51 protein-coding genes and 1 riboswitch (1 of these 52 cut by a window edge) are annotated in these 57,071 nt (G+C 67.4%); of the genes, 24 read left to right on the top strand and 27 right to left on the bottom strand.

The annotated features are described in order from the left end of the window. Both ACFOPO_RS06690 and bioD read right to left on the bottom strand, forming a co-directional pair. On the bottom strand, nucleotides 1-1,079 hold the 5' portion of the coding sequence (locus tag ACFOPO_RS06690) for an efflux RND transporter periplasmic adaptor subunit (protein WP_386702177.1). 118 nt of this gene lie to the left of the window's left edge; only the first 1,079 of its 1,197 coding nucleotides appear in the window; it begins with the start codon at nucleotides 1,077-1,079; its stop codon lies beyond the left edge, outside the window. 161 nt (nucleotides 1,080-1,240) lie between these two features. Further along, nucleotides 1,241-1,930, bottom strand: a complete 690-nt coding sequence (bioD, locus tag ACFOPO_RS06685; protein WP_386702175.1) for a dethiobiotin synthase — start codon at nucleotides 1,928-1,930, stop codon at nucleotides 1,241-1,243. Between the two features lie 48 nt (nucleotides 1,931-1,978). On the opposite strand from bioD, the gene ACFOPO_RS06680 reads away from it, so the two are divergent. The 3 genes from ACFOPO_RS06680 (at nucleotide 1,979) to btuB (ending at nucleotide 5,298) form a co-directional block, all read left to right on the top strand. Further along, on the top strand, nucleotides 1,979-2,464 hold the full coding sequence (locus ACFOPO_RS06680) for a GAF domain-containing protein (RefSeq protein WP_386702173.1): 486 nt from the start codon (nucleotides 1,979-1,981) through the stop codon (nucleotides 2,462-2,464). Next, on the top strand, nucleotides 2,461-2,850 hold the full coding sequence (locus ACFOPO_RS06675) for a TfoX/Sxy family protein (RefSeq protein ID WP_386702171.1): 390 nt from the start codon (nucleotides 2,461-2,463) through the stop codon (nucleotides 2,848-2,850). The genes ACFOPO_RS06680 and ACFOPO_RS06675 overlap by 4 nt, the downstream gene beginning before the upstream one ends. Nucleotides 2,851-3,050: 200 nt before the next feature. Next, nucleotides 3,051-3,286, top strand: a riboswitch (cobalamin riboswitch). 152 nt (nucleotides 3,287-3,438) lie between these two features. Further along, a complete protein-coding gene (btuB, locus tag ACFOPO_RS06670) occupies nucleotides 3,439-5,298 on the top strand; it encodes a TonB-dependent vitamin B12 receptor (protein WP_386702169.1) in 1,860 nt (619 codons plus the stop codon). A gap of 59 nt (nucleotides 5,299-5,357) precedes the next feature. Here the strand turns inward: btuB and ACFOPO_RS06665 are convergent, their stop codons facing one another. Further along, nucleotides 5,358-6,572, bottom strand: coding sequence for an NAD(P)/FAD-dependent oxidoreductase (locus ACFOPO_RS06665; RefSeq protein ID WP_386702167.1), 1,215 nt, complete (start codon nucleotides 6,570-6,572; stop codon nucleotides 5,358-5,360). After that, complete coding sequence (locus ACFOPO_RS06660; RefSeq protein WP_386702165.1) at nucleotides 6,573-7,193, bottom strand: ferritin-like domain-containing protein; 621 nt, start codon at nucleotides 7,191-7,193, stop codon at nucleotides 6,573-6,575. Nucleotides 7,194-7,363: 170 nt separating this feature from the next. Here ACFOPO_RS06660 and ACFOPO_RS06655 point away from each other — a divergent pair, with 170 nt between their 5' ends. Continuing rightward, entirely contained in the window at nucleotides 7,364-8,476 is a 1,113-nt protein-coding gene (locus ACFOPO_RS06655; protein ID WP_386702163.1) for an aromatic ring-hydroxylating dioxygenase subunit alpha, read from the top strand. Nucleotides 8,477-8,535: 59 nt separating this feature from the next. Here ACFOPO_RS06655 and ACFOPO_RS06650 read toward each other — a convergent pair whose 3' ends face one another. The 14 genes from ACFOPO_RS06650 to ACFOPO_RS06585 form a co-directional block, all read right to left on the bottom strand. Beyond that, nucleotides 8,536-9,222, bottom strand: a complete 687-nt coding sequence (locus ACFOPO_RS06650) for a DUF998 domain-containing protein (RefSeq protein WP_386702161.1) — start codon at nucleotides 9,220-9,222, stop codon at nucleotides 8,536-8,538. 45 nt (nucleotides 9,223-9,267) lie between these two features. Then, entirely contained in the window at nucleotides 9,268-10,788 is a 1,521-nt protein-coding gene (locus ACFOPO_RS06645; RefSeq protein ID WP_386702159.1) for a phytoene desaturase family protein, read from the bottom strand. A gap of 8 nt (nucleotides 10,789-10,796) precedes the next feature. After that, nucleotides 10,797-12,380 (bottom strand): phytoene desaturase family protein, encoded by a 1,584-nt coding sequence (locus ACFOPO_RS06640; protein WP_386702157.1) that lies wholly within the window; start codon nucleotides 12,378-12,380, stop codon nucleotides 10,797-10,799. Nucleotides 12,381-12,557: 177 nt separating this feature from the next. Further along, nucleotides 12,558-13,754 (bottom strand): aminomethyltransferase family protein, encoded by a 1,197-nt coding sequence (locus ACFOPO_RS06635; RefSeq protein WP_386702155.1) that lies wholly within the window; start codon nucleotides 13,752-13,754, stop codon nucleotides 12,558-12,560. A 32-nt stretch (nucleotides 13,755-13,786) separates the two neighbouring features. Further along, nucleotides 13,787-15,160 carry an APC family permease gene (locus ACFOPO_RS06630; protein ID WP_386702153.1) on the bottom strand — a complete coding sequence of 458 codons (1,374 nt, stop codon included), beginning with the start codon at nucleotides 15,158-15,160 and terminating at the stop codon, nucleotides 13,787-13,789. 95 nt (nucleotides 15,161-15,255) lie between these two features. Beyond that, a complete protein-coding gene (locus ACFOPO_RS06625; protein ID WP_386702151.1) occupies nucleotides 15,256-16,587 on the bottom strand; it encodes an amidohydrolase family protein in 1,332 nt (443 codons plus the stop codon). Nucleotides 16,588-16,614: 27 nt separating this feature from the next. Next, a complete protein-coding gene (locus ACFOPO_RS06620) occupies nucleotides 16,615-17,778 on the bottom strand; it encodes a P1 family peptidase (RefSeq protein WP_386702149.1) in 1,164 nt (387 codons plus the stop codon). Continuing rightward, nucleotides 17,775-19,832 carry a S9 family peptidase gene (locus ACFOPO_RS06615; protein ID WP_386702147.1) on the bottom strand — a complete coding sequence of 686 codons (2,058 nt, stop codon included), beginning with the start codon at nucleotides 19,830-19,832 and terminating at the stop codon, nucleotides 17,775-17,777. Before ACFOPO_RS06615 ends, ACFOPO_RS06620 begins: the two co-directional genes overlap by 4 nt. A 9-nt stretch (nucleotides 19,833-19,841) precedes the next feature. Further along, nucleotides 19,842-22,355 (bottom strand): CehA/McbA family metallohydrolase, encoded by a 2,514-nt coding sequence (locus tag ACFOPO_RS06610; RefSeq protein WP_386702145.1) that lies wholly within the window; start codon nucleotides 22,353-22,355, stop codon nucleotides 19,842-19,844. Nucleotides 22,356-22,360: 5 nt separating this feature from the next. After that, nucleotides 22,361-23,692 (bottom strand): acetyl ornithine aminotransferase family protein, encoded by a 1,332-nt coding sequence (locus ACFOPO_RS06605; protein WP_386702143.1) that lies wholly within the window; start codon nucleotides 23,690-23,692, stop codon nucleotides 22,361-22,363. 7 nt (nucleotides 23,693-23,699) lie between these two features. Beyond that, the gene (locus tag ACFOPO_RS06600) at nucleotides 23,700-24,497 is read right to left on the bottom strand and encodes a CoA-transferase subunit beta (protein ID WP_386702141.1); all 798 of its coding nucleotides are present in this window, start codon (nucleotides 24,495-24,497) and stop codon (nucleotides 23,700-23,702) included. Next, nucleotides 24,494-25,342 carry a CoA transferase subunit A gene (locus ACFOPO_RS06595; RefSeq protein ID WP_386702139.1) on the bottom strand — a complete coding sequence of 283 codons (849 nt, stop codon included), beginning with the start codon at nucleotides 25,340-25,342 and terminating at the stop codon, nucleotides 24,494-24,496. The genes ACFOPO_RS06600 and ACFOPO_RS06595 overlap by 4 nt, the downstream gene beginning before the upstream one ends. Before the next feature lie 7 nt (nucleotides 25,343-25,349). Continuing rightward, nucleotides 25,350-26,918 carry an aldehyde dehydrogenase family protein gene (locus ACFOPO_RS06590; protein ID WP_386702137.1) on the bottom strand — a complete coding sequence of 523 codons (1,569 nt, stop codon included), beginning with the start codon at nucleotides 26,916-26,918 and terminating at the stop codon, nucleotides 25,350-25,352. A 57-nt stretch (nucleotides 26,919-26,975) separates the two neighbouring features. Beyond that, a complete protein-coding gene (locus ACFOPO_RS06585) occupies nucleotides 26,976-28,295 on the bottom strand; it encodes an aspartate aminotransferase family protein (protein WP_386702135.1) in 1,320 nt (439 codons plus the stop codon). A gap of 120 nt (nucleotides 28,296-28,415) precedes the next feature. Here ACFOPO_RS06585 and ACFOPO_RS06580 point away from each other — a divergent pair, with 120 nt between their 5' ends. The 20 genes from ACFOPO_RS06580 (at nucleotide 28,416) to ACFOPO_RS06485 (ending at nucleotide 44,192) form a co-directional block, all read left to right on the top strand. Next, nucleotides 28,416-29,231, top strand: a complete 816-nt coding sequence (locus tag ACFOPO_RS06580; RefSeq protein ID WP_386702133.1) for an IclR family transcriptional regulator C-terminal domain-containing protein — start codon at nucleotides 28,416-28,418, stop codon at nucleotides 29,229-29,231. Between the two features lie 36 nt (nucleotides 29,232-29,267). Then, entirely contained in the window at nucleotides 29,268-30,449 is a 1,182-nt protein-coding gene (pcaF, locus tag ACFOPO_RS06575; protein ID WP_386702131.1) for a 3-oxoadipyl-CoA thiolase, read from the top strand. 127 nt (nucleotides 30,450-30,576) lie between these two features. Beyond that, a complete protein-coding gene (locus ACFOPO_RS06570) occupies nucleotides 30,577-32,604 on the top strand; it encodes a tetratricopeptide repeat-containing sulfotransferase family protein (RefSeq protein WP_386702129.1) in 2,028 nt (675 codons plus the stop codon). Nucleotides 32,605-32,669: 65 nt separating this feature from the next. Continuing rightward, nucleotides 32,670-35,240 carry a TonB-dependent receptor gene (locus tag ACFOPO_RS06565; RefSeq protein WP_386702127.1) on the top strand — a complete coding sequence of 857 codons (2,571 nt, stop codon included), beginning with the start codon at nucleotides 32,670-32,672 and terminating at the stop codon, nucleotides 35,238-35,240. Nucleotides 35,241-35,789: 549 nt separating this feature from the next. Beyond that, the gene (locus ACFOPO_RS06560; protein WP_386702125.1) at nucleotides 35,790-36,296 is read left to right on the top strand and encodes a YcxB family protein; all 507 of its coding nucleotides are present in this window, start codon (nucleotides 35,790-35,792) and stop codon (nucleotides 36,294-36,296) included. Between the two features lie 172 nt (nucleotides 36,297-36,468). Beyond that, nucleotides 36,469-36,768 carry a hypothetical protein gene (locus tag ACFOPO_RS06555; protein WP_386702123.1) on the top strand — a complete coding sequence of 100 codons (300 nt, stop codon included), beginning with the start codon at nucleotides 36,469-36,471 and terminating at the stop codon, nucleotides 36,766-36,768. Nucleotides 36,769-36,802: 34 nt separating this feature from the next. Beyond that, nucleotides 36,803-37,108, top strand: coding sequence for a hypothetical protein (locus ACFOPO_RS06550; protein ID WP_386702121.1), 306 nt, complete (start codon nucleotides 36,803-36,805; stop codon nucleotides 37,106-37,108). Nucleotides 37,109-37,257: 149 nt separating this feature from the next. Continuing rightward, nucleotides 37,258-37,878, top strand: a complete 621-nt coding sequence (locus ACFOPO_RS06545) for a hypothetical protein (RefSeq protein ID WP_386702119.1) — start codon at nucleotides 37,258-37,260, stop codon at nucleotides 37,876-37,878. A gap of 31 nt (nucleotides 37,879-37,909) precedes the next feature. After that, a complete protein-coding gene (locus ACFOPO_RS06540) occupies nucleotides 37,910-38,707 on the top strand; it encodes a DNA polymerase beta superfamily protein (protein WP_386702117.1) in 798 nt (265 codons plus the stop codon). An 11-nt stretch (nucleotides 38,708-38,718) separates the two neighbouring features. Continuing rightward, entirely contained in the window at nucleotides 38,719-39,144 is a 426-nt protein-coding gene (locus ACFOPO_RS06535) for a pentapeptide repeat-containing protein (protein WP_386702115.1), read from the top strand. Further along, a complete protein-coding gene (locus tag ACFOPO_RS06530; RefSeq protein WP_386702113.1) occupies nucleotides 39,134-39,448 on the top strand; it encodes a hypothetical protein in 315 nt (104 codons plus the stop codon). Before ACFOPO_RS06535 ends, ACFOPO_RS06530 begins: the two co-directional genes overlap by 11 nt. A 30-nt stretch (nucleotides 39,449-39,478) precedes the next feature. Beyond that, a complete protein-coding gene (locus ACFOPO_RS06525; protein ID WP_386702111.1) occupies nucleotides 39,479-39,892 on the top strand; it encodes a hypothetical protein in 414 nt (137 codons plus the stop codon). Between the two features lie 9 nt (nucleotides 39,893-39,901). Further along, complete coding sequence (locus tag ACFOPO_RS06520) at nucleotides 39,902-40,387, top strand: DUF6174 domain-containing protein (protein WP_386702109.1); 486 nt, start codon at nucleotides 39,902-39,904, stop codon at nucleotides 40,385-40,387. 114 nt (nucleotides 40,388-40,501) lie between these two features. Next, complete coding sequence (locus tag ACFOPO_RS06515; RefSeq protein WP_386702107.1) at nucleotides 40,502-40,876, top strand: hypothetical protein; 375 nt, start codon at nucleotides 40,502-40,504, stop codon at nucleotides 40,874-40,876. 9 nt (nucleotides 40,877-40,885) lie between these two features. Continuing rightward, on the top strand, nucleotides 40,886-41,251 hold the full coding sequence (locus ACFOPO_RS06510; RefSeq protein ID WP_386702105.1) for a hypothetical protein: 366 nt from the start codon (nucleotides 40,886-40,888) through the stop codon (nucleotides 41,249-41,251). Continuing rightward, nucleotides 41,248-42,396 (top strand): saccharopine dehydrogenase family protein, encoded by a 1,149-nt coding sequence (locus ACFOPO_RS06505; protein WP_386702103.1) that lies wholly within the window; start codon nucleotides 41,248-41,250, stop codon nucleotides 42,394-42,396. The genes ACFOPO_RS06510 and ACFOPO_RS06505 overlap by 4 nt, the downstream gene beginning before the upstream one ends. Further along, nucleotides 42,393-42,881 carry a DUF2269 family protein gene (locus tag ACFOPO_RS06500; RefSeq protein ID WP_386702101.1) on the top strand — a complete coding sequence of 163 codons (489 nt, stop codon included), beginning with the start codon at nucleotides 42,393-42,395 and terminating at the stop codon, nucleotides 42,879-42,881. Before ACFOPO_RS06505 ends, ACFOPO_RS06500 begins: the two co-directional genes overlap by 4 nt. Nucleotides 42,882-43,022: 141 nt before the next feature. Then, entirely contained in the window at nucleotides 43,023-43,259 is a 237-nt protein-coding gene (locus ACFOPO_RS06495) for a hypothetical protein (RefSeq protein ID WP_386702099.1), read from the top strand. 16 nt (nucleotides 43,260-43,275) lie between these two features. After that, the gene (locus ACFOPO_RS06490) at nucleotides 43,276-43,779 is read left to right on the top strand and encodes a nuclear transport factor 2 family protein (RefSeq protein ID WP_386702097.1); all 504 of its coding nucleotides are present in this window, start codon (nucleotides 43,276-43,278) and stop codon (nucleotides 43,777-43,779) included. 65 nt (nucleotides 43,780-43,844) lie between these two features. Then, nucleotides 43,845-44,192: a GFA family protein gene (locus tag ACFOPO_RS06485; protein ID WP_386702095.1), complete on the top strand. Its 348-nt coding sequence runs from the start codon at nucleotides 43,845-43,847 to the stop codon at nucleotides 44,190-44,192. A 103-nt stretch (nucleotides 44,193-44,295) separates the two neighbouring features. Here the strand turns inward: ACFOPO_RS06485 and ACFOPO_RS06480 are convergent, their stop codons facing one another. From ACFOPO_RS06480 to ACFOPO_RS06440, 9 genes are all read right to left on the bottom strand, one after another. Continuing rightward, on the bottom strand, nucleotides 44,296-46,140 hold the full coding sequence (locus ACFOPO_RS06480) for a carboxypeptidase regulatory-like domain-containing protein (protein ID WP_386702093.1): 1,845 nt from the start codon (nucleotides 46,138-46,140) through the stop codon (nucleotides 44,296-44,298). After that, nucleotides 46,137-48,281, bottom strand: a complete 2,145-nt coding sequence (locus ACFOPO_RS06475; protein WP_386702676.1) for a hypothetical protein — start codon at nucleotides 48,279-48,281, stop codon at nucleotides 46,137-46,139. The genes ACFOPO_RS06480 and ACFOPO_RS06475 overlap by 4 nt, the downstream gene beginning before the upstream one ends. 5 nt (nucleotides 48,282-48,286) lie before the next feature. Further along, nucleotides 48,287-49,450, bottom strand: coding sequence for a BatA domain-containing protein (locus ACFOPO_RS06470; protein ID WP_386702091.1), 1,164 nt, complete (start codon nucleotides 49,448-49,450; stop codon nucleotides 48,287-48,289). Continuing rightward, nucleotides 49,447-50,361, bottom strand: coding sequence for a DUF58 domain-containing protein (locus ACFOPO_RS06465; RefSeq protein ID WP_386702089.1), 915 nt, complete (start codon nucleotides 50,359-50,361; stop codon nucleotides 49,447-49,449). The genes ACFOPO_RS06470 and ACFOPO_RS06465 overlap by 4 nt, the downstream gene beginning before the upstream one ends. Before the next feature lie 13 nt (nucleotides 50,362-50,374). Next, complete coding sequence (locus ACFOPO_RS06460) at nucleotides 50,375-51,370, bottom strand: AAA family ATPase (protein WP_386702087.1); 996 nt, start codon at nucleotides 51,368-51,370, stop codon at nucleotides 50,375-50,377. Between the two features lie 160 nt (nucleotides 51,371-51,530). Then, the gene (locus tag ACFOPO_RS06455; RefSeq protein ID WP_386702085.1) at nucleotides 51,531-52,232 is read right to left on the bottom strand and encodes a DUF4159 domain-containing protein; all 702 of its coding nucleotides are present in this window, start codon (nucleotides 52,230-52,232) and stop codon (nucleotides 51,531-51,533) included. Then, nucleotides 52,229-53,854: a TldD/PmbA family protein gene (locus tag ACFOPO_RS06450; RefSeq protein ID WP_386702083.1), complete on the bottom strand. Its 1,626-nt coding sequence runs from the start codon at nucleotides 53,852-53,854 to the stop codon at nucleotides 52,229-52,231. Before ACFOPO_RS06450 ends, ACFOPO_RS06455 begins: the two co-directional genes overlap by 4 nt. Nucleotides 53,855-53,988: 134 nt before the next feature. Further along, nucleotides 53,989-55,323, bottom strand: a complete 1,335-nt coding sequence (locus tag ACFOPO_RS06445) for a TldD/PmbA family protein (protein ID WP_386702081.1) — start codon at nucleotides 55,321-55,323, stop codon at nucleotides 53,989-53,991. A 17-nt stretch (nucleotides 55,324-55,340) separates the two neighbouring features. Beyond that, a complete protein-coding gene (locus ACFOPO_RS06440) occupies nucleotides 55,341-56,969 on the bottom strand; it encodes a TldD/PmbA family protein (protein ID WP_386702079.1) in 1,629 nt (542 codons plus the stop codon). Nucleotides 56,970-57,071: the final 102 nt, after the last annotated feature.

The following is a 57,071-nucleotide window of genomic DNA, read 5'->3' as shown; positions in this document are numbered from 1 at the left end:
ACGGCCCGCTGGATGCCCGAGACGACGACCTGGTCGCCGGCGGCCAGGCCGCTGCTCACGACCCAGCTGTCGCCCTGCAGGCGATCGGTGACGACGTCCTTGCGCACGACCTTGCCGTCGCCGCCCACCACCAGCACGTACGGGCTCTTGGCATCGCGCAGCAGGCCGACCTGCGGCACGAGGTAGGCGTTGGCCTGTTCGCCGAGCGTCGCCTTCAGCGTCACGTAGGTGCCGGGCAGCAGGTTCTTGTCCGGGTTGGGGATGCGTGCGCGCATCGCGATCGCACCGGTGGCCGGATCGACCACGTCGCCGGAGAAGTCCATCGTGCCGGTGCGCTGGTAGACGCTGCCGTCGGGCAGCACCACCTGCACTTCGCCCTCGCCGGTGCCGGCGCCGGTGCGGGCGCGACGGATCTGCTCGAGCTCGGTGACGCTGACCGAGAAGTTCACGTACAGCGGATCGATCTGGTCGACGGTGGTCAGCAGCGTCGCCGTGTCCTGGCCGACCAGTGCGCCCTCGGTGACCTGCTGCTTGCCCGCGCGGCCGCTGATCGGCGCACGCACGGTGGCGTAGCCGAGGTTGATGCGGGCATCGGCCAGTGCGGCCTGTGCCTGCTTCACCGCGGCGCCGGCGCTGCGTTCGGCAGCGAGCGCGTTGTCGAGGTCGGACTGCGAGACGAACTTCTGCGGGGCCAGGCGACGGGCGCGGTCAGCGGCCGACTTGGCATTGGCATAGGTGGCTTCCGCCGACGCGAGCGCGGCTTGGGCCTGGCCGGTGGAGGCCTGCAGCTGGTCGGGATCGATCTGGAACAGCACCTGCCCGGCCTTCACGTCGGTGCCTTCGGCATACAGGCGCTGCTTGAGCACGCCCGGCACGCGGGCACGCACGTCGGCGCTGCGGAACGCGGCCAGGCGACCGACCAGATCCTTCTGCAGCGGCACGTTGCCCGGCTGCAACTTGACGACGCCGACTTCCGGAGGAGGCATGCCGCCCCCCTGTGCCTGATCCTTGCCGCCGCAGGCGGAGAGTGCGAGGGCCAACGCGGCGACCATTGCCACCGAGCGCGGGTTCTTGACCATGGGGGAGGACTCCGATTCCGTCATATGCGAGCGATGATGCTCAGATTGGTTTAATTCCTATACCGCCCAGTCTAGCATTCTGAGTTTTCCGCCCACCTCCCAGAAGTCACGCGGGGGCGATCACGCCGGATCAGGCACAAGAAAGCCCGATGCAGGGCGCTTCAGTCGCTGGCAGGTGCAAGCAGGTGCGCCAGTGCCGCAGGATCGGGCCGATCGCGGAACGGCAGGCGTCCCCAGCAAGGTATCGGCAAGCGGTGACGAAGCAGTGTGAAGTTGTCGTCGGCGCGCGCCATCATCGGATCGATGTCGTTGGCGATCCAGCCAGCCAGTCGCAATCCATCCGCGGCGATCGCGCGCGCAGTCAGGCGCGCGTGGTTGATGCAGCCCAGGCGCAGGCCGACGACCATCACCACCGGCAGATCGAGCGCGCGCACGAGGTCGGCCTGGTCGAGTTCGGCAGACAGCGGTGCCGCCCAGCCACCCACGCCTTCCACCACCACGGCATCGGCCATCGCCGACAGGCGTGCGTGCGCATCCAGGATCGGCTGCAGTTGCACGGTCACGCCGGCATCGGCGGCGGCAAGTTCCGGCGCCAGCGGCTGCAGCAGTGCGTACGGATTGACGTCGTCATAAGCCGGGCGCGGCTCGCTGGCGCCCTGCAGCAGCAGCGCGTCTTCGTTGCGCAGGCCGTCCGCGGTGACCTCGCAACCGCTGGCGAGCGGCTTCATGCCGACCGCACGCAGGCCGCGTGCGCGCAACGCGTGCAGCAGCGTCGCACTGGCCAGTGATTTGCCGATGCCGGTGTCGGTGCCGGTGACGAACCAGCCGGTACGAGTCTGGGGCCTGTTCATGACCGGCTCCCCGGTCGCTCGCTGGTAGACTGCGGGAAAGAGGCGGATATGTTCACCAGCGAAAGTCTAAGCGGCACCAAGCCCGAACAGTACGCACAGTTGCTCGAGCAGGCGCGGGCGCTGGTGCACGGCGAACGCGACCGTGTGGCCAACGCAGCCAACCTGTCGGCGCTGGTGTACCACTCCCTGCCCGGCCTGAACTGGGTCGGCTTCTACCTGTTCGATGGCACCGAACTGGTGGTCGGCCCGTTCCAGGGGCTGCCGGCCTGCATCCGCATTCCGCTCGACAAGGGGGTCTGCGGGGCTGCCGCGACCACCCGCCAGACCCAGCGGATCGCCGATGTCCACGCCTTCCCTGGCCACATTGCCTGCGATTCTGCGTCTAACTCTGAACTGGTCGTGCCACTTGTGGGGGGGGATGGCCAGCTGATCGGCGTGTTCGATCTGGACAGCCCGCACTTCGACCGCTTCGATGCCGACGACCAGCGCGGCCTGGAAGCGATTGCCCAGGCCTTCGTGGAGTCGCTGGCATGAGTATCGGCAAGAGCGGGGAAAAAGGCGGCGACAAGCTGCGCAACATCGGTCCCAAGTCGGCGGCATGGTTGCGCCAGGTGGGGCTGCGCTCGCGCGAGGACCTGGCCGCGGTCGGCACGGTCGAGGCGTTCATGCGGGTCAAGCGCGCCGGCTTCAAGCCGACGCTCAACCTGCTGTACGCCATCGAAGGCGCGCTGCAGGACTGCCATTGGCAGGAGATTCCCGACGAACGCCGCGGCGAACTGGTTGCCGCGACCGAAGCGGCCATCGCCCTGCTGCCGCCACCGCGCTACCGCCCGCCGGCCGGCCCGGTGACGACGACCCAGGTCGCCGAGGAAACGATGGCGATGCCGTCGCTGCTGGACGAGCCGGCAGACAGGGACTAATCGCGTCGTCCCGGCGAACGCCGGGACCCAGGCCCTCATGTTTTCCGTCGTCCCGGCGAAAGCCGGGACCCATCTGGCTCTGCGGACGCGGAAGCTACGTCCATGGATCCCCGCCTTCGCGGGGATGACGGTGAGGCAGGGATGACCGTGGGACGGGGATGAAGGGACAAGGGTTGAGCACCGCCCCAGCAGATCGCGTAGACTGCGCCCCGCTTCGAGGTGACCCGGCGGCGTCCTGCCGGCGGGTTGAAACGGGAAGCCGGTGACGTCCCAGCAGGGACCATTCCGGCACTGCCCCCGCAACGGTAAGCGAGTACAAGCGCTGCATCCGCCACTGTGCATGTCACGGGAAGGCGCGGCGCCGGAGAGAGCACGGCTTGCAAAGCCGGTCCTCCACTCGCGAGTCCGGAGACCGGCCTGGAAGCAGGGTCACGCGCCTTCATTGGCGGTGCCCACCCCTGGTTGCGATGCGGAGGGCATCGCGGCGGCGACGTTGGCGCCGTGCGCCCACACCGCAGCCTCGTTCTCTCTCCTCGCGACTGTCCCAGTTGCCCGTCACGGCCCGAGCCGTGCGTTGGAGATTCCTCGATGCAATTGCGTAATCTGTCCCTTGCCGGCGCGTGCCTGCTGGCCGCACCCGCGCTTGCCCATGCGCAGGACGCGACCAACCTCGACCAGGTCATCGTCACCGCCAACCGCACCGCCATCAGCGTCAACGACGCGCTGGCACCGGTCGAAGTCATCGACGCCGAACAGATCCGCCACAGCCAGGCGCGCTCGCTGCCGGACCTGCTGCGCGGCCGCGCCGGCATCTCGATGTCCAACCAGGGCGGCAGCGGCAAGCTGACCACGCTGTTCCTGCGCGGTGCCGAATCCGACCACGTGCTGGTGCTGGTCGACGGCATCCGCGTCGGCTCGGCAACCTCGGGCCTGACCGCGTTCCAGGACCTGCCGATCGAAATGATCGACCGCGTCGAGATCGTCCGCGGCCCGCGTTCGAGCCTGTACGGCGCCGACGCCATCGGCGGCGTGATCCAGGTGTTCACCCGTCGCGACAAGCAGGCCTTCGCCCCGCGCGTGCGCTTCGACGGCGGCAGCAACGACACGCTGGGTTACGGCGTCGGCTTCGGCGGCAGCAACGACCGCGGCTGGTTCGGTGCCGACTACCAGCACACGCGCACCAGCGGCATCAACGCCTGCAACGGCTTCTTCGACCCGGCCACGTTCGACGGCGCCGGCTGCTTCATCGCCATGGACTCGCAGCCCGACCGCGACGGCTACGAGAAGGATGCATTGTCGCTGCGCGGTGGCATCAACCTGACCGAGCAGTGGAGCATCGAGGGTCACGCCCTGCGCAACGAAGGCGACAACGAGTTCGACGGCGACTTCACCGACGGCTCCAGGACGGTCCAGCAGGTCATCGGCGGCAAGCTGCGCTGGCACCCGTCCGACCGCGTCGACGTGCACCTGACCGCGGGCCGCAACGTCGACTCGTCCGACAGCTACCTCGGCGGCGTCAAACTCCCCGACTTCTTCAGCACCGACCGCGACAGCGCGACGCTGCAGGGCGACTTCGGTGTTGCCGCCAACCAGCTGGTCAGCGTCGGCCTGGACTGGCTCAACGACAGCGTCGAGAGCAGCACGCAGTACGATCAGGACGAGCGCGACAACAAGGCCGCGTTCGTGCAGTACCAGGGCAAGTTCGGCGCGCAGTCGCTCGAGGCCAGCGTGCGCCGCGACGACAACGAGCAGTTCGGTGGCCACACCACCGGCGGTGCCGCGTGGGGCCTGGTGTTCGCCGACAACTGGCGCGTCACCGCCGGCTACGGCAGCGCGTTCAAGGCGCCGACCTTCAACGAGCTGTACTACCCGTTCTTCGGCAACCCGAACCTGCGTCCGGAAGACTCCGAGACCTGGGAGCTGGGCCTGGCCTTCCTGGGTGACGGCTTCAACGTCCACCTCGACACCTTCAGCACCGACGTCGACAACCTGATCGCGTTCGACGCCGCGATCAACCTGCCCAACAACGTCGAAAAGGCGCGCATGCAGGGTGCCGAACTGTCGGCCGACACCACGATCGCCGACTGGACCATCAACGGCGCGATCAGCTACCTCGACACCGAGAACCGCCGTGGTTTCTACGAGGGCAACGATCTGGCCCGTCGTGCGAAGAACAGTGCGCGCCTCGACGTCGACCGCGCCTTCGGTGCGTTCCGCGTCGGCCTGACTGCGGTCGGCGAAGGTTCGCGCTATGACGACGTCGCCAACACGCGCCGCCTCGGTGGCTACGGCACGCTCGACCTGCGCGCCGAATACGCCATCACCCAGGACCTGACGCTGCAGGCGCGTGTGGCGAACGTGTTCGACCGTGATTACGAGACGGTGGCGTTCTACAACCAGCCGGGCCGCGAGTGGTTCCTGACGCTGCGCTATGCGCCGGTGAACTGAGGTATCGGTTCTGTTCCAAAAAAAGGCCCGGCAATGCCGGGCCTTTTTTTTGCGCGTCGTCAGCCCAACCGATCGAACGAATACAGCTGCGCCAACGGGTGACGCCGCCGCTTGATGGCCGCGCAGATCAGGTCTCGCCCGACCATCGAATAGGTAATGCCGTTGCCGCCATACGCCATGGCGAACAGCACGCGCGGGCCCCATTGCGCGCTCGGGCCCATGAACGGCAGACCGTCCTTCGTCTCGGCGAAGGTGCCCGCCCAGGAGAATGCAGGGATCAGCGGTTGCAGGTGCGGGAACAGACCCGACAGCTTCTCCATCAGCTTGCGCGTTTTCTTGCCGACGCGACCATCGCGTCGCGCGGGGATGTCCACCGCATCATCCTCCCCGCCCACGATCACGCGGCAATCGGGCGTCGTGCGCAGGTAGAGATAGGGCCTGGCGGTTTCCCACATGACCGTGCGCCGCAACGGCGCCACCAGATCCGGATCGATGGGATCGGTGATGAACGCATAGCTGCTGCGGTTGCTCGCATGGCGCTTGGCGAGCCACTGCTGCGACGCGTAGCCCGCAGCGACGACCACGTGCGATGCGCGAACGCGAAGACCATCGCTCGTGACCAGCTCCACCTTGCGCGCGGACGGCTCGATGCGCTCGACACAGGTGCGGTCGAACACCTTCGCGCCCTGCCCCTGCAGCGCCCGGAACAGCCGGTAGGTCAACCGGTACGGGTCGATGCTGGCCGCCGGCGTACTCACGATCGCCGCCGGCGCGCGGAACCCGAAGCGCTCCAGGAGTTCATCCGGCTCCAGCCATTCGACATCGAACCCATGCTCGGCGCGCAGGGCGAACTCGCCGCGGAGCTTGCGGCGATGCCAGGGGCGGCTGGCGTAGTACACGCTTTGCACGCGCTCGAAGCCGACATCGCGCAGGCGCCGCGCCAGCATCTCGAGCTGCCCGATCGTTTCGGCGCTGGCGCGGTAGGACTTCAGTGCTTCCGCCATTCCGTACTGCCTGACCAGGTCGCCCAGCGTCACGTCGCTTTCGTACTGCAGCAGCGCCGTGCTGGCCGCGGTGCTGCCCCAGCCGATGTCGCGCTGCTCGAGCACGACGACCTCATGACCGTCCTCGACCAGCGCATCGGCGATCAGGGCGGCGGTCACGCCGCCGCCGATGATCGCCACGTCACAGGTGGTGTCCGCCTCCAGCCGCGGAAAGGCATGCATCAGGCCGTTGCTGACGGCCCAATACGGATACCCACTCTTGAGGTCCAATCAGTGCTTCTTCGGCATCGATTCGCGCGCCTTCTCGGCCCGCGCCGCGCCGATCGCGGTCTCGACCTGCTTGACCTCTTCTGGCGGCGGCAGCACCGCGGGGACGCCCAGCGACTGCAGCCACAGCTCACGGCTCCAACCCCGCGTGTGGTAGAGGTGGTGGTCCTCGTCGTTCTCCACCGCCTCGTGCGCCTGCTTGAGCACCTTGGCGAGGTCGCCGGTGGTGTGTTTGGCAACCTGGCCGATCAGCTCCCAGTTGTGGTGGTCCTTGGTTTCCGCCAGCACCACGCATTCGGTGGCCACCAGTTCGGCCGCGATGGCGTCGCCGCTCTTGCGCGCCATGTTCATCGCCTCGACCAGCGAGGCGCCGATGTGGCCAACGACCTGGCGCCCAGGCGTCTTCGTTTCCGGATCCAGCCCCAACTGCTCGAAGACATTGAGCAGGACCTTGCGATGCGTTTTCGTCTCGTCCAGGTATTCCTGCCATTCCTCGCGCAGGTCTTCGTTGACGGCGCAGGCGATGGCGGTCTCGTAGATCTTGATACCGCCCATCTCGGTTTCCAGCGCCTGATACAGCAGTTCGTTGACCTGGTCCTGTTCGATCGTTGCTTTCCTGGCCATTGCCGGGGACTCCAATTGCTTGATTTCAAGAGACCCACGTGTAGCCAGCACGGCGTTAACCGGGCGTGGAAAATTCGCTGCGCGCAATTGACACCGTCGCCGCGCGCAGGAAAGTATGTGGCGGGGAAGCAGTCCGGGGCCGGATCGGCCCGCGCAACAGGGCGAGGCGAATGAGTTCTTCATCTGTAACTGATCTTCTGGGCCAGTACGACCCGACGTTGCCGCTGGACGAGGCCTCGACCATTCCGGCGTCGTGGTACATCGACGAGCGCATCGCCGAGCGCGAGAAGCGCACGACGTTCTCCCGTTCATGGCAGATGGCCGGGCGCCTGGACCAGCTGCGCGAGCCCGGGCAGTACGTCACCTGCGAGATCGCAGGGGAGCCCATTCTGGTCGTGCGCGGCAGCGACGGCGAGCTGCGTGGCTTCTTCAACGTCTGCCGCCACCACGCCGCGGCGGTGATGACCGAGCCATCGGGCTGCGCGCAGAACCTGCGCTGCCCGTACCACGGCTGGACCTACACGCTGGAGGGCGCGCTCAAGGGCACGCCGAGCTTCAACAGCGAATGCCATTTCGACCGCTCGCAGCACGGGCTGGCGCCGGTGGCGACGGCGGTCTGGGAGAACTGGGTGTTCGTGCGCCTGGATGCGCAGGGGCCGAGCCTGGAGGAGTTCCTCGGCGCCGACCTGATCGAGCAGGTCCGCCCGCTGCAACTGTCGAAGCTGCACTTCTTCGAGCGCCGCCACTACTTGTTCGACTGCAACTGGAAGGTGTTCGTCGACAACTACCTCGACGGCGGCTACCACGTCCCGCACCTGCACAAGGGCCTGGACAGCGTCCTGGACTACAAGAACTACACCATCGAGAACGGCGGCCGCTTCTGCCTGCAGTCGAGCCCGCTGACCACGGCCAAGGCGCAGGAGGATTACGCCGCGGTGCGCAAGGGCGATCGGGCGCTGTACTACTGGATGCACCCGAACCTGATGATCAACTGGTACGAGGGCGTGATGGACACCAACCTCGTGTTGCCGCTGGGCGTGAACCAGACCGAGGTGATCTTCGATTTCTGGTTCGCGGATGTGTCGGAGGCGGCGTATGCGCGCAACCGTGCCAGCGTCGATGTCGGCCAGCAGATCCAGGACGAGGACATGGCGATCTGCAAGTCGGTGCAGCGCGGGTTGCATTCACGCGCGTATTCGACGGGGAGGTTGTCGGTGCGTCGCGAGGCGGGGGAGCATCTTTTCCACCGGTTGTTGCATGAGGATCTGACCGCGGGGACGTAACAACCCGACGGCAACGTAGCCCGGGTAAGCGAAGCGCACCCGGGACGTGCGCCCGCCCGTTACCCCGGGTGCGCTTCGCTTACCCGGGCTACTTGTTCTCCGCGCAGCCACCAGGCGGCGATGCCCAGCCACAGCAGGATCATCGTGATCACCGTCTTCTGCCGCAGGCCTTCCGGGAGGCCGTGCCAGTACGCGTAGATCCACAGCGCGATGAAGCTGGCCACGGCCAGTGGCAAGGCCAGCGCCACGTGCGCACGCCATATGTCGTCGTAATGGAAACGCCAGGACTGCACCATCATCGCCAGCGTCACGCTCAGGAACGTGGTCAGCGCGGCGATCCGGTGCAGCAGGTTTTCCTGGCCGTGGTCCAGCAGCGGTAGATCGGTCTCGGACATGGCGGTGAACGTCAGCGCGATCCCGGCCAGGGCCAGCAGGAAGGCCGGCACGGCGCTGCGCGCCCGCGGCTGCAACACGCGGTACAACCCGGCACCGAGCAGCATCAAGGCCATGCTGAGCGCGTAATAGGCCATCCGCAGCCAACCGCCGTAGGGACCCTTGAGGTAGGCGCTCAGCGGATCCTGGCGCCAGTCCAGGTCGGTGCGCAGCCACTGCAGCACGATGCAGGTCGACAGGAACACGAGCACGGCCACCAGGCAGATCAGCCCTGACTTCTGCCGCACCACCCCGTCGAGGAAGCCGCCCTGCTTCCTCCGGACTGCCGCATCGACGGGAACCGTCGCCTTCATGACTGTGCCAACGAGGCGGCCGCGCATTCGCGGCCACCTCCGACTTTACGCGCGTGTGCCTGCTTTCAACACTGCCTGCGCGGCATTGCGACCGGGCGCGCCGCTGATGCCGCCGCCACCGTGGCAACCACTGCCGCACAGGTAGAGGCCGTCGACCGGCGTGGCATGGTTCGACCAGCCCGGCAGCGGACGCATGAAGAACATCTGGTCGAGGATCAGCTGGCCGTGGTTGATGTCGCCCTCGGTCAGGCCGTACTCGCGCTCCAGGTCGATCGGCGTCAGCGTGCGCACTTCATGCACGGATGCTTCGAGCGCGGGGAACTGCTCGGCCAGGCTGGCGATCACGGTGCGTTCGATCGTCGCCCTCGCCTCGTCCCAGTCGATGCCACGCAGCTTGTAGGGCGCGGACTGCATGTGCACCGACACGACGTTGCCGGCGGTGGTGATCTCCAGATAGGGCCTGGCTGCCAGCTCGCCGTACTTGGCCGCGTCATAGGCGCGTTCGAGGTACTTCAGCGTCGGTGCGATCGCCAGCGTTCCCGCCGGCAGGCCGTGGTTGCCGTTGGTCAGCAGGTGCACCTTGGCGACCGCGCCGCGCATCTTGATCGACTGCACCTGCCAGACCAGGTCCGGCGGCAGCTCGGGCGCGCCGACCAGGCCCAGCAGGGTGCGGCGTGGATCGGCGCCGGACAGTACCGTCGTGGCGGCGATCTCCTCGCCGCTTTGCAGGCGCACGCCCGACACGCGCAGCGAGTCGACCAGGATGCGTTCGACGCCGGCGCCGGTGCGCAGTTCGCCACCGGCGGCCTTGAACGCGGCCACCAGTGCCTCTGCGATCTTGCCGTTGCCGCCCGCGACCGGACGCTGGGCGAGGCCGCCGCGGTTGAGCCAGTTGTGCATCAGCGTGTAGCCGGTGCCGGCCGACATCGAGCCGAGTGTGTGGCCGTGGATGCCGACGGCCGCGACCGCGGCCTTCACCTGCTCCGACTCGAACCACTCCTCGGTGAATTCCACCGTCGACATCGACATCGCCCGGATCACCCGGAACATGTCGCGGCCGCCGAGGCGGCGCAGCGTCCAGGCCAGCTTCGCCAGCGGCCAGCCCTCGGCCAGACCGACATGCGGGAGGCGCGGCATCGGCGTGCGGTAGGCCGCATCGAGGAACGCGGCGGCGCGATCCATGAACGCGACGAACTCCGGCCAGCGCGCGGCGTCTGCCGCGGAGAACTGGCGGATCGATTCGAGCGTGGCGGCATCGCCCGGCGTGGTCGACAGGTGCAGGCGCTTGCCGTCGGGCTGCAGCGACACGTACGGCGTCGCGGCTTCGAAGGCGAGGCCGTGCCGGGTCAACCCGAGGTCGCTGACGATGTCGGGGCGCAACTGCGCGCCGGCATGCAGCGGGTCGAAGGCGCTGCCGTTGAGCGTGTCGGCGGCAAGCTGCCCGCCAGCGCGATCGCGCTGCTCGAGCACCAGCACTTTCTTGCCGGCCTTGGCGAGATAAGTCGCCGCGACCAGGCCGTTGTGGCCGGCGCCGACGATGAGGATGTCGTATCGCGTGTTCGTCATGGCGGCCATCACTTCCAGTCCTTCAGTACTTCCTGTGCCGCCATCTTGCCGGCCGCGCCCATCACGCCACCACCGGGGTGTGCGCCGGAGGCGCCGAAGTAGTAGCCCGGCAACGGCGTGCGGAAGTCCGCCCACTGCGGCGCAGGCCGCAGGAAGAACAGTTGATGCAACAACAGTTCGCCATGGAAGATGTTGCCGCCGGTGATGCCGGCGATCTGCTCGATGTCCTTGGGCGTGATGACCTGCTTGCCGACGATCTTGCTGCGGATGTCGGGTGCGTAGCGCTCGAGCGTGGAGATCACCGTCTCGCCGAACGCGTCGCGCTTGGCATCGTCCCAGCCGCCCTCGATGTCGTACGGCGCGTACTGCACGAAGCACGACGCCACGTGATGGCCCGGCGGGGCCATGTCGCGGTCGATCATCGACGGGAAGATCATGTCGATGTACGGCTGCTTGGCGAACTGGCCGTACTTGGCCTCGTCGTAGGCGCGCTCGATGTACTCCATGCTCGGGCTGATCGAGACCGCGCCGCGGTGCAGCGGGCCTTCGCCGGGCAGGCAGGTGAAATCGGGCAGACCACTGAAGGCGATGTTGACCTTGCCGGAGGAACCGCGGATGCGGAAATTCTTGATCTGCTGCACGAACTCGTCGGGCAGGTGCTTGCCTTCGACGAACTGCAGGAAGCTGCGCTTGGGATCGGCCGCCGAGATGACGACCTTGGCGCGCAGCTCGTCGCCGTTGGCCAGCGCCACGCCCGAGGCGCGGCCACCGCGCACGACCACCTGCTCGACCGCGGCATTGGTGCGGATCTCCACGCCGAGTGCGCGCGCCGAACTGGCGATCGCCTGGGTGACGCCGCCGTTGCCGTTCTTGCAGAAGCCCCAGGCGCGGAAGGCGCCGTCGATCTCGCCCATGTAATGGTGTAGCAGCACGTACGCGGTGCCCGGCGAATGCGGGCCGAGGAAGGTGCCGATGATGCCGCTGGCCGACTTGGTGCCCTTGAGCGGATCGAACTCGAACCAGTCGTTGAGCAGGTCGGCGGCCGATTGCGTGAGCAGCTTGGCGATCTGGTAGAGCTCTTTCTCCGACAGGCTCTTGCCGTACTGGCCGAGCTTGAGCAGGCCCTTGAGGTCGCGCAGGCTCAGCGACGACGGGTCCGGCGGCACCAGGCCGATGATCGGCTTGATCGCCTTGGCGGCGCGCGCCATCACCCGGCCGTATTCGTCGGACGCTTCGGCGTCGCGCGGCGAATGGCGGTAGAGCTCCTGGCGGGTGAGGTCGTGGTCGTCCCACGCGGCGAGGTAGTCGCCGTTGTCCATCGGCGTGACGGTGCTCGGCAGCGGCAGGATCTTCAGGCCGTGCTTGGGAAGCTCCAGGTCGCGGATGATCTCCGGCCGCAGCAGGCTGACGACGTAGGAGAACTGGCTGAAGCGATAGCCGGGGAACGGTTCTGCGGTCACCGCGGCGCCGCCGACGACTTCGCGGCGTTCGAGAACGGCCACCTTCTTGCCCGCGCGCGCCAGGTAGGCGGCGGCGATCAGGCCGTTGTGGCCGGCGCCGATGACGATGGCGTCGTACTGGTTATGGGTCATGTGTGCTTCTTGGTTCGTTGATTTTCGTCATCCCGGCGAAAGCCGGGATCCAACTTGATCTCGTCGTCCCGGCGGAAGCCGGGATCCAACTTGATCTGGCAGTTGCCTTCAGAGCTTGGAGCAACGTCAAAATGGGTCCCGGCTTTCGCCGGGATGACGGGGGTTCGGGATGACGGGTTATTTCTTCTTCCACTCCGGCTCGTAGAACGGCAGCTTCACCACCTTGCCCGGCGCCTGCAGGCGCTTGTGCTCGACGGTGACTTCCATGGTCAGTGCCGTTCCCGGCTCGTAGTACGGGCGCTGCAGGTGCACCAGTGCGATGTACTTCTTCAGCACCGGCGACCAGGTGCTGGTGGACGCGTAACCGACCTGCCTGTCGCCCTGCATCATCGGCAGGCTCTCGCGCACCGCCATGCCGGGGATCTGCGGCGGCAGGCCGACGCGGGCGAACAGCGGCTCCATCTTTTCCCAGTCGACCTCGAAACCGACCAGCTTCCACGCCGAGCCTTCGCGCTTTTCCTTCTCCAGCGCGCGGCGGCCGACGAAGTAACCGGGCTTGTCGAGCTGCACCGCCCAGTCCAGGCCCATCTCCAGCGGCGTCGACTTCTGCCCTTCGATCCAGGCGTGGTTGGCGGCGGTGTAATCGACATCGATCATGAACAAGCCCGCTTCCACGCGTGCCATGTCCATCGCCAGGATGCCGCACGGGACGATGCCGTAATCGGCGCCGGCTTCCATCAGTGCATCCCAGACGTGCAGCGCGTCGGCCTTGTCGATCCAGATCTCGTAACCGAGATCGCCGGTGTAGCCGGTGCGCGAAATCGTGACCGGCTTGCCGGCCAGCGTGTTGGCCATCACCTTGAAGTACTTGAGCTTGTCGAGCGTCTTGGCGCAGCAGCGGTTGAGCACGGCGCGCGACTTCGGGCCCTGCAGGCTCAGTGCGGCGACATCTTCGGTGACCTCGGTGATCGTGACGTCCATGCCGACGGCGTTCATCGACAACCAGCGCAGCGACGGTTCGGCCGAGGTCAGACGGAAGGTGCCTTCGGCCAGGCGCGAGATCGTGCCGTCGTCGAGCAGCTTGCCTTCCTCGTCGCACCAGCCGGTGTAGCCGACCTGCCCGACCGCCATCTTCTGCACGTCGCGCGGAGTGAGCTTGTGCAGCAGGCGCGCGGCGTCGGGGCCGGTGATGATGTACTTCATCAGCGGCGAGACATCGATCGCGGCGACGCCATCACGGATCGCCCAGTACTCGCGGTCCAGGTGCAGGTCGTAGGAGCCGGCCACGATGTGCCCGGCCCAGCGCCGCCAGTTCTGCGGCAGGCACAGGCGCGAGGTGCGCTCGTGGAAAGGCGTGCGTTTGAGTTCCAGCATGGGATTCCTGCGTGCTGCGGTTTGTCTTTGGATCAGGGTTTCGCCGCCGGCGGCAGCAGCGTGCCGGCGCGACCGTTGCGCAGGCGCAGCAGCGCATACACGGGCAGTCCGGCGGCGGCCAGTACGATAGCCCAGCCGAACGGCTCGCCGCCAAGGCCGATGAAGGCGAAGGTCACGTACACCAGGCCCGGCACCGCCAGCACCAGCATGTCGCTGTTGGCCGGCTTCTGGCCGCGGCGCCACAGCACCAGCAGCGCCAGTGCGCAGCACAGGTACAGCGGCAGGTTGGCGGCGGTCACGACCGTGGTGATGAAGGTGAAGCCCTGCACCAGCGACTTGCTGTAGTTCATCAGGATCATCGCGCTGGCGAGGGCGCCGGTCGCGACCAGTGCCAGCGCCGGCGCACCGAAGCGGTTGCTGCGCGAGAACGAGGCCGGCAGGCCGCCGTTGCAGGCGATGGTGCGGGTCAGCTCGCCGACCAGCAGCACCCAGCCGTTCAATGCGCCCAGGCCGCTGATGACGACGAACAGCGACAGCACGCGGCCGTAACCGCCACCGACGAGGCGGTCGATCAGGTCCGAGAACGGTGCCTTCGACTGCGCCAGCTCGGCCGCCGGGATCAGCAGCAGCGGCACCGAGGAAACCACCAGGTAGATGACGGCGGTGATCATCGTGCCGACCATGGTCGCGCGCGGGATGGTCCAGCCCGGGTTCTGCACGCGGTCGGCCGGCACCGCCGCCGATTCGAAGCCGAGCATCGCGAACAGGGCAATGGTCGAGGCTGCCATCAGCGGCGCCAGGCTCACCGGCTCGGTCGGCAGGTGCTCGGTGTAGCTCGAAGGGTGGGTGATCAGCAGCCACACGCCGAGCCCGGCGACCGCCAGCATCGGCAGCAGCTTCAACACCGTGGTCACGATCTGCACGCGACCGCCGGCGCGCACGCCCAGCAGGTTCACCAGCACGAAGAACCACAACAGCGTCACCGCCTGCAATGCGGCAGGCACCTCGCGCAGGACCGGGAATAGCGTGTCGAGGTAACCGACCACGCCAATGGCGATGGCCGCATTGGTGATCCACGTCGCGATCCAGTACGACCACATCGCCATGAAGGCGGGGATCTCGCCGAGCGTGCCGCGGATGTAACCGTAGGGGCCGTCGGCCGAGGGCATGTCGCGCGCGAGGCGGGCGAACACCCGCGCCATCGCCAGGCAACCGAACACGGTGATGACCCAGCCCAACATCGCGCTGTAGCCGTACGGCGCCAGCGACGCCGGCAGCAGGAAGATGCCGATGCCGATGGTGTTGCCCACCACCAGCGCGGTGCACATCCAGAAGCCGAGCTTGCGCTCCGGCCGGGTGTCGCAGTGTGGTGCCGTGCCAGCTTCGTTGACGCGCGGGTCCTGCATGCCTTGCCACCCCTGTTCAGTCGGTACAGCTATTGCGCGTCCTGCGGATGGTGTTGCCAGTGATCCCTCTATTTAGACGATCCGCACCACCGACTTCAATGAGAATCGGTGCAGCGGTTGTCCGGCGCTGCGCAGACCAGCTTGCCCTGGGCGATCACCGCCTCGACCCGGCGCAACACCTCGACGTCCGCCAGCGGGTCGCCAGGGACGGCGATCAGGTCGGCCGACTTGCCGACGGCGATGGATCCGAACTGCGCATCGCGGCCCAGTGACTTGGCCGCGCTGATCGTCGCCGAGCTGATCGCCTGCATCGGTGTCTGCCCGTTGCGCACCATGTAGGCGAACTGTCGCGCGTTCTGGCCGTGCGGGTAGACGCCGCTGTCGGTGCCGAAACCGATGCGCACGCCCGCCTTGACCGCCTTGGCGAAGCCGTCGCGCTGGGTCTGCGTGGTCTCTTTGTTCTTGCGCAGGATTTCCTCTGGCCAGCCGTCGCGGCGACCGATCTCCTCGATGTAGTCGCCGTTGTAGACGTCGGCGACGAGCCAGGTGCCGTGCTTCTTCATCAGCGCGATGCCTTCGTCGTCGAGGTAGGAGCCGTGCTCGATCGAGCGCACGCCGGCGCGGACCGCGCGCTTGATGCCCTCGGCGCCGTGGGCATGGGCGACGACGAACGTGCCGTGCAACGCGGCCTCTTCCACGGCGGCGCGGATCTCCGCCTCGCTGTACTCCGGTGCGCCCGGTTCGGTGCCGCTGGCGAGCACGGCGCCGGTGGCGATCAGCTTGATGAAGTCGGCGCCGCCGGCGATCAGCTCGCGCACGCGCTGGCGGATCTCGGCCTCGGAGTTGGCGACGCCGCGGCGCATGTCGGCGGGAACCTGCACGTCCGGCGCCAGCCCGGTGACTTCGCCGCCGCCGCCGCTGACGGTGACGTAGGTGCCGGCGACGAACATCCGCGGCCCCTCGACGATGCCATCGTTGATGGCATTGCGCAGGGCGACATCGGTGAAGGCGCGGTAGGTGCCGACATCGCGCACGGTGGTGAATCCGGCCCGCAGGGTATCGCGGGCATTGCGCACGCCAATCAGGGCATCGCGCGCGGAGGTGCTCATCAGCGGCGCAGCGACGTTGTCGGACTGGATGTCGCCGACCAGGTGCGTGTGCAGGTCGATCAGGCCCGGCAGCACCGTGTACGCCGACCAGTCCAGCACGCGGGCGCCGCCGGTGCTCGTGGCCGAGTACGGCTCGACACGGGTGATGCGATCGCCTTCGATGCGGATGGCCTGGTCGTTGAGGACGCGGCCGTTGTCGACGTCGACCAGGTGGCCGGCGCGCACCACGACTACATCGGCAGGCGCTGCCGCGGCGCTTGCGCCGGCCAGGGTGAGGGCGAGGGCGGCGGCCAGCGCCTTGATCGTGAGATGGGTCATCGGGTCAGCCAAAAAGGTTTGAGGGATTCACTTCGGCGCCTGGTAGCGGCCGTAGCGCTTGAGCAGTTTCACCAGCGGTGCATGCGGAATGGCGTTGGCGTAGCGGCCGCCTTCGCCGCGCATGTCGCGCGCGGCGACCATGGCATTCACGATGGCCTCCTCGGTCGCCTGCACCGTCGCCTCGAACAGGCCGTCGACGTTGTCGTTGCCGAGGAATTCCGCCTGGTGCAGTGCCCCGGTGCCCTGGGCCGGCGCATTCGCCGTGGAGAAGGCGAGGAACAGGTCGCCCGAGCCGTTGCCGGCGTAGCTGCCCATGCGCGCCAGGCCCATGCCGGCGCGCTTGGCGACGCGCTTGAGCTGGTGCGGCAGCAGTGGTGCGTCGGTGGCGACCACTATCACGATCGATCCGGTGTCGCCGGTGATCGCGGCATCGGTATAGACGCGGTCGTCGCGCAAGAACTGCCCGACCGGCACGCCCGCAATGCGCAGCGGGTCGCGCACGCCGTAGTTGGCCTGCACCAGCACACCGACGGTGTAGTCGTGGCCGTCGCTGTTGATGCGTCGCGACGCGGTGCCGATGCCGCACTTGAACTCGTGGCAGATCATGCCGGTGCCGCCGCCGACGTTGCCTTCGGCAACCGGGCCGTCACGCGCATCGCGCAAGGCCTGCGCGACGTGCTCGGGCTTCACGTGGAAGCCGTTGATGTCGTTGAGGTGGCCGTCCCAGGTCTCGGCGACGATCGGCAGCGACCACCAGTAACCGCTGGCGTCGGCGCCGCCGGCCTTCACCCGCTCGGCGATCACGGCATCGCGCACGACGCCGACGCTATGGGTGTTGGTCAGCATCACCGGGCCTTCGACCTGGCCGGACTCGTCGATCCAGGCGGTGCCGGTCATCTCGCCGTTGCCGTTGAGCGCGAACCAGCCGCCGAAGACTGGCGTGTCGAGGCTGGCCTTGCCGCGCGGCAGGATCGCGGTGACGCCGGTACGCACCTTGTGGCCGTCGGCGAGGTCCTCGATCAGGGTGACCTGGCCGACGGTGACGCCGGCGACGTCGGTGATCGCATTGAGCGTGCCGGGCGTGCCTTCGAACGGGATGCCGAGGTCGCGGGCGCGCGGTTCGGCGGCGTGCGCATTCGTGGCGGCGAACGCCAGCAATGCAGTCAGCGCGGCAACACGGCATCGGCTCATGGGGTGTCCTTCAGGTAGCGGTCGTACCACGCCAGGTTTCGCGCCAGGCGATCGGTCAGGTAGCTCGGCACGGTCAGCTGGTGGTTCTGTCCCGGGTAGACGACCAGCTGCGTCGGCACGTTGCGCGCGCGCAAGGCCTGGTACATCTGCTCGGCACCCAGGCACGGCACGTTGAAGTCAGCCTCGCCGCACTGGAACATCGTCGGCGTCGTGATCCGGTCGGCGTGCAGGAACGGGTAGCTGGCGCGGTCGTACTGCTCGCGGTCCTTCCAGGGCGTGCCCAGTTCGAGCGTGTACTCGCGCACGTACTGGTCGTGGCCGTACATCGCGTACATGTTGGAGGCGCCGGCACCGCTGATGGCGGCCTTGAAGCGCGTGTCGCGGGCGATCACGGCGTTGGTGAGGATGCCGCCGTAACTCCAGCCGCCCACGCCGAGGCGCTGCGGATCGGCGATGCCCATGTCGACCACGTGCTCGACGCCGGCGACCACGTCCTTGACGTCGACATTGCCCCAGTCGGCATAGATCGCACGGGCGAAGTCGAAGCCGCGGCCGGAACTGCCGCGCGGATTGATCGCAACCACCGCATAGCCCTGTGCGGCATAGACCTGCCAGTCGGCCATGAACTCATGGCTGAACTGATAGACCGGACCACCGTGGATGCGCAGGATCGTCGGGTAGCGCTGTCCGGGCTGGTAGCCCACCGGCTTGACCAGCAATCCTTCGATCTCGTTGCCGTCGACCTTGAAGGCGATCGGCTCGACCGCGGCCAGGGTGCGCTGGCGCAGGAACGCGTTGTGGTCGGTGAGTGCACGCAGCCCCTGCGGTTCGACGGCGGAGATTTCGTACGGATGCGTGTCGTCGCCGCCGAGCACGGCAATACGATCGTTCGACACGGCGAGGTCGTAATCGAAGCGGTCGCCGTGGGTCAGTTCAGTCATCTCGCCGCTGTCGGCGTCGATCTTCTCCACGCGGGTCACGCGGCTGCGCTCGACCAGCGCATAGATGTGCCGGCCATCGGCCGACCAGCGCGGCTTGGTGACGCAACGGTCGATCGGCGCGGCGATGCGCGCGTTGCCGCTGGCGACGTCCACCACCGCCAACTGCCACGGCGCGTAGTAGATCCACTTGTCCTCGCCGCTCTGCAGATAGGCGATGCGGCGGCTGTCCGGGCTCCACGACGGGCGCGTTTCCCAGTACGGGTCGAGATCGGAGCCGGTGAACGTGGTGAGCTGGCGCTCCTTCGCGCCGGCGTGCGGCTCGACCACGTAGATGTCGTAGTTGAGATGACGATCCGGGTCGACGCCGCGCTTGGTCACGTAGGCGACCAGCTTGCCGTCGGGCGACCAGGACGGCAGCAGCTCGTCGTGGTCGCCAGAGGTGATCTGCTCTGCGCGTCCGCTCGCGATGTCGACGACGTACAGATGCGTGCGGTGCCCGTCGAGGTAGCCGGTGCCGTCTTCCTTGAACTGGTAGCGCGTGGTGACGATCGGCGGCGGGTTCTTCGGCTCCGGCGCGCCGGCCGGACGCTCGGGGTCGCGCACGATCACCGCAAGGCGTTTGCCGTCGGGCGACCAGACGTAATCATCGACACCGCTCGGGAACGAGGTCACCCGCCGCGCCGCGCCGCCGGACGCGGGCATCAGCCAGACCTGGCTGATTTCTTCCTCTTCCTCTTCATCGTCGCCGCCCTCGCCTTCCTTGCCCGCCTCGGGTTTGCGCGGCGCCGGCGCGTCCGACAGGTAGGCGATGGACTTGCCGTCGGGCGACCACAATGGCCGCGATTCGCTGTTCCCGGGCGTGCGGGTCAGTTGCTTGCGACCGCTGCCGTCGTAGCCGACCCGCCACAGGTCACTCTGGGTGAGGTCCTCGGCGGCATTGACGGTGGAGACGCTGTAGACCAGCGCGGTGCCGTCGGCGTTGAGATCGGGCTCGGCGACATCGGCCAGGCGATCGAGGTCGGCAATGCTGAAGCGGCCTGGCTGCGCCGGTGGTGCTGCCTGCGCCGCCAACGTGGTCGCGGAGAGGCACAGCACGATCCAGCGTCGTCGCATCAGCATCGATCAGTGTCCCCCGGCCTTGCCCTGGTAGATGGCCTGCGCCGCGCGCAGGTAGTCGAGCGTCGCACGTTTTTCTTCGGCGTCGTTGTAGTCGTCGCGGGCGTCGGCGGCTTCGATGACGCGGCCGAGCCAGGCGGCGAAATAGGCAGCGTCCTCGCCGGCCGGCGGCACACCGCCAGGGAGGTCGAGCCAGACCGGATTGGTGGTCGCGTACGGGTACAGGTCCAGCACCTGCGGGTCGGCGCCGTCATTCCATGCGCGCAACAGCACCCAGCCGCCCTGTGCCAGCTCGAGCTCACCTTCGGCATCGAAACTGCGGCGGTCACCGGTCAGCGCGAACTGCTTCACGACACGACCGTCCTGGACCAGCTCCAGGTGTTGGATCGCGACCGGCGAACGCAACGCGACCCGGTAGCTCGCCCGACCCGGCGCGGACAACGAAAGCGTGTCGCCCGGCTTGCGCCCGGACACGATCAGCCCCAACAGCGGGCCATTGCTGACAAAGCTGTGGCCCTGCTTCAACGATGCCAGCACGTCGTCGCCGCTGCGTTGTTCGAGGAACACGCGGTTCATCCCCACCGGCCCGCGCAGCGAGGCGTAGTTCGCCATCGCATCGGTGCCGGCACCGGCCGGCAACCGGTAGCCCAGGTTCAACAAGCGGTACCAGACCGCTGCCGTGGCCTTGTGATCGCTGAAACCGACCACTTCGAGGTAGTCGACCTTGCCGTTGGCCACATCCGCCGGCAGCTGGTGGCTCAGCACCGCGTCCTTCACCGGGTCGGGCACGGTGTCGAACGGATGCACATAGCCGACCACACCCTGCTGCGCATGCGCCAGGTCGGCGATCACGCCGTTGTGCGGGAACGGGCTGGCCATCGCGGTGTGGCGGTAGGCACTGAAGTCCGGGGTGAGGTAGTGGTCGCGCAGGTTGAGCAGGCCCAGGTGGCCCCAGAAACTGGTGTGGAACTCCTGCGCGTTGTCGATGCGCACCTGCCCGGCCGGCCCGGCCTTGCCGAACCAGGCGATGTCGGGGATGCGCTGTTCCTTGTTGACGATGAGGTTCTCGACGATGTCGAGGTCTTCCGCGCGCGCCTGCAAGGCCAGGTGTTCGGGCGAATTGGCGTAGTGGCCGCCGTAGTTCATGTGCACGTGCAGGTCGGCGCTGCGCCAGCTGCCGAATGCGGCGGGCAGCGCCTGTGCCTGCAGGTCGGCGTGCAGCGTGGTCGTGCTGCCGGCGGCGAGTTCGACGTTGCGCGACCACGGCAGGTGCGCGAAGCCGTGCTGCACCGATACGGTGGTGCTCCCTGCCGGGACGTCCAGCGTGCACGGCGAGTCGCAATGGAAGTAGTGGCTCTCGGTCGCCTGCAGTGCGCGATCGAAGCCGTCGTCGGCGTGCATCCAGGCCTCGGCCGGCGCCTGCGCGCGGTGGTCGCTGCCCTGCACGCTGACCCGGGCCGGCACGTTGCGGCCACGGCCGTCGCGGACCTGGATCTGCAGTCGCGCGGTCGCTGCCAGCGTGCGTCGCTGCTTCGCCACGACCGACTGCGTCGCGCCGCCGATGACGTCCATCACCGACAGCGCGATGTTGCCCGCCGCGTCCTGGCCGATGTAGGCGATGCGGTGGCCGTCGGGCGACCAGCGCGCGTTGCGGCGCTCGCTGTCGCCGAAGGTGAGCGGCAACGGCGGCGCGCCCTGCAGCGTCGTCAGCCACAGCTGGTGGGTCTGGCGGCCGTGGTAGCCGGCGTACAGCAGGCGCTTGCCGTCCGGCGCCAGTTCCGGCCGCGCGCTCCAGCTTGTTTCCTCGCGCAGGATCTTCCTCGGCTCCTTCGGCCGCTCGACCTCGACCGACCACAGGTCACCGCTGCCCCAGGCGATCTCGGCATTGCCGACGAAGACGATCTGCTTGCCGTCCGGCGACCACGACGGATTGATCGCATGGTCGTACGCAGAGTAGTAGTAGCGGTCGAGCTTGCTCTTGCGTTCACCGAGCAGCGGCCGCGCGTTGTGCAGGCCATTGCCGTCGATGTCGGCGACGAACAGGTTGAAATGCCCCGTGCCCTGCGTCGACACCCAGGCGATGCGCTTGCCGTCGGGCGACAGGCGCGGCTCGACATTGACCGCGCCGCCGCGGGTCAGCGCCTGCGATCGGCCGGTGGCCAGGTCCAGTCGCCACAACTCCATCCCCGCGCCGTCGTATCGCGTGAACACCACGCTGCGCCCGTCGCGGGCGACATCGGGCTGGTAGTCGTACGCGCCCTGCGCGTGGGTCAGTTCGACCGCCTCGCCGTCGCCGATGCGCTGGCGCCAGAGCGAGCCGGCCATGCTGTACACCAGCGACTGGCCGTCGGGCAGGAAGCTCGCCGACGACGGGCCGCTGGTCAGCTGCGGCAGGTAGAGCTCGCGCCAGTAATAGCTGTGCGGCAGGTCGACCTGCTTGAGCACGGGCTCGCGTCCGGCCGCGGCGGCGGCGCCTGCCATCGCGATCAATAGCGCGGCGGCAACGAGGCGGCTGCGCATCCGGCTCAGCCCCGCGTCCCGGCCAGCGCCTCGTCGAGGCTGGTGCGCAGCAGCGCGATCGCCTCGTCGATCTCGGCGCGTTCGACATTGAGCGGCGGCATGAAGCGCACCGTGCTGGTACCGCACGACAACAGCAACAGGCCGTTATGGAAGGCGCGGGTGATGACGGCATCGCACAGCTCGCGCGCCGGCGTGCGGGCGGGGTCGGACTCGACCAGCTCCATGCCGATCATCAGGCCGCGGCCGCGCACTTCGCCGATGCAGGCGTAGTCGCGCATCAGCTCGCGCAGCTTCGAACCGAAGTAGCCGCCGGCCTGGGCCGCGTTGTCGGCGAAACCGCCGGCGACCAGGTCGATGGTGGCGTTGGCCGCCGCGCAGGCGAGCGGGTTGCCGCCGTAAGTGTTGCCGTGCGCGCCGCGCTTCCACTGCGACATCAGCGACTTCGAAGCGACCATCGCACCGATCGGCAGGCCGGAGCCCAGGCCCTTGGCCAGGGTCATGATGTCGGGCTTCACGCCCCAGTGCTCGCTGGCGAACATGCGGCCGCTGCGGCCGATGCCCGACTGCACCTCGTCGAAGATCAGCAGGATGCCGTGCTCGTCGCACAGCTCGCGCAGCCCGGCCAGGAAGCCATCGGGCGGAACGACGTAGCCGCCCTCGCCCTGGATCGGCTCGACCAGGATGCCGGCGACTTCGGCCGCCGGCACGCTGCGTTCGAACAGCATGCGGATGTAGTCGATCACCGCCACGCCCTGGTCGCTGCCGGCGAACAGCGGCCGGTAGGGATTCGGGTACGGCACGTGGGTGACGCCAGGCATCGTCGCGAAGAAGCCCTTCTGCTGGGTGTACTTGCTGGACGTGAAGGCCAGCGAGCCCATCGAGCGGCCGTGGAAGCCGCCGAGGAAGCCGATGAAGCGCGGGCGACCGGTGACGTAGCGCGCCAGCTTGATCGCCGCTTCCACCGACTCGGTGCCCGATTGGCACAGGAAGCTCATGGCGTCCCCGCCCTTCATGGGTGCGATGCGCGCCAGTCGCTCGCCCAGCCCGGTCATCTGCTCGTGCCAGTAGTCGCTGGAGATGTGCAGGAACTGGTCGGCCGCGTCCTTCACCGCCTGCACCACCTGCGGGTGGGCGTGGCCGGTGCTGCACACGGCGATGCCGGCGGCGAAGTCGAGGAAGCGGTTGCCGTCGACGTCCCACACCTGCGACCCGCGCCCATGCGACATCACGAACGGGTAGTCGCGCGGGTACGACGGCGAGATCACCTGCGCGTCGCGCTCGATCATCGCGCGCGCCTTCGGGCCGGGCAGTTCGGTCTGGATGTGCTGGTTGCGCATGGCGGGCTCAGTTCGAGAGTGGGAACGGCAGCACGACGGGCCGCGCGTGCGCCTCGCGCGTGCGCGCATGCAGCGCGCGCAGGATCGCCAGTTCGGATTCGCTCGGTGGGGCTATCGTCTCCACCGTCTCGGCCAGCAGCAGCGGCCACGCCACCGCCGCCCGTGCCTCTTCGACGGTGGCGCCGGCGTAGAGCGCACTCAACCGCAGCTCGTCGCTGCGCGGGTGCGGGGTGAGGATGCCGAAGTCGGTGATCACCGCGCGCGGGCCATCGCCGGTCGCGCCGGTCCTGGCGCGGGCGCCGTGGCCATCGAGATAGCCGGCGGAGGTGCGGAAATCCAGTTGCTCGACCAGGCTGCGCGTCGATGCCTTGAGCATGACGAAGGTCTGGCGCGCGTGGGCCGCGATCTCTGGCGCGCCGCCGGCGCCGGGCAGGCGCGTGGTCGGTGCCTCGTACGGCCCGATCACCGTGCTGTTGAGGTTGCCGTAACGGTCCACCTGGGCCGCGCCGAGGAAACCGACGTCGACGCGCCCGGCCTGCAGGTAGTGGCTGAACACCTCCGGCAGCGGCACCACGAACGATGCGGTCTCGGCCAGTTCGCCATCGCCAATCGACAGCGGCAGCACATCGGGCCGCGTGCCTATCGTGCCCGACTCGTAGATCAGCACGATGTCGGGCGCGTGTGTGAACCGGGCCAGGTTGCACGCCGCGCTCGGCAGGCCGATGCCGACGAAGCAGACGCAGCGGTTCCACAGCATGCGCGCGGCCGCCACGGTCATCCATTCATCGCGGGTGGCTGCGCTCATGCCGCCTCCGCCCGCAGGCTGGCGAGGAAGCCGGCATGGTCGTTGGTCTCCAGCACGTGTTCGCGCATCCACGCGTTGAAGGTGTCGCGGTCGCGCGAGATCGCGTCCCAGCGCTGGTAGAAGCTGTTGTCACGCGAGTAATGGCCGTGTGTGTACGAGGGATACGCGCCGCCCGGGCAGTGCACCACGGCATCCACCGTCCAGTGCGGCAGGACGATGCCGTTCATCGCCGGCTCCAGGCGTTCGACGATCTCCTCGACGGTGACCACCAGCGCGCCTGCGGCCAGCGCCGCTTCGCGCTGCGCACCGACGATGCCGCGGATGGCGACGTTGCCCTCGCGGTCTGCGCACTGCGCATGCAGGATGGTCACGTCGGGATTGATCGCCGGCACCGCCGCCAGGCGCTCGCCGGTGAACGGGCATTCGATGCGGCCGATGCGCGGGTTGGCCTTGTCGAGGTCGTTGTCGAGGTAGCCGCGCAACATGCCGAACGGCAGCCGCGACGCGCCGGCGCAGTAGGCCGCGGCCATGCCGGCGTGGCTGTGCTCGTCGAGTTCCAGCGCTTGCGGCCAACCATGCTCGACCGCATCGCGCAGGCGGTGCAGGGAGCCGATGCCGGGATTGCCACCCCACGAGAAGGTCAGCCTCCGCGCACAGCCCATGCCGATCAGCTGGTCGTAGATCAGGTCCGGCGTCATTCGCACCAGGTGCAGGTTGCGCCGCCCCTGGCGGATCAGCTCATGGCCGGCGGCGAACGGAATCAGGTGGGTGAACCCTTCCAGTGCCACGCAGTCGCCATCGGCGACGTGGGCGGCGAGTGCTTCGCGCAACGGCATCAATCGCATCGACCGCTTACTCCACGACCGTGCGCGATTGTTCGCGCAGGTACTGCTGCAGGTAATAGAACGAGGCGATCGCCTTGCCGGTCGACCCCGAGCCCTTCCAGCCGCCGAACGGCTGGTAGCCCGGCCAGGCACCGGTGGTCGCGCCCTGCGGCCGGTTGGCGTAGGTCACGCCGGCCTCGATGCGGTCCTGGAACCACGGCACTTCGTCGCTGCCACCGTAGAAGCCGGCGGTCAGGCCCATGTCGGTGTCGTTGGCCAGGCGCATCGCATGCTCGCGGTCGCGATAGCGGTGCAGCATCACGATCGGCAGGAACATCTCCTGCTTCCACAGCGGATGCGCGAGGTCAGCCTCGGCCAGCACCGGCTCGACGTAGTAGCCGCGCGCCAGCGCACCGTCGCGCAGCTGGCGGCCGCCGGCGACCACGGTCGCGCCGCTGGCCTGCAGCTGCTGCAGGTAGCCGGCGTAGTTGCCGTAGGCGCCTTCGTTGATCACCGGGCCCAGCCAGTTCTCGCGGCTGCGGGCATCGCCGATGCGAATCGCCTCGATCTTGCCGCGCAGCAGCCCGACCAGTTCGTCGGCGACGCTGTCGTGCACGTACAACCGCGACAGTGCGGAGCACTTCTGCCCGCCCATGCCGAACGCCGAGCGGACGATGCCGGTGGCGGCGCGCTCGAGGTCGGCGTGTTCGGTGACGATGCACGGGTTCTTGCCGCCCATCTCGGCGATGCACGGCCGCGGGTACGCGCCGCCGGCCATCTGCCGCAGCAGTTGCATGCCCACGCCGACCGAACCGGTGAAGGTGATGCCGGCCGTCAGCGGATGCTGCGCCAGCGCCTCGCCGACTTCGCGGCCGGAGCCGGAGACGTAGTTGAAGACGCCCGGCGGCAGCCCGGCATCGCGGATGCAGTCGGCCAGCAATCGACCCGACCACGGCGTGTCGCTGGCGGCCTTGACCACCACGGTGTTGCCGGTGACCAGCGCCGCCGCGACCGGCCCGCCGGCCAGCGCGAACGGGAAATTGAATGGCGCGATCACCACCCAAACGCCATGCGGCCGCATCACGCTGCGATTGCGCGACACCGTGCCTTCGAGCGGGTCGTTCGGCAGCGGCCGGTCGTAGCCGGCGTTCTGCTCGTAGTCGTCGGCGTAGTAATGGAAGAAGTCGACCGTCTCCTGCGCCTCGCCGAGCGCCTCCATGCGGTTCTTGCCGACTTCCAGCGTCAGCGCCGCGGCGATGTCGTAGACGCGCGCCTCCATCAGGTCGCCGACCTTGCGCATCAGCCGCGCGCGCTCGGCCACCGGCAGCGCGCGCCAGGCCGGAAACGCCGCGTGCGCGGCCTTCATCGCGGCATCGACGTCGCCGGCGTTGGCCAGGGCGAACTCGCCCAGCGACAGGTCGCGGTCGATCGGGCTGTGGCGCGTCGCATGGTCCGCGGCGGCGCGGTCCTCGCCGTTGATGAAGAGCTCGTGGCGCTGTCCAAGGCCTGCACTCACCCGGGCCATCGCGGCCTCGAAGCGCTCGTGCATCGCCTCGGGCGGGTTGAACATCGTGGCGTAGGTCAGGCGGAAGCTCATGGCGGCCTCGCTGCGATCAGGACGATCGTGGAATGGGTGGGTTGAAACAATCTCTGGTCATTGCGGGAAGAAGCGCGCCAGCAGGCGATCGAGCAGCGACAGCGCGTCGGCAAGCTCGTTCTCGGCGATCACCAGTGGCGGCGCCAGCACGATCAGGTTTCCGCGCATCGCGAACGACACGCCTTCGGCCATCGCCGCTTCGACCAGCGCCTTCAGCGCCGGCGGTGTCTGCGGCCACGGCGCCAGCGGCGCACGGCTCTCGCGATCGGCCACCAGTTCGATCACCGCGAACAGGCCGTGGCCGCCGCGGACATCACCGATGACGCGGTGGCGCGACTTCAGCTGCTCGAGCCGCGCCAGCAGTTGCGCGCCCAGCGTGCGCGAACGCTCGATCAGCCCTTCCTGCGCGTAGGCCTGCAACGCCGCCACGCCTGCGGCGCAGGCCAGCGGATGGCCGCAGTAGGTCAGGCCGGAGTGCAGCATTTCGTGCTCGAGCCTGGCCGCGACTTCGGCGCTGAGCACCACCGCGCCCAACGGCAATGCGGCGCCGGTGAGGCCCTTGGCCAGCGTCATCATGTCGGGGCGACCGGCCTCACCGTGGCGCTGCCAGGCGAACCATTCGCCGCAGCGGCCGAAGGCGCTCATGACCTCGTCGGCGATCAGCCAGACGCCGCGGTCGGCGGTGTGCGTGCGCAGCGCCGGCCAGTAGTTGTCCGGGGCGACGATGCCGTTGGTGCCGGCATCGGGTTCCATGATCACGGCGGCGACATTGTCGACGCCGAGGTCGTCGATGCGATCTGCCACCGCCGCGGCGGCGCGCATGCCGCATTGCTCCTCGTCGCGGCCGCCGAAGGGGCAGCGGTAGCCATATGGCGGCGGCACGTGGTGCACGCCCAGCGCGCGCGGATCGATGCCCAGCGCATGCGCGCGGCTGTCGCCGGACAGCGCCATCGCCAGCTGCGTCGCACCGTGGTACGAACGCTCGCGGGCGATGATCGCGCCGGCAGGCTTGTGCGCGGCCTGGCGGGCGATGCGCACGGCGTGCTCGTTGGCATCGGCGCCGCCGAGGGTGAAGAAGACCCGGCCGCCTTCGAAGCCCGAGCGCTCGAGCAGCGCCTGCGCCAACTCCGCGCGCGGCGTCGCACCCCAGGCGTTGGTGACGAAGCACAGGCGTTCGGCCTGGGAGCGGATCGCCTCGACCAGGCGCGGATGCTGGTGGCCGAGATTGCTGCACTCGGCCAGGCTGCTCATGTCGAGGATCTCGCGACCGTCGACCAGGCGCAGGCGCGCGCCTTGGCCACCGACCACGGTCGGTGCGTGCCAGTCGGCCTGCACCGACCAACTGTGCAGGACACAGTCGCGCTCAGCGATCGACATCGACTGCCAGCCTCCCCAGTCACTGGATTTTGTGCGCTATGCGCACTGATGTGCGTATTGCGCACCACTCTACGGAAGCCCTAATCTCGCCGTCAACGGCAAGGAGCGAAGGAAACCGGCATGCCGAGGAAAGCAGAAGGTTCGGACCAGTTCGAGGACGGCGGCGATTACGTGCAGTCGCTGGCGCGCGGGCTGACGGTGCTGTCCGCATTCGGACGCGACCGCAACCGCCTGGGCCTGGCCGACATCGCCACCCGCACCGGCCTGTCGCGCGCCGCGGCGCGGCGCCTGGTCCTGACCCTGCAGCACCTGGGTTATGTGCGCGCGGTCGGCCGCGAATTCATGCTCGGCCCGCGCGTGCTCGAGCTGGGCTTCGGCTACCTCGGCTCGCTCAACCTCACCGACCTCGCCCAGCCGCTGATGGAAGACCTTGCGCGCAAGGTCCGCCAGAGCAGCTCGATGGCGGTGCTCGACGGCCAATCCATCGTGTACGTGCTGCGCGTTCCCGGGCAGCGCGTGATGAGCGTGAACCTCGGCGTCGGCGCGCGCCTGCCGGCGTTCTGCGCGGCGATGGGCCGGGTGCTGCTGTCGGGCCTGGACGAAGCCGAACTCGATGCCTGGCTGGCGCAGTGCAAGCCGAGCAAGCTGACGCCGCACACGCAGACCGACCCGCGCCGCCTGCGCGGAATCATTTCCGACGTGCGCATGCAGGGCTACGCCTACGTCGAGCAGGAACTGGAACTGGGCCTGTGCTCGATCGCGGTACCGCTGCGTAATTCGCAAGGCAAGGTCGCTACCGCCATCAACGTGTCCATGCCCTACCACCCCGACGCTTCGCGCCACGCGCTGGAAAACGTGCTGCCGCAACTGGAGCAGACCGCGCAGGCAATCGAAGGCTGCGTGCCGGCGAACCGGCTGCAGGCGGTCACTGCATGAAGGACGTCGCATGAGGGCCGGCGCCTGATGCACGGCATGCGCCACGTCTACCTCTGCGACGGCGTGCGCACGCCGTTCGGCCGCTATCGCGGCGGCCTGTCGATGGTGCGGGCCGACGACCTGGCAGCACTGCCGATCCGGCAGCTGCTGCAACGCAATGCCAAGCTCGATCCTGCCTCGATCGATGAAGTGATCCTCGGCTGCGCCAACCAGTCCGGCGAAGACAACCGCAACGTCGCGCGCATGGCGCTGCTGCTGGCGGGACTGCCGGTGTCGGTGCCGGGCGTCACCGTCAATCGGCTGTGTGCGTCGGGGTTGGAGGCCGTCGGCCAGGCCGCGCGCGCGATTGCAGTGGGCGAGGCCGAACTGATCATCGCCGGCGGCGTGGAAAGCATGTCGCGCGCGCCGTACGTGATGGGCAAGGCCGATGGCGCGTTCGACCGCGAGCAGACCCTGCAGGACACCACCCTGGGCTGGCGCTTCGTCAATCCGGCCATGGAAGAGAGTTACGGCGTCGACCCGATGATGCGCACCGCGCAGAACCTGGCCGACGAGCTCGGCATCGACCGCAGCGACCAGGACGGGTTCGCCCTGCGCTCGCAGCAGCGCGCCGCACGCGCGATTGCCAGCGGCCGCTTCGCGCGCGAGCTGGTCGCCGCCGGCAAGCTCGACAGTGACGAGCAACCGCGCGCCGACACGTCGCTTGAAAAGCTGTCGTCGCTGGCACCCTCGCTCGGCGCCGGCACCAGCATCACCGCCGGTAATGCCTCCGGCATCAACGACGGCGCCTGCGCACTGCTGCTCGCCAGCGAAGAAGCCGTCGCGCGCCATGGCCTGGTGCCGCGCGCCCGCGTGCTCGGCATGGCCAGCGCCGGCGTGCCGCCGCGCACGATGGGGATCGGCCCGGTGCCGGCGATCGGCCGGCTGCTGCCGCGGCTGGGCCTGGGCCTGGACGACTTCGACACGATCGAGATCAACGAAGCCTTCGCCGCCCAGGTGCTGGCGGTGACCCGTGCGCTCGGCCTGGCCGACGACAACCCCCGGGTCAATCCGAACGGCGGCGCCATCGCGCTCGGCCACCCGCTCGGCGCCAGTGGCGCCCGGCTCGCCCTGACGGCGATGCACCAACTGGAAACCGCCCACCAGCGACGGGCGCTGCTGTCGATGTGCGTCGGCGTTGGCCAGGGCGTCGCCCTGGCCCTGGAGCGTGTTCAGTGATACCGACGCTGAACCTTCCGGAACGCTTACTGTTAAAAATTGGTGATTCTTGCCGCCTGTTTCGGCATAGTCGGATGGCGTCACCGCCCTTCCCGCCCCTGTCGTCCTGTCACGCGTGAGACCCGGAATGAGCGCCGTACCCGAGCCCACTGCCACCCTCGAGATCGCACTGGCCCATGCCGTGCGGCTTCTCGATGAGCAACCGGCGCTGGCCGCGGCGCAGGCAACCGAGATCCTGGCGGCCCTGCCCGGGCACCCGACCGCATTGCTGGTGCTGGGCGCTGCCCGCTCGGCCGTGGGCGACCACGCCGGCGCACTGGCCGTGCTCGAACCGCTCGCCCAGGCGCAACCGGGCTCGGCGCGCACGCAACTGGAACTGGGCATCGCGCTGGGCCGTAACGGCCGCGGTGACGAAGCCCTGCAGGCCCTGCAGCGCGCGGTCGCACTCAAGCCCGACCTGCCCACCGCCTGGCTGGCCCTGGGCGAACACCTCCACGCCACCGGCGACAGCGTTGCCGCGCAGGCCGCCTACAACCAGCACATCCGCTTTTCGAGCCGCGACCCGGCGCTGTTGCGCGCCGGTGCCGCCCTGGCCGAGAACCGCATTCCCGAAGCCGAAGCCCTGCTGAGCGCACATTTGGCCAAGTCGCCCAACGACGTGGCCGCGCTGCGCATGTCCGCCGAACTGGCCGCGCGCCTGGACCGTGGCAGCGATGCCGAGGCCCTGCTGGCGCGCTGCCTCGAGCTGGCCCCGGACTTCCATGCCGCACGCCAGCACTACGCGCTGGTCCTGCACCGCGGCAACAAGTCCGAACAGGCGCTGGTGCAGATCGACACGCTGCTCGACGCCGCGCCGGACAACCCCGGCTATCGCAACCTCAAGGCGGCCGTGCTGTGCCGCATCGGCGACTACGCCACGGCGATCGACCTCTACGAGGGCATCCTGCGTGCGTACCCGCGCCAGACCCGTGCGTGGATGAGCTACGGCCACGCGCTCAAGACCGCCGGCCGCCAGGACGATTCGATCGCCGCCTACCGCCGCTGCATCGCGCTGGAACCGTCGCTGGGCGAAGCCTGGTGGAGCCTGGCCAACCTGAAGACCCTGCGCTTCACCGCCCAGGACATCGAGACGATGCGCGCGCAGCTGTCGCAGCCGCGGCTGTCCGACGAGAACCGCCTGCACCTGGACTTCGCACTGGGCAAGGCGCTGGAGGACAGCGCCGACTACGAGGCCTCGTTCGGGCACTACGCACGCGCCAATGCCCTGCGCCACGATCAGATCGACTACAACGCCGGCGCCACCACGGCCAAGGTCGAACACGTGCGCCAGCTGTACACGCGCGAGTTCTTCGCGCGCCGGGCGGGCAGCGGCGAGCAGGCCCGTGATCCGATATTCATCGTCGGCCTGCCGCGCTCGGGATCGACGCTGCTCGAGCAGATCCTGTCCAGCCACAGCCTGGTCGAAGGCACGATGGAGCTGTCGGAAGTCACCACCATCAGCCGCGAACTGCGCTCGCGCGCCGCGCCCGATGCCGCCGGCCCGGGCCGTTACCACGACGTGCTGGCCACGCTCGACGGCGACGAGCTGCGTGCGCTCGGCCGCCGCTACCTCGACCGCACCCGCATCCACCGCCACACCGACGCGCCGTTGTTCATCGACAAGATGCCCAACAACTTCATGCACGTCGGCCTGATCCACCTGATGCTGCCCAACGCGCGCATCATCGACGCCCGCCGCCATCCGTTGGCGTGCTGCTTCTCCAACTTCAAGCAGCACTTCGCCCGCGGCCAGGGCTTCAGCTACAGCCTCGACGACATCGGCCGCTTCTACCGCGACTACGTGTCGCTGATGTCGCACTTCGACGCCGTGCTGCCCGGCCGCGTGCACCGGGTGATCTACGAGCGCATGGTCGACGACACCGAGACCGAAGTCCGCCGCCTGCTCGACGCCTGCGGCCTGCCCTTCGAGGCGCAGTGCCTGCGCTTCTTCGAGAACGAACGGCCGGTGCGCACCGCCAGCTCCGAACAGGTGCGCAAGCCGATCTTCCGCGAAGGCCTCGATCAGTGGCGCCATTACGAACCCTGGCTCGAGCCGCTCAAGGCGGCACTGGGCCCGGTGCTCGACGCCTACCCCGAGCCACCTGGGGAGCACTGAAGGGAATATTGAAAGCAAGCAGTTCGGTTTCCGCGCCATTTCGTCCGTCTGGGGAGAGAAGAACGATGCAGAAGTCCGGCAACAGATCACGTACGACGCGCGTTACAGCGTCATCCAGGGCGTTCAAGCGCTTTCCGCTGACGGCAGCCATCTGCCTGGCGTTCGCCTCGCCGGCGTTCGCACAGGATGCCGCCACGCAGGCGACGCCCGCGCAACCCGCGCAGACCACCGCCGGCCAGCGCGAGGCGCTCGTCCTCGACACGGTCACGGTGACCTCGCAGAAGCGCTCGGAAAACCTGCAGAAGGTGCCGATCAGCATCGAGGTGCTGGGCGAGCAGAAGCTCGACGAACTCAACGTCACCGATTTCGAGGATTACGTTAAGTTCCTGCCGAGCGTCTCCTACCAGACCTTCGGCCCGGGCTTCTCGCAGATCTACATGCGCGGCGTCGCCAGCGGCGGCGACGGCAACCACTCCGGCTCGCTGCCGAGCGTGGGCGTGTACCTCGACGAGCAGCCGATCACCACCATCCAGGGCCCGCTCGACCTGCACATCTACGACGTCGCCCGCGTCGAGGCGCTGTCCGGCCCGCAGGGCACGCTGTACGGCGCCAGCGCCCAGGCCGGCGCACTGCGCATCATCACCAACAAGCCCGACGCCGGCGCCTTTTCCGCCGGCTACGACCTCGAACTCAACAGCGTCAATGACGGCGGCATCGGCCACATCGAGGAAGGCTTCGTCAACGTCCCGCTCAACGACTCGGCGGCGATCCGCCTGGTCGGCTGGAACCAGCACGACGCCGGCTACATCGACAACAAGCCGCAGGACCGCCAGTTCCCGATCCGCGTCGACGACGGCGGCACGCCGGGCGACACCAGCGACGACGTCCGCGAAAGCTGGGGCGGCGTGCTGACCAACCGCAACTGCACCAGCAACGACCTGCTGGTCTGCACCGGCCGCGCCAAGGACGACTACAACGACGTCGACACCACCGGCGCGCGCATGGCCCTGCGTTGGGACATCAACGAGAACTGGGCGATCACGCCGATGATCATGGGCCAGAAGGCCGTCGCCAACGGCGCCTTCTTCACCGACCGCGAAGTCGGCGACCTGGCGATCAGCCACTTCTACAAGGAGAAGTCGGACGACCGCTGGTGGCAGGCCGCCATGACGGTGGAAGGCAAGATCGGCAACTTCGACCTGACCTACGCCTACGGCCACCTCAAGCGCGACGTCGACGTCGACTCCGACTACAACGACTACGGCTTCTGGTACGACACGCTTGCCTCGTACAGCGCCTACGACGACAACGACAACTTCATCAACCCGTCGCAGTACATCCAGGGCAAGGACCGTTACAAAAAGGACAGCCACGAGCTGCGCCTGAGCTCGCCGAGCGAAGACCGCTTCCGCTTCACCGCCGGCCTGTTCTACCAGGACCAGAAGCACGACATCGAACAGCGCTACAAGATCGACGGCTTCGGTTCGCAGTTCTCCATCACCGGCTGGCCCGACACCATCTGGCTGACCAAGCAGGACCGCGAGGACAAGGACGAGGCGGTGTTCGGCGAGTTCTCGTACGACTTCATCCCGGAGGTGCTGATCGGCACCATCGGCGGCCGCCACTTCCGCTCGGAGAACAGCCTCAAGGGCTTCTTCGGTTTCAGTGACGGCTGGTCGTCGGGTTCGTCGTACGGCGAGTCGATCTGTATCGAGCAGTTCGGTCCGGACCCGGCCAACTGGCCGTCGTTCAACGGCGCGCCGTGCCAGATCTTCGACAAGACGGTCAAGGAAAGCGGCAACCTGGGCAAGGCCAACCTGACCTGGCAGATCAACCCGAGCAAGATGATCTACGCCACCTGGTCCGAAGGCTACCGTCCGGGCGGCATCAACCGCCGCGGCACGCTGCCGCCGTACCTGTCGGACTACCTGACCAACTACGAGATGGGCTGGAAGACCAGCTGGGCCGACAACCGCGTCACCTTCAACGGCTCGGTGTTCCACCAGGAGTGGGAAGACTTCCAGTTCTCCATCCTCGGCGCCAACGGCCTGACCGAAATCAAGAACGCCAACCAGGCCAGCATCGACGGCCTGGAAATGGACGTGAACTGGGCGGCCACCTACAACCTGCAGATCGGCGCCGGCGTGGCGTTCTACGACGCCCAGCTGACCGAGAACTACTGCGGCTTCACCGACGACGCCGGCAACCCGGTCACCGATTGCGCCGATCCGGAAGCGCCGGACGGCACTCGCCTGCCGGTCACGCCGGAGTTCAAGGGCAACGTCATCGCCCGCTACAACTTCACGCTGGGCACGATGGATGCCTTCGTGCAGGGCGACGTGGTGCACGTGGGCCAGCGCACGTCTGACCTGCGCATCCTTGAACGCGGGATCCTGGGCGAGCTGGACGCGTACACCGTGGCGGACTTCTCGGTGGGCGTCGCCCGCAACAACTGGTCGTTGAGCATGTACATCAACAACATCTTCGACGAGCGCGCGGACATCTACCGCTTCGCCAGCTGCGCGGAGACGGTGTGCGGTGCATCGGGCGTGGTGCCGGAGTACCCGAACGGCCAGATCTACACCGTGACCAACCAGCCGCGCACGATCGGCATCCGGTTCGGGCAGAAGTTCTAAGGGGAAGTGCGACAAGAGGTACGGGGTGAGGGATGCCGGCGGCAATCGGGGGGTTGCCGCCGGCTGTTTTTTTCAAGCCGGGCACCCGACCCTTCACCGTCATCCCGGCGAACGCCGGGATCCAGGCTGTCGGGGCCACTTCGCGGCTCGGCTCAGCTCAAGCGTCAGACCCAATGCCAACGACCGCACGCAAGCTCGCCCTGTCTCTCGCGGTGTTGTGTCTGTCATTCCCCATGCTCCGGCTTAGCGGATGGTTTGGATTGGGCATTCCGATTGGGCTGGTGCTTTCCGCCCTTTACTGGCTGACCTGGCGAGTGAGCTCCGCGACGCCGCCTCATCGAGCCGTGCCATCCGGCCTGGCGCTTGTTTGTTGGGTCCTTTACAACACGTTCGTCGAACGGCAGCCTGAGTACTCCGGCGGATTTCTTACACTCGGCTTCGGACCTGCCCTCATCCTGTTCGGGCTTGGCTGGCTTGTAACGGCATTTCGCGGCCGTTCGGACGGATCGGATGGGCGTAGCTAAGCCACAACTCAAGCTTTAGGTCTCCATGGACGATATCCCGCAAATCGAGGCAAGGTTCTGCCCGACCTATCAGGAACGCCTTCTTGCCGAGTGGCAGCTACTTGTTGGATCACCGACGACACTTCTCGCGGGCATTGCTTTTCCCGCCGCCGGCCTATGGCTATTGGTACTTCTGTTCCAGCATCCGGATTTGTCTTCGGCATGGTCGCTCCTGGTCGGCCTCGCTTGTTTCGCCTTCACACCGTTCTTTTTCTTCTTGAACAGCTACCGGGCCCAGCGCACAAGCGTGAAGAACGGCCCATTTACCTACGCCTTTGACGCCGAGGGTGTCCACGTATCGACACCTCTGGCGCGGTCAAGCCACCTCTGGCCTGCAATCACGCGTGTCCGGGCGACGAGGGGGATGCTTTTCATCTACTTCAGCAAACGGTGTGCCCACTTCGTACCCCTGCGCGCCTTGCCCGCTTCAGATGCAGTCGTTGCAATCCAGAATCTGGCTAGCGCCGGCGGGGCATCACGGGTGGGGGCCTGAATCCATGCGGAATGCCGCACAATCTGTAGTCATGGCGGATCATTGAGGCAATCCTCGACGCACACGGCAGTGCCGACAGCGGCTGGCTTCAGAGAGTCTCACAGACCGTAGGGCCGAAACCGCTTCGCGACGCGGCTTGACTCAAGCACCAGGGCTTAAGCGGGGAAAACAAATGGCACGCCACGATTTCGAAGAGCTTTATTCGCTGTTCCCGGCGGTCATCGCGGAGATGTCACCGTCCTTCACCAGCCATGAGTTCATTCTCCGGCTTGCTCAACGCAACCAGCCCGCTTATGTCCGGGCCTTGGCAGCTTACTGTGAAAGCTTCGAGCCGTTCCTCAGCGTCCATCAGCAACTCTCGCGTCAGCTCAACGAGCACTCTGACCTCGTTGAGGCAACTGGCTCTGTGCCCAGCCAAGACATCTTTGGTAAATCCAACTCTTGTCGGAGTTGGCGCAGGGTGCGGACCTGACAGTTGATTCAAGCTAGAGCCGAAGCCACTTTGCATGATCGCCATCAATCAAAGAACCAGAGACATCATCTTCCGCGCCGGCATCGCGCTCTTCCTTGCCGGTGCAGCGCTCGTGTGCTGGGCGTTTCAGCGCTTCGATGACTTGCCCAACTATCTGCGCATTGCCATCCTCATCCCAGCGGTGAGCTCCTATGCAATGCTGCGCATCGATCAGTACCGTAACTGGGACTCCGTCAAGGGCCTTGACCGCGGTCGCGCAATCGGCGCGCTGATTGCGCCTCCATTGCTCCTGCTGGGTTCCCTCGTTTGGCTTATTACTGCGCCAGGTGTTCGCGGCTAAGCCTTCCAGCTTGCCGGGCATATTGGTTCCCTTGAGGCCGTAGTGCGGCTTAAGCTTGCGGCAGCGGGCATCCCGGGGGCGGGGCCTGGTAATTCATTCAAGCCGAAGGCGCGTCGCGACATGTCTCGCGTGGATGCAGGGGGGCAGTAATGCAGCTGCAGCAGGAACTATCCGCGTTCTACGCCAAGCACGGCTTTGGACAGGACGTTGGCGCCCGGCCGCTCACGGTCCCGGTCTATACCGGATGCCTCCTTGTCCCGTTGCCCAACATCGAGACGCGGCATCGCTACCTGAAGTATCACGATCTCCATCACCTGGTTACGCGCTACAGCGTGGGCCGGATCGGCGAGGGGGAGGTAAGTGCGTGGGAGCTGGGCACCGGGTCGCTTCTGGCTTCGCCCACGCTTGCCTTCATGAACCTCATTGCCTTGTCTACTGGCCTGGTCCTGGAGCCTGGGAGGATGTGGCGGGCGTTTGTTCGTGGCAGCAGGAGCAGGAACCTGTATTCGCGCAGTACCCGCTCCAAGGTCGACGCGGGAGAGTGGCTGGATGTTTCCCAGCTGCGCGCGGCCACGCTTGAGGTTGGCCGACCCAGCCGGATGGTGCTGGCGGCGCGTTCCATCGAGTTTGGCTGCTACGCGGCGACAGCCCTGGTCATTCATGCCGTGATTGCTGGCCCCGCACTCGTCGCTCGCCTCATAACCGACATCGGCCTGGGCTACAGCTTCTTTCAGGTCATCAAGCCAAAGAAGCGCAATGACCTGTTCTGATCAGTGCAGCAGCCATCAACCTTCAGTCCCCGTGATCCCCGAAGACGTCAGAACTGAGATTCTCCAGCGGCTCCGCAATGTCGAGGCGGAGCATGGCGTGCGCATCCTGCTTGCAGTCGAGTCTGGCAGCAGGGCTTGGGGCTTTGCCTCCCCCAACAGCGACTACGACGTCCGCTTCATCTATATGCGCAATCCGGAGTGGTACCAGGCGGTCGACCTCGAGGAGCGCCGTGATGTCATCGAGTACCCGATCGTGGATGACATCGACCTCAACGGCTGGGATGTGAGGAAGGCGCTGAGGCTGTTCTGGAAATCCAATCCGGCGTTCGTGGAGTGGATCCAGTCTCCTGTCACCTACATCAATGAGAGTCTGTTCCGTGGAGCGGCGCTTGCATTGCTGCCGGAAATCTACTCTCCCGAGAAGGGTATCTACCATTACAGGAGCATGGCCAAGACCAACTACCGGGGATATCTCCGGGAGTCTGTTGTTCGGCTGAAGAAGTACTTCTATGTGCTCAGGCCGCTGTTGGCGGCACGGTGGATTGCCAGGACGGGCAGTGCTGCTCCCATTGAGTTCGAGACGCTTCTCACACAGCTGCTCGAAGAGCCTGACGTGCTTTCCGAAGTGCGGCAGCTGCTGGAGCAGAAGAGAAACGCTCCAGAGTTGGGCCTCGCCCCGGCTGTCCCAACTCTCAATGCGTTCATCGAGGCGGAACTCGCGGGCGCCCCGTCCAACGTTCCGCAGAGGTCACGTGATCCCCAAGTGGTCGATCAACTCAACGACCTGTTTCACCGCGTCCTTCGAGAACACGGGGCCCACGTGCCGTGACCAAGCGTCGCGTGACCATCGTTGGTGACTACGGCGAGCACATAGCTGCCGTATACCTCCCCGTCGAGACCTCGGACCTTGAAGGCGGGGATCTGGATGGCCTGTCCGCCTCCTGCATCTCTACATTGCGCGGTCGAAGTTTTTCCGGATCGAGTCTCTACTGGGCATCTCTTGCCGGGTCTGACCTCACCGGCTGCAACTTCTCGGGCGCGGATCTCCGCGGCGCCAGCCTGGAGCGAGCCCTGTTGATAGGAGCCGACCTGTCCGGAGCGAACTTGGGGCTGGACAACCTGGGGGGCCCCACCCGGCTGCACGGCGCAGACCTGAGCGACGCCAAACTTGCGGGCGCCGACCTGGCAGGTGCTGAGTACGACTCAAGCACGCGCTTTCCAGATGGTTTCGATCCGGACCTTGCGGGCATGATCGATGCCGGCTAACCAGAATGAAGGAAGGCTCACGGGCTGGCTCTGCCTTTCGACAGGCGCCTATTTTGCGGCGGCGGCCTTGAGTTGTGCCGCGTCGCTGTATGGCATCACTGACTTCCCAGACGATCATCGCGGCGAATGGGCACCCATTACCGTTCCTCTCCTGATCCTGCTGGCTGTCGCGTCTGGCATCTTCGGCTGGCGCCGCCTGGCGCGGTTTCGTTACAGGCCGTGGCAAATTGCTGCTGCAGCAGTCGGCGTGCTGGCCATGTCGCTACTGTGGCTAACCTGGCGGTTCGCACATGCTGCCGCCTAGAACCCACCTCCGCTTGACTCGTGAGGCGCGATGAAAGCACCCCCACTACCGATAGCGTTGCTCGCACTTGCCCAGGCCGTGTTCGGCCTCTTCGTGGCCGCAGGCCTTGCGTACTTCCTGGCCACGTCAGGCTTCGTCGGCATCGGCGAGGTTCCTACCTGGGCCCTGCCAGTCGGATGCCTGGCCGCCCTGTCCTGCGTTGCGTCTGCGGTCCAGCTCTGGCGACTGAAATGGTCAGGACCGATCAGCTTTCTGATCCTCTGGCTGCTCCCGTTTGTTGGGTCCCTGCCATTCGCAACCGTCGCTGAGATCATCCGGGACGCCAGCTACATCGAGGGCCGGCTTTCCTTCCTTCTGGTGTATGCAGTGATCGTGTTCGAGTTTCGCGGGCTGTTCGCGCCCATCGGTTCACTTAGGGCGAAGCCGCTTCGCGGCTCGGCATAACCCAGGCGTATGAAGGTCGCTGGCCTCTTGGGTTTGCTCCTCCTCATTTCGACGTTCCCGGCCACGGGAACTGATGTCGCTGCGAGCGAGGCATTGGCGGCTGCACGGGCAAAATGGAACGCTTCGGCGATCCACAGCTATGAGATCCGGTTCCGGGATGAGGCCTGCTTCTGCCTGTTCGGGCCGTACTACGGGCCGATCCGTAACGTGGTGGTTCGAGGAAAACTGCACGTCTCCTACTACGAGGGCGAGCGCAGGGATGGCTACTCGCATGGCCGCAGGGTCCATATCGCCAGCAACCTGCGGGCGACTGTCGAGGATGTTTTTTCCAGGGTTGAAAGCCTGCTGGCCACAGCTCCCGAAGGCGCCTATCGCGTGGAGTACGACCCGACGTATGGCTTCCCTGTGCTTGTGGATTTCGATGACCCGGCCATGGATGACGAGCAGTGGCGGCTGGTTGCGGATGGCTTCAAGCCGATGAGCGCAAGACGCTAGGCGCCTACCCATGCTGCCTGGCGACAACCCGACGCATCCACTTCGCGTGGCCGCGCCAATTCATTCCACCCGAAGCCGCTTCGCGGCTCGACTTGATTCAGGCGTCAGGTGCCAATGACAAAGTCATTCCCGGTCCTGGTTCTCTTGCAGATCTGCGCTCCGGCATTGCTTTACCTGCTTGTCGGGGTGTTCAACGGGCGAACCACAGGCATCCAGTACCTGCTGCCGAACTATCTGTTCATGGCCGCTCCTCATCTGCTGGTAGCCCTTCTGGCCCTATGGCCACGTGCCCGCCGTCCCGCACTCCTTTGGATCTTGTCGGGTCTCAATGTCCTGCTCGTCGCGTTCCAGCTGTGGGTGCTGTTCGCCGTGCCCGTGCGGGAGTCTGGTCTGGCCTGGGTCTTCTACATCCCGCTTTGGGGATTGGCCCTTTCTGTCTGTGCTGTTGCGTGGGTCGTGACTGACTTAGTCAGGCGACGCTCAAGTTAGGAGTTCCTTATGCAACCTTTCTCGGTCCCTCGCGGTGTCATCCTCACGATAGCGGCGATATACGCGATCCTGCTTGCTACCTGGCTGCTCTTTACCGGTGACCTTGGCTCGCTGGATTGGGTCACGCTTTCGTTCTCATTGGCCATCGCCACCACTTTCACGTCGTTTGCGGTGGCATTTTCGGCTTTGCTAAGGTTCCTGGGATCGCAACACCCCGCCTGGCTCAATCGCGGACAGGCTGGCTACGTTGCGGTGGCTGGATTGCTGGTCCAATCGTTGCTGGCAGGGGTGTTCACCATCATCGGAGTTTGGCCGCATAAGGACCTTTGGTTCTTGGGCGTTGTTCCGTTCCTGTGGCAGGGCGGAACGCGATGAGAACACTGGTACTGGGCGGTTATGGGAACTTCGGCGCGCGGATCTGCCGCGCCCTTGCGGGCGACACGACCATCGCTCTGCTGGTGGCCGGCCGTAACCGCGACCAGGCGCAGCGGCTCGTCGATGCACTGGGTGGCACCGCCAGCGCGGTGGCCGTCGACTTCACTGCACCGGACTTCGCGCAGACGCTCAGGCAACTGGATGTCGGCCTGGTCTTGCACGCGGCCGGGCCGTTCCAGAAGCAGTCGTATGCGGTGGCCCATGCCGCTGCCGAGGCTGGCGCGCACTACATCGACCTGGCCGATGGCCGGCGCTTCGTCTGCGATTTTCCGGCGGCGCTGCGGGCTCGGTTCGAGGCGTCCGGGTGCGTCGGCATCACCGGTGCGAGCACGGTTCCGGCGCTGTCGTCGGCGGTGGTCGAGCATTTGTGCGCTGGTTGGACTGCGATCGATTCGGTCGACATCTGCATCGCGCCGGCGCAAACCGCGCCGCGCGGGAAGGCAACGCTTGCAGCGGTGCTCAGTTACTGCGGCGAGCCGATCCGGATCTGGCGCGATGGCGGTTGGACGCAGGCGCCCGGCTGGGCCAGTCCCGAGCGCATCGACTTCCTGCGCATGCGCCCGCGCATCGGCGCGCTGTGCGACATCCCCGACCTGGAACTCTTTCCCACGCACTACGCCGTGCGCGAACGGGTGATGTTCCGGGCTGCGCTCGAAGTCGGCTTCACCCAGCGCGCGTTCGCTGCGCTGGCGTGGCTTCGTTCACGCGGCCTGCTGCGCAGACCCGAGCGCCTGGCGGGGCTGTTGAATCGCACCGCCGTCGCATTCGACTTCCTGGGCACGGCGCTGGGTGGGATGGTTGTCCGCGTCGAAGGTGTCGATGGCCAAGGGCGCCCTGCCCGTCGCGCCTGGCACATCGCCGCCGGCAACGATCATGGCCCGGAGATTCCGTGCATGCCGGCGATCCTGCTGGCGCGACAGCTGGCCGCTGGCGCGGCGATGCCGGCCGGTGCTTTCACCGCCACTGGCCTGCTGGCGCTGGCGCAGTTCCAGGGCGAGTTCGCACGTTGGGGCATGGTGACCGACATCGTCGATGAAGCCGGCGTGCCAGACCGAGAACCCGTCACGGACGCAGCTGCCGCATGACCACCTACCTGCTGGTGAAGTGGATCCACATCCTGTCGAGCGTCGTGCTGGTCGGCACGGGATTCGGCACGGCCTTCTACCTGTTCTTCGGCAATCGCAGCGGCAACGTGCAGGCGCAGGCAGTGGTCGCCAGGCTGGTGGTGCGGGCCGACTGGTGGTTCACCACTCCCGCGGTGCTGATCCAGCCCGCCAGTGGTTTCCTCATGGCGCACCTGGCAGGCTGGCCGCTGGCGACGCCGTGGCTGTCGCTGTCGATCGCCCTCTATCTGGTCACCGGCGCGCTGTGGTTGCCGGTGGTCTGGCTACAGGTGCGGATGGCGGCCATGGCCACGTCTGCTGCCGAAGGCGGCCATGCGCTGCCAGCCCGCTACTGGCGCTACGCGAAATGGTGGGAGGCGCTGGGCTACCCCGCATTCGCCGCGATGCTGGCGGTGTTCTACCTGATGGTGGCCAAGCCGGCGGTGTGGTCGCAGCTGCTGCCCTGATCCTTCGGCGCCAGGCCGCCGGGTTCCATCGCGATTTCCGCGGTTTCGTCGGAGGTCTGGCCGCTTCGTCGCATGCCGGTTGCGTGTCGCGCGCCCGGGTCGCAACGTAGCGCCTTCTGTCAGCCGTTGGGAGACCGGGTTATGAAGACCCTGATAGGCGTGGTTGCCTGGTGCATCCTGTTTGTCCTTTGCTGGCCGCTGGCCCTGCTGGCACTGGTGTTGTGGCCCATCGCTTGGCTGCTTACCCTGCCGTTCCGCCTGGTGGGCATCACGTTCTCTGCCCTGTTCGCGTTCGTGCAGGCCATTCTTTTCCTGCCGGCCCGCCTCCTTGGCTGGCGCCCCGAGTCAACGCACGGTCAGCGCGCGGCCGCGGCCTGACTCCGGAGAGCCCCACGTGAAGAAGCAGACACCGCTGTTTGCCGCCGTGATTGCGCTTGCCGCATCAGGCGCATCCTTCGCTTCCGGTTCGAACAGCGCGGCAGGGACGAAGCCGGCTGCCGATCCGTTGTTCGACAACATCTCGGCGCTCGATACCGAGGTGTTCGCCGCGTTCAACACCTGCAGCGAGCCAGGCCAGTTGCAGAAGCATGCGAGCTACTTCGCCCCGGACGTCGAGTTCTACCACGACACCGGCGGCGTCACCTGGTCGCGGCAGGAGATGCTGGCCAGCACCGAGAAGTACGTGTGCGGACATTTTCGCCGCGAACTGGTGCCGGGCACGCTCAAGGTCTATCCGATCAAGGATTTCGGCGCCATCGAACAGGGCACGCATCGCTTCTGCCAGTTCGACACGGGCAAGTGCGAGGGCCTGGCCGAGTTCGTGATCGTGTGGAACAACGACAACGGCAAGTGGCAGATCACGCGCGTGCTCAGTTACGGGCACCGCCCCAACAAATAGCCGCGTGAACATGGGCTTCAACAGCCAAGGGTGACAATCCACCACCCAGGCTTCGGAGCACCAGGATGACGTACGAGGGAAGCTGCCATTGCGGCCGCGTGGCGTTCGAAGTGGAAGGCACCATCGACAGCGGCCTGTCCTGTAACTGCTCCATGTGCGGCCGCAAGGGGTCGCTGCTCTGGTTCGTGCCACGCGACCAGATGCGGCTGACCACGCCCGAGGATGCGGCGAGCACCTACATGTTCAACAAGCACGTGATCAAGCACCGCTTCTGCCCGGTGTGCGGCATCCACGCCTACGGCGAAGGTGTCGACCCGAAGGGCAACCCGATCGCTGCGATCAACCTGCGCTGCCTCGAGGGCATCGACCTGGCTGCCATCCCGGTGCACGAGTACGACGGCAAGTCGAAGTAAGGCTGATCGAAAACGGGGTCAGAGTACCTTTCTTCGCCGCTCGGACCGTCGCCGAGGCGTCAGTACTTCCTGAGGAAAAAGGTACTCTGACCCCGTTTTTAGATCAGGCGCGACGGCCGAGGCGCGAGCGCTCCAGCCACCACAACGCTGCGCTCGCCAGCAGCCAGGCCAGCCACCACGGCCAGCGCTCGCCGGGGTGGCCCGGCACTGTCCCTGCCGTCGCCGCTGCAATTGCGGAGCTGGCAGCCGGGCGCGAGGTGGCTTCGCGTGTCTCACCTGCGCGCAGGCCCGGCGCGGCCGTGGGTGCACGAACGAAGAACGACAACGTCTGCTCGCCAGAGCGCAGCTGGTGCCAGCCGGCTTGGCGTGGCCAGAACGCGGCGCAGTTGCGCGGGCCGGTAGCGGGGTCGCGCAGCAGCGCGACGGTGTCACCGGCCGGCGTCCGCATGTTTGCCGCAGCGCCGAGCGCGCACAGGGCGATTCGCTCGTACTGGCGTGCGTCGCCTTCGATGGTCAGGTCGTTGCGGGCCTGCGCGCGGCCGATCGTGGCCAGCGCGTTGCTCCACATTTCCCCGTGCAGGTCGTCACGGCCGGCGAGCACCAGGCGGTAGCTGTCGGTCATCGTCCACAGCGCGATGCGTCCGCGACCTTGCGCACGCCATGCGCTCATCCAGGTCCCAGCGTCGTCGCGCAGCAGCGGCACGGCATCGCCTGGCTGGAAGCGCAGGTCGCGGCGCGTCAGTGTGGGAATGTCCGGCAATGCCGCGTCGTGCGACTTCGGTGCATCCGGCGTGCCGGGACCGATGCGGGCGCGGGTGGCATCTTCGTCGCGTGCGGTCTGGGCGAGCTTCACCGTTGCTGAATCGCTGCCGCCGGCAACTGCGAAACCGAGCGCCTGCAGGCGGCGGCGTTCGATCGGCGACGGCGCGGCGGTGACGCGCAGCAGCACGCCGAGGCCGTTGTTGATCGCATCATTGAGTGCGGCGCGCTGGCTGTCGCCGAGTGCGGACCAGGCGCGCTCGTCCAGGATCACCAGGTCGAAGCGGCCGAGGTTGGCAGCGTTGATCGCAACCGGCGCGTCGCCGAGTTGCCTGCCGCCACCCACGGAGATCTGCGTCTGCAGCGTGATCCCGGCATCGCGCGCCCAGCGGCGCAGGTACTTCACTTCGGGGCCGGGTGCACCGGCCATCAGCAGCACGCGCGGCGGCGTCGCGGCAGTCGCTTGCAGGGGCAGCTCGACGTCTTCGACGATAGCTTGCTTCGCATCGCGCAGGCGGACGGTGAAGCTCGCCGTACCCGCGACGCGCGGGCTTGCGGTCAACGTGAAGCGGCCGTCAGCCGGCAGTGCGACGCGATCGACGCGACGGCGACCCGGGTCGATCAGCTCGGCCGAGCCTGCACGCAGGTCGTTTGCGCGCCCGGCGACGACGAAGTCCGCACCCGCGACCACCTGGCGTGGCGCCTGCAATTCGACCAGTCCGCGCGGCAGCGGGTTGGCGCTGAAATCCACGGCCAGGCCCTGCAAGGAATCGCGATCGCGAGCCACGAGGCCTGCGCCGACGATGCGCACACGGCGGGTGCCGGGGTGTTGGCGCAGCGCCGTCGCCAGATCGGGAACGCGCTCGACATCAGCCAGCACCGGTGCCTCGGGCAAGGCGACAAACGCCTCGCCACCGCGACCCCCACCCAACTGCGCCGCCGTCGAGCCAGCCGTAGCGACCACCAGCGTGCCGGCTTCACCCGGCAGCGAAGGCGGCACCAGCGCGAAGTACAGCAATGTCGCGCACACGGGTTGTGCCAGCAGCAACAGCGCAAGGCGCCACCCGCGTGAGCGTTGCGCCGGTGGCGCGCGCCATTGGCGGTGCAGCAATCGCGCTGACGCGACCACCACCGCGACGGTGAGCAGGGCGCCGACCAGCAGCGGCAGGTTGAAGGCGGCCGCGGTCACTGGGGTGCCTCCTGGCGCAGCGCTTCCAGGTAGCGGCGGCCGGCGGCGTCACCGGCATCGCGGCGTGGCACGGCCGTGGCCGGGCGCGGCAACAGTGGCCACAGCAATGCACGCAGGTCGGCGCGGCATGTCACGCAATCCGGGTCGGCGCGCAGCGCTTCGATTGCTGCAACGAACGCGAGCGGGTCCGCCAGTCGCGATTCGTGCTCGCGCAACCACCGCTCCAGCGCGGTGAAGTCGATCGGCGCGGCGGGCACCTGCGCTGCGTCCAGAGAAGCCCATAGCGCCGCCAGCGTCGGGTCGGCGATGTCGGCCGCCACCAGCGCGTCATTGCGATTCGCCAAGCCCGCACGATCGCCGCTCATGCGGCGGCTCTCGTCGATCGGTGGCAGCTCCGGGCCGACGCGTGCCAGGTAGATGCGCGTGGCCTGCTGCACCTGCTTGATGAAACGCAGCGCGCGGTACGCATACGGCAGCGCGAGTTCGGGATGGCCCTGGCGCAGGTGGCCTTCGGATTGCCACATTTCATCGAGGGCCGACTTGAGGATCTTGCGCGTGTCCGGATCGAGCAGCGTGGCCGCTTCGGCGTGGTCGTGGGTGTGGCCGTACTCTTCGAGCACCGCACCTTCCTCGCCGAACTTCCCTGCCCCGCCCGCGTCGGCGTGGCCGTGCTCGTCCTCCGGTGCCGTGGCGGTGTCGTCGGCGCCATGGGTGTCGTCGGCATCGTTGGTCGGCGGCGGCTTGGGTTCGCCCTCGGCTTCTTCGCCAAGGAACTGGCCGTAGCGCATTCGCAGGATGCGCTGGTCCACACCGATCGCGTCGCTGCGCTTCACGTAGCTGTCTGCCTCGAGCTTGCGCTTCTCCTTCAGCAGCGCCTCGGCGTCGATGATGATCTGGCGCTGGCTGCGGAAGTACGCCGGCAGCACCTTCTTGACCATGCCTTCCAGGCCGGTGGTCTCGGTGCCCAGGTCGGACGGCCAGCGCAGGATCAGGCTGGCGCTGCGTGCCGTCTGCGCATTCGGCGTGCGGTTGTCGTTGACGCTCAGCTGCACGATCAGGTCGTCACCGGCGGCGAGGCCGAGCGCGGCCAGGTCGAGGCGGTGGGCAAAGCGCTTGACCGTCGCGCTGCCGCTGCCGCCTATGGTCATCGACTGCTCGCGGAAGGTGATGTTCTCGCCGCTGCCCTGCGCCAGGGTGATGCGCAGTGTGGCGCTGGATGCAACGCCGTAGTCGTCGCTGCCTTCGAACGCGAGCGCCCAGCTGCGCTGCCCCTGTGTCATCAGGCTCAGGCTGCGATCGGGTTCGAGCACGCGCAGTTGCGGGGCGCGGTCGGGGATGGCATCGAGGCGGTGCAGCGTCGCCGGCTGCAGCGGCGGAGCGCCGTCCACGACGATCCGGTACAACGCCGAGCGGGCGAGCACGTCACTGCCGCGCCAGTCGTCGCCGTCCCGGGTGAGCTTCAAGCGGCGGCCGTCGTGGAAGACCAGCGCCGCCGAAGTCGGCTGCGGTGCGAAGCGGATCGTCCATTGCAGGCGCGTTCCCTGCGGCACCTTGGCGTCGAGGGTGGCGTCATCGCGTGCGGGCTGGCGCGTGTAACCGGGCGGCGTGATCTGCAGGCGTTGCTGGACGATGCTGGTCTGCGTTGGCGCGGCGGGCGTGACGCCGACGCTGGACAGCACGTCGTCGAAGGTCGCGCCGGGGCGCGCGGGCCAAAGCAGGATCGCCGCGATCGCGACGGCGCCGACGCCGGTGCCGATGGCATGCGCGCGCGCCGACCATTGCGGGCGCAGGTCTGGCGGCGGCGCGTTCTCGATGCGCTGCTGCAGGCGACCCAGTTGCAGGCGCTCCAGGCCGGTCATGGTGGCGGTCGGTGCGAACAGCAGGTCGGTGCTGTCGTCCATGTCGGCACGGCGGGCATCGAGCTCGCGGACCAGCCAGCGCGTGTCGAGTTTGCGTGCGCCGTGGAAGGCGAATGCCGCGGTTGCTGCGGCCGCAATCACCAGCACGGTCAGCGCAACTGCGATACCACCCAGGCGCCACGCCAGTGCGACAGCGACCAGCAGCCACGGCAGGCAACGCAATGCCGCATCGAGGCCGTGACGCCAGCGTGCCTGCTGCAGCGCGCGTTGCAGGACGGTCATCGCGCTCATGGCGCCACCGCCCGGCGTGCGCCGGTGGCCAGCCAGCGCTCGACCACGAACAGGATTGCGATCAGCAACACCAGCCACGGCTGCAAGTCACGCGGCGACTGCGGGAATACCGGGCCGCCGGTCAGCGGCCGGTGCGTGGCCGCGGGCACCCGCGTCGGTGCCGCCCTCGGCGCATCGAACAAGGCACGCACGCGGAGCGGGAAGTCGGGCTCCAGCAGCGCCGGCATGGCCTGCGGTGCGAGCTCGCGGGTGAAGCGCATCACCCGGCCCTTGCCATGGGCGGTGCCTTCGACGAGCGAAGCGCCCGCGGCATCGCGCCACAAGACCGTCGTGGCAGGAAGGTTGGCAACGGTGCTGTCGTGGCCGATCAGCGCGTTGCCGCCTTCGCGTATCCACGCGTCAATTGCGGCGGGCAACGGCCCGGGCGCCAGCCAGATCAGCTGGCGTGCGTTGGCGGGCACGGGTTGCGTATTGGGTGCTGTGTCGGAAGCCACTGCATTCGCACCGTCACCCTTCCACGCAGCCTGTGCGGCGCGCAGGTAACGCATCGCCGCTTCGTGCTGGGGCGCGTAGCGGATGCTGGGCGCAAATGCGGTGGCTACCGGCGCAGCTGCAGCCGGCATCGAGCCGGGCAATACGCGCCATTGGATGTCGTGACTCAAGGCCGGCAGTTGTGCGTCGACACCGGTCAGTTGCTCCGGCACCAGCACGGTCAGGGTCGCCCCCGCAGGCAATCCCGCATCGAGTTCGCGCAACAGGCTGGTCACCGACGCGGATGCCGTTGGCGCGGGTTCGTCCAGCGACGGGAAGCCCGGCGCCAACCAATGCCATCGGGCATCCTCGGGCGCCTGCACTGCGCGCGCCTGCGTCAGGTCCACGCCCGGCACCACTGCAACCCACGGCGCCTCGCTCGCGCCTCCGACCAGCACCGGTCGCGCCAACAGCAGCGCCAGCGCGACCAGCAGCAACAGCCGCAGTGCCAGCAGCAGCCATTCGTCGAAGCGGATGCGATGGCGCGGCTTGGGCTTCTGCCGCAACCAGCGCAGTGCAGCGAACTGGATCGGCCGCTGCTCGCTGCGTCGCGCCAAGTGGATCAGCAGCGGCAGCAGCAGTGCCGCGAGTGCGGCCAGGCCGGCGGGCAACAGGAACGCCAGGCTCATGCGTACTCCGCAGCGTCGCGGGAGCCGAACAGGCGCCGCAGCGGCAAGTCCAGCGCCTGGTCGAGCACGTAGCGCGCATGGCGGATGCCGCTGGCATCCAGGCGCGCATCGAGTTCACGGCGTGCCGTCTCGAACCGACGCAGGAACTCGTCGCGCATGGCAACGCCGTCGCCGCGCAGTTCTTCGCCCGTCTCGGGGTCGCGGAACACGTGGCCACCGCGGAACGGGAAGTCGCGCTCCTCGGCGGTCAGGATCTGGATGGCGGCGACTTCGCGGCGCGCGGCTGCCAGCCGGGTCACCACTTCCAGTGCGCCTTCGTCGAAGGCATCGCTGAGCAACACGACCAGGTCACCGGCGCCGATGCGTTCCCACAATGGACGCAGGCGTTCCGGCGACGGCCAGGAGCCGCCCGCATCAACGCGCTGCAGTTCGAGCATGAAACGGTCGCGCTGGCGCAGGCCGCTGCCGGGCGCGAGCACGCGCACGCCCTCGCCGTGCAGCACGGCCAGGCCGAAACGGTCGCCCTGGCGCAGCGCCAGTTCGGCGACGCAGGCGGCCAGGCCCTTGGCGGCGGACAGGCGCGACCAGCCGGGGCGGGCCGCATCTTCCTGCGCCATCGACGCGGTGGCGTCGACCAGCAACCACACCGCGAGCGGGCTTTCGCGCTCGGCCTCGCGCACGAAGAAGCGATCGGAGCGTGCGTAGAGTTTCCAGTCGACCTGGCGCAGCTCGTCGCCGGGTTCGTAGGCGCGGTACTGGGCAAATTCCAGTCCGGCGCCGCGGCTGCGACTGTGGTGCAGGCCAATGCCCTGCAGCCCGACCGCGCGTCGCGAGGTCAGGCGCAGGTCTTTCAACCGCGCGCGCACCTGCGGCGGGATGAAGTCGACGAAGCTGGAACCGGCACTGGCCACGCGCGTCCTGCGATCAGCCTGCGAACGGCACGCTGCGCAGCAGCGCGGCGATCACGTCGTCGGCGCTCTTCTGCTCGGCCTCGGCGGCGAACGACAGCAGCAGGCGGTGGCGCATGACCGGTGCAGCGAGCGCGACGATGTCGTCGCGCGTCGCCGCAAGGCGGCCGTGCAGCAGCGCGCGCGCCTTGGCCGCGAGCACCAGCGACTGGCCGGCGCGCGGGCCGGCGCCCCACTTCACCCACTGCTTCACTTCCGCCGGCGCCGATTCGTTCGGCCGACTGGCACGTACGAGGCGGGTGATCCAGGCAAGCAGGTCGTCGCCCAGGTGCACTTCGCGCACGCGCGCCTGCAGCGCCAGCACTTCCTCGCCGTGCATCACCTGCGGCACTTCGGAATGGCGCGTACCGGTGGTCTGGGCAAGGATGTCGCGCTCTTCGGTTTCAGTTGGATAGTCGACGCGGATGTGCAGCAGGAAGCGGTCGAGCTGCGCTTCCGGCAACGGGTACGTACCGGCCTGCTCGAGCGGGTTCTGCGTGGCCAGCACGAAGAACGGCGCCGGCAGCTGGTGGGTCACGCCGGCGTAGCTGACGGTACGTTCCTGCATTGCCTCCAGCAGCGCCGCCTGGGTCTTTGGCGGGGTGCGGTTGAGCTCGTCGGCGAGCAGCAGGTTGGTGAAGATCGGGCCCGGCTGGAAGCGGAAATGGCGATGGCCAGTACCGTGGTCCTCTTCCAGCAGCTCGGTGCCGAGGATGTCGCTGGGCATCAGGTCGGGCGTGAACTGCACGCGCCGGAACTGCAGCTCCAGCGCCTGGCCGAGCGAGCGCACCAGCAGCGTCTTGCCCAGCCCGGGCACGCCTTCGAGCAGGCAGTGGCCGCCGGCCAGCAGGCCGATCAGCAACTGCTCGACGACCGCTTCCTGGCCGACGATGGCCTGGGCGATGGCGGTGCGCAGGGTGCCGAGGCGGGCGAGCTGGGCCTGGATGTCGGCTTCGGTGGTAGCGGTGGTCATTTGCAGTGTTTCCTCGTCATTCCCGCGAAGGCGGGAATCCATGGACGTCGAGCTCGAATTTTTTTGTCGTCATCCCGGCGAAAGCCGGGATCCGGTTTGCTGTTGCTGTTACGCCGTTACGTCCTTGGATTCCCGCCTCCGCGGGAATGACGGGGCGGAATCAGCTGTTCAACGCATACATCACGATGTTGACCGCGAACTTCGTATTGTCCTCGGCGAGGAAACGCTTGTTGCGCCAGTCGTAGTCCCACTCGCAACCGTAATCCTTGTTGCTGTAGAGGACGCCGAGCCGGCCGTCGATCTCGATGCCCTGCAGGTAATCGTGCACCAGGTCGTCGCCCCAGCCGTTGAGTTCGAAGCCGGTGGCCGGCGGGCCGTCCTTGAAGGTGAAGAAGCTTCGATACAGCGCGTGCGTGTTGGGCAGCTTGCGCAGTGCCTTCGGCCCGAAGATCGACGACATCTGCGCTTCGAACGACCGTGCGAACAAACCGTCGATGTCGTGGTTGCAGTCGTCGACGAAGACGAAGCCGCCATTGCGCACGTAGCGCTCGAAATTGCGCCGCTCGTCCGGATTGAACTCGACCAGCTTGTGCCCGGCCAGGTAGCAGAACGGCGCGGTCAGCATCTTCGGGTCGGCCAGCGCCAGCACGTGTTCCTTCGGGTCCACGCGCAGGTTGGTGTAGTCGATCAGCGAGGTAATCAGGTTGGCCGGCATGCGCTGGTCGACGTCCCAGTCCCCCGAGTCGTACTTCAGGCGCGTCAGCCAGAAGTCGTACTCGACGCTGGCGGCGCGCGCGAGCGGCGACAGCACCGCCCCTGCCGCGCCCGCCAGCATCAGGCGGAGGAACTGCGCGCGGTTCATATCGACCGCGCGGTATTGATGACGTTGATGCCGTTGAAGCGCGTGGTGCTCGATCCGTGCGATACCGCCGATACCTGGCTCGGCTGGCCCTTGCCGTCGAAGAACGAACCGCCGAGGCGGAAGTCGCGCTCGTCGCAGATCGCGGCGCACGCGTTCCAGAACTCCGGCGTGCGGATCTGGTAGGCGGCGTCCTCGACCAGGCCGGTGACCTTGCCCTGCTTGATCTCGTAGAACAGCTGGGCGCCGAACTGCGCGTTGTAGCGCTGCTGGTCGATCGAGTACGAGCCGCGGCCGTGGATGTACAGGCCGTTCTCGACGTCCTTGACCATGTCGGCGACGCTGAGCGGCGCCTTGCCCGGCATCAGCGAGACGTTGGCCATGCGCTGGAACTGCACGCTGGACCACGAGTCGGCGTAACTGCAACCGTGCGACGCGGTGTGGCCGAGGATGTGCGCTTCATCGCGCGTGGCCTGGTAGTCGACGAGGATGCCGTCGCGCACCAGGTCCCACTGCTTCGTCTTCACGCCCTCGTCGTCGTAGCCGACCGCGCCCAGGCTGCCCTGACGGGTCTTGTCGGCAACGAAGTTGACGATGTCGCTGCCCCAGCGGTAGCCCGCGTCGCGCTTGTCGAGCGTGGCGAAACTGGTGCCGGCGTAGTTGGCCTCGTAGCCGAGCACGCGGTCGAGCTCGAGCGGGTGGCCGACGTTCTCGTGGATCGTCAGGAACAGGTTGGACGGGTCGATCACCAGGTCGTACTTGCCCGGCTTCACGGACGGCGCCTTGAGCTTGGCGCGCGCATCGCGGGCGCTGGCGATGGCGTCTTCCATCACGTCGTAGCTGCGGCCGTAGGCGGTGATGCCGCCGGGCAGCGTGAACTTGCCGGCCGGATCGGCGTCGAGGTACTCGTAGCCCATGCCCATCGGCGCCGACAGGCCGTTGCGCGTGCGGAACTTGCCGCTGGCCTTGTCCACCGCCGTGGCGGTGATCGGCAACCAGATGCGGTGCACGTCCTGGTCGATGTAGCTGCCGTCGGTGGAGGCGAAGTACTTCTGCTCGTTGATCAGGAACAGCGTCGAGTTGAAGAAGTCGGCGCCGGCCTTCATCGCCGCGGCATTGACGCCGAGCAGCAGGTCGACCTTTTCCTTGATCGGCACGGCCATCGCGTTCTTGCGGATCGGCGTGGCCCAGCTGATCTCGCCGACGCCGGGCGTCGGCGCCAGTTCGACACGCTTGGTCTGGTGGCGCGAGTTGGCCTTGGCTATGGCGGCCGCCTGGCGCGCCACGGCCGCCACCGCATCGGTGGTCTGCACGTTGGTCGCCGCGAAGCCCCAGGCGCCATCGACCAGCACGCGCACGCCGACGCCGGAGGACTCGCCGTTGACGATGTTCTCCACCCGCGCCTCGCGGGTGATCACCGACTGGCGCAGGTAGCGCCCGATGCGCACGTCGCAATACTGCGCGCCCGCCGCGCGGGCGGCCGTCAGCGCGGCGTCGGCGAGAAGCCGGCGGCGCGCACCATCAACCGGTTCGAGCAGCGCCTCGGCGGCGATGCTGCGGCCGATTGGCAGCGCCATCGCGGCGAGGGAGAGACCGGTGAGATTCAGGAAGTCGCGGCGTTGCATCAGCTTGGTTACTCGACAAACAAACTACTACCCGTCATCCCCGCGAAGGCGGGGATCCATGGACGTTGGCTCTTGGGGCGGTACGTCCATGGATTCCCGCCTGCGCGGGAATGACGGTATTGAGGGGGTTGCGATCAGACCGCATCCGACAACGAAGTGAAGGTGAAATCGCGCAGCTTCATCGGCGGGATCATCATCACGAACGAGGACTCGTCACCGGCCACGCGCACCGGCTTGCCGAGCTCTTCGATGTTGTTGAGCATGATCACCGGCGACTCGTTGAAGCGGAAGTTCTTCACCGGGTGCTTGATCTGGCCGTTCTCGATGTAGAACGTGCCGTCGCGGGTCAGGCCGGTCAGCAGCACGGTCTGCGGATCGACCATGCGGATGTACCAGGTGCGGGTGACCAGGATGCCCTTCTGGGTGCTGGCCACCAGCTGCGCGGTGGTCTTGTCGCCACCGGCGACCAGCAGGTTGCCCGGCTCGCCGACGGCGCGCTTGCCCTGCTTCTTGGCCCAGTAGCGCGAGTACTGCATCGCCACCACCTTGCCGTTCTCGACGATCGCCATCTTCTCGCGCGGCAGGCCCTCGCCGTCCCACGGCAGCACCGGTGCGCGCTCGTCCCACGGGTCGGCGCTGATGTTCACGCGCGGGTCGTAGACCTGCTCGCCGAGCTTGTTGCCGCCGCCCTTCTTCGACAGGAAGCTGCGGCCTTCGTCGGCCTGGCGCGCGTCGAAGAAATTCATCATGAACGAGATCAGGCCCGCGGCCGCCGCCGGCTCCAGGATCACCGTGTACTTGCCCGGCTCCAGCGCCTTGGCTTCGGCCGACTCGGTGGCCTTGCGCATGGCGGTGCGGATGTCCTGGTCGGCCTTGAACTCGTCGGAGTCCTTGAGGTTGCGGCCGACCCAGCCCGAACCGCGGCCGTCTTCGGTGCGCACGGTGCAGGTGTAGTCGAAGCGCGTGGCCTTCTGGTAGCCGAAGTTGCCCTTGGAGTTGGCGAACGCGACGAAGCTCTGGCCGTCCTCGAGGAAGCCGGCGGCGATCAGCTTTTCAGCCTTGCACGGGGCGATCGAGTTGGCCGCGACCTGGGCGCGGTACTCCGGGGTGATGGCGGCGGTGGCCGGGCTGAAGGTCGGGCTGGCCTTGTAGGTCTGCTTCTCGATCGCCGGCATGAACTCCGGGTTTTCCGGAGCCAGGCGGGCGAGGTCTTCGGCGCGGCGCACCACGCGCTCGAGCGCGGCGTCGTCGAACTCGTTGATGGTGGCGGTGCCGACGCGGCTGCCGAAGGCGACTTCGACGGCCAGCTCGGTGTTGTCGACGATGCCGCTGGTGGAGATGTTGTTCAGGGCGAAGCGGATGTTGCCGTCGATCGAACCCTCAAGCTGCGCCGTGCACTGGTCGGCCTTGGACAGCTTGATGACCTTGTCGAGGATCGCCTTGGCCTGTTCTTCGGTGAAGATGCTCATTGTCTATGTCTCCAGGCTCAGCCGAGGTTGCGGGCGGTGTTGATGACGTTGATGCCGTTGAAGCGCGCCGTGCTCGAGCCGTGCGAGACCGCCGACACCTGGCCGGGTTGTCCCTTGCCGTCGAAGAAGGAGCCGCCGAGGCGGTAATCGCTGTCGTCGCAGACGGCGACGCAGGCGTTCCAGAACTCCGGCGTGCGGATCTGGTAGGCCACGTCCTCGATCTGCTGGGTGATCTGGCCGTTCTTGATCTCGTAGAACAGCTGGCCGCCGAACTGGGCGTTGTAGCGCTGCTGGTCGATCGAGAACGAACCGTCGCCGATGATGTAGATGCCGTTCTCGACGTCCTTGATCATGTCGGCGACGCTGAGCTTGTTCTTGCCCGGCGCCAGCGACACGTTGGCCATGCGCTGGAACTGCACGCTCGACCACGAGTCGGCATAGCAGCAACCGTCGGATTCGGTCTTGCCCAGGATGTGGGCCTGGTCGCGGATGGCCTGGTAGTCCACCAGGGTGCCGTCCTTGATCAGGTTCCACTTCTTGGTCTTGACGCCTTCGTCGTCATAACCGACCGCGCCGAGGCTGCCGAGCTGGGTCTTGTCGGCGAACACGGTGACGTTGTCGGAGCCGTACTTGAACTTGTTCTTGAGCTTGTCGACCGTGGCGAAGCTGGTGCCGGCGTAGTTGGCCTCGTAGCCAAGCACGCGGTCGAGCTCGAGCGGGTGGCCGATCGACTCATGGATCGTCAGCCAGGTGTGCGACGGGTCGAGCACCAGGTCGTACTTGCCCGGCTTGACCGACGGTGCGGTCAGCTTGGCCTTGGCCTGCTTGGCCGAGGCGACGGCGTCTTCCAGCATGTCGTACGACAGGCCGTAATTGACCACGCCGTTGGGCGAGACGACCTTGCCGGCGCTGGCGCCGTCGAGGTATTCGAAGCCCATGCCCATCGGCGAGGACAGGCCGTCGCGGGTGCGGAACTTGCCGGTGGCCTTGTCGATCGCGGTGACCGTCATCGGCGCCCAGATGCGGTGCACGTCCTGGTCGATGTAGCTGCCGTCGGTCGAGGCAAAGTACTTCTGCTCGTTGACCAGGAACAGCATCGAGTTGACGAAGCTGCCACCGGCGTTGATCGCCGCGGCATTCACGCCCAGCAGCAGGTCGACCTTTTCCTTCAGCGGTACTTCCATCGAATTCTTGCGGATCGGCGTCTTCCAGGAGACTTCGCCGACGCCCGGTGCCTTGGCCAGCTGTACCGGCGCGGTCTGGTGCTTGGAGTTCGCACGCGCGATTGCGGCCGCCTGCTGGGCGGCCTTGACCACGCCCTGGGTGCCCAGTTCGTTGGTGGCGGAGAAGCCCCAGGCGCCGTTGACCAGCACGCGGATGCCGATGCCGGTCGACTCGGTGTTGACCACGTTCTGGACCTTGTCCTCGCGCGTGATCACGAACTGGCGCAGGTAGCGGCCGATGCGCACGTCGCAGTACGACGCGCCGGCGGCGGTCGCAGCGCCCATGGCGGCGTCGGCCAGTGCCTTCTTCTTGGCCACGTCGATCGTCTCGACCAGCTGCTCGGCGGCAATGGCGCGACCGAAGGGCAACATCAGCCCGGCCACACCAACGCCGGTCATCGACAGGAATGAGCGTCTATCCACTTGTGTAACTCCCCGGAAAGGCCGGCACGGCAGCAGCTGCCGCACCAGGCAAAAGACGAAGGCAAAGGCCCCCCGCGACTGTGCTCAGGGGGCCAGCAGCCC

The sequence above is a fragment of the Lysobacter sp. GCM10012299 genome, assembly GCF_042649405.1.
Classification (GTDB): domain Bacteria; phylum Pseudomonadota; class Gammaproteobacteria; order Xanthomonadales; family Xanthomonadaceae; genus Lysobacter_J.
The sequence above is the reverse complement of the archived record's forward strand: the minus strand, read 5'-3'. Positions and strand labels throughout refer to the sequence as shown.

Coding starts and splice junctions, on each gene's coding strand:
- bioD (WP_386702175.1), bottom strand. CDS start 1,930: ATGAACAGGCCCCAGACTCGTACCGGCTGGTTCGTCACCGGCACCGAC.
- ACFOPO_RS06680 (WP_386702173.1), top strand. CDS start 1,979: ATGTTCACCAGCGAAAGTCTAAGCGGCACCAAGCCCGAACAGTACGCA.
- ACFOPO_RS06675 (WP_386702171.1), top strand. CDS start 2,461: ATGAGTATCGGCAAGAGCGGGGAAAAAGGCGGCGACAAGCTGCGCAAC.
- btuB (WP_386702169.1), top strand. CDS start 3,439: ATGCAATTGCGTAATCTGTCCCTTGCCGGCGCGTGCCTGCTGGCCGCA.
- ACFOPO_RS06660 (WP_386702165.1), bottom strand. CDS start 7,193: ATGGCCAGGAAAGCAACGATCGAACAGGACCAGGTCAACGAACTGCTG.
- ACFOPO_RS06655 (WP_386702163.1), top strand. CDS start 7,364: ATGAGTTCTTCATCTGTAACTGATCTTCTGGGCCAGTACGACCCGACG.
- ACFOPO_RS06650 (WP_386702161.1), bottom strand. CDS start 9,222: ATGAAGGCGACGGTTCCCGTCGATGCGGCAGTCCGGAGGAAGCAGGGC.
- ACFOPO_RS06645 (WP_386702159.1), bottom strand. CDS start 10,788: ATGACGAACACGCGATACGACATCCTCATCGTCGGCGCCGGCCACAAC.
- ACFOPO_RS06640 (WP_386702157.1), bottom strand. CDS start 12,380: ATGACCCATAACCAGTACGACGCCATCGTCATCGGCGCCGGCCACAAC.
- ACFOPO_RS06635 (WP_386702155.1), bottom strand. CDS start 13,754: ATGCTGGAACTCAAACGCACGCCTTTCCACGAGCGCACCTCGCGCCTG.
- ACFOPO_RS06630 (WP_386702153.1), bottom strand. CDS start 15,160: ATGCAGGACCCGCGCGTCAACGAAGCTGGCACGGCACCACACTGCGAC.
- ACFOPO_RS06625 (WP_386702151.1), bottom strand. CDS start 16,587: ATGACCCATCTCACGATCAAGGCGCTGGCCGCCGCCCTCGCCCTCACC.
- ACFOPO_RS06620 (WP_386702149.1), bottom strand. CDS start 17,778: ATGAGCCGATGCCGTGTTGCCGCGCTGACTGCATTGCTGGCGTTCGCC.
- ACFOPO_RS06615 (WP_386702147.1), bottom strand. CDS start 19,832: ATGCGACGACGCTGGATCGTGCTGTGCCTCTCCGCGACCACGTTGGCG.
- ACFOPO_RS06610 (WP_386702145.1), bottom strand. CDS start 22,355: ATGCGCAGCCGCCTCGTTGCCGCCGCGCTATTGATCGCGATGGCAGGC.
- ACFOPO_RS06605 (WP_386702143.1), bottom strand. CDS start 23,692: ATGCGCAACCAGCACATCCAGACCGAACTGCCCGGCCCGAAGGCGCGC.
- ACFOPO_RS06600 (WP_386702141.1), bottom strand. CDS start 24,497: ATGAGCGCAGCCACCCGCGATGAATGGATGACCGTGGCGGCCGCGCGC.
- ACFOPO_RS06595 (WP_386702139.1), bottom strand. CDS start 25,342: ATGCGATTGATGCCGTTGCGCGAAGCACTCGCCGCCCACGTCGCCGAT.
- ACFOPO_RS06590 (WP_386702137.1), bottom strand. CDS start 26,918: ATGAGCTTCCGCCTGACCTACGCCACGATGTTCAACCCGCCCGAGGCG.
- ACFOPO_RS06585 (WP_386702135.1), bottom strand. CDS start 28,295: ATGTCGATCGCTGAGCGCGACTGTGTCCTGCACAGTTGGTCGGTGCAG.
- ACFOPO_RS06580 (WP_386702133.1), top strand. CDS start 28,416: ATGCCGAGGAAAGCAGAAGGTTCGGACCAGTTCGAGGACGGCGGCGAT.
- pcaF (WP_386702131.1), top strand. CDS start 29,268: ATGCGCCACGTCTACCTCTGCGACGGCGTGCGCACGCCGTTCGGCCGC.
- ACFOPO_RS06570 (WP_386702129.1), top strand. CDS start 30,577: ATGAGCGCCGTACCCGAGCCCACTGCCACCCTCGAGATCGCACTGGCC.
- ACFOPO_RS06565 (WP_386702127.1), top strand. CDS start 32,670: ATGCAGAAGTCCGGCAACAGATCACGTACGACGCGCGTTACAGCGTCA.
- ACFOPO_RS06560 (WP_386702125.1), top strand. CDS start 35,790: ATGGACGATATCCCGCAAATCGAGGCAAGGTTCTGCCCGACCTATCAG.
- ACFOPO_RS06555 (WP_386702123.1), top strand. CDS start 36,469: ATGGCACGCCACGATTTCGAAGAGCTTTATTCGCTGTTCCCGGCGGTC.
- ACFOPO_RS06550 (WP_386702121.1), top strand. CDS start 36,803: ATGATCGCCATCAATCAAAGAACCAGAGACATCATCTTCCGCGCCGGC.
- ACFOPO_RS06545 (WP_386702119.1), top strand. CDS start 37,258: ATGCAGCTGCAGCAGGAACTATCCGCGTTCTACGCCAAGCACGGCTTT.
- ACFOPO_RS06530 (WP_386702113.1), top strand. CDS start 39,134: ATGCCGGCTAACCAGAATGAAGGAAGGCTCACGGGCTGGCTCTGCCTT.
- ACFOPO_RS06525 (WP_386702111.1), top strand. CDS start 39,479: ATGAAAGCACCCCCACTACCGATAGCGTTGCTCGCACTTGCCCAGGCC.
- ACFOPO_RS06520 (WP_386702109.1), top strand. CDS start 39,902: ATGAAGGTCGCTGGCCTCTTGGGTTTGCTCCTCCTCATTTCGACGTTC.
- ACFOPO_RS06515 (WP_386702107.1), top strand. CDS start 40,502: ATGACAAAGTCATTCCCGGTCCTGGTTCTCTTGCAGATCTGCGCTCCG.
- ACFOPO_RS06510 (WP_386702105.1), top strand. CDS start 40,886: ATGCAACCTTTCTCGGTCCCTCGCGGTGTCATCCTCACGATAGCGGCG.
- ACFOPO_RS06505 (WP_386702103.1), top strand. CDS start 41,248: ATGAGAACACTGGTACTGGGCGGTTATGGGAACTTCGGCGCGCGGATC.
- ACFOPO_RS06500 (WP_386702101.1), top strand. CDS start 42,393: ATGACCACCTACCTGCTGGTGAAGTGGATCCACATCCTGTCGAGCGTC.
- ACFOPO_RS06495 (WP_386702099.1), top strand. CDS start 43,023: ATGAAGACCCTGATAGGCGTGGTTGCCTGGTGCATCCTGTTTGTCCTT.
- ACFOPO_RS06485 (WP_386702095.1), top strand. CDS start 43,845: ATGACGTACGAGGGAAGCTGCCATTGCGGCCGCGTGGCGTTCGAAGTG.
- ACFOPO_RS06475 (WP_386702676.1), bottom strand. CDS start 48,281: ATGACCGTCCTGCAACGCGCGCTGCAGCAGGCACGCTGGCGTCACGGC.
- ACFOPO_RS06470 (WP_386702091.1), bottom strand. CDS start 49,450: ATGAGCCTGGCGTTCCTGTTGCCCGCCGGCCTGGCCGCACTCGCGGCA.
- ACFOPO_RS06460 (WP_386702087.1), bottom strand. CDS start 51,370: ATGACCACCGCTACCACCGAAGCCGACATCCAGGCCCAGCTCGCCCGC.
- ACFOPO_RS06455 (WP_386702085.1), bottom strand. CDS start 52,232: ATGAACCGCGCGCAGTTCCTCCGCCTGATGCTGGCGGGCGCGGCAGGG.
- ACFOPO_RS06450 (WP_386702083.1), bottom strand. CDS start 53,854: ATGCAACGCCGCGACTTCCTGAATCTCACCGGTCTCTCCCTCGCCGCG.
- ACFOPO_RS06445 (WP_386702081.1), bottom strand. CDS start 55,323: ATGAGCATCTTCACCGAAGAACAGGCCAAGGCGATCCTCGACAAGGTC.